Consider the following 49,170-nt stretch of genomic DNA (forward strand, 5'->3'; position numbering starts at 1 on the left):
AAAACTTTATCTTCTGCCGATGTTGCCTGACGCATTTGCATTAAATCTGAAATGGCCAGAAAGAAGGGGTCTTTTAGATTTTTTGCATTGAATGAGCGGCTTTGAAAAACATGGCGATCCATTTCAAAGACTAGATTATCGAGCTCTAAATTATAGTATTTGGAATCGGGATGATTGATTTGCCATGCAAGTTCGTCGGTCAGGAGTTCGGTTTTTCCACTCAGCCAATAACAACGACGTAGTAAACCGCGTGCACTTGCAGCATATTTTCCCTCAGGAAAGCGTTTGAAGTAGGTAGTGATATGCTCATAGGTGTTTTTGAGTAAAGTCTGATCTACTTTATCGGTTTTTAAGTCACCATATTCACCGACACCCGACTGATAGCTTTCATTGAGGCTGCTACGGATCAACATATATTGCGATGTTTCTTTGATCCAAGGCTGATCAACCGTAGTTAATACTGAGTAAATTTTAGTAGCTGTGGAAAAGTTACTATTGTAAAAGGAAATGGTTGCATTTAAATAAGACGCATACTGACGTGCTTGTATAGACCAGTTCGGATTGACTTGGATGAGGGCAAGATCACGGTCACAGGCTGAGATTTTTTGTCTTTCTTGAATCAGTAAATCTTTTTCCGCTTTGTTGAGATTTTTGTCGGCTTTCACCTGCTGTGTAAATTGATCCGCACCATTGTCTAGACTACTGCAATGTTCTTGGTAGGGTGTTTTTTCATTGCTTGGTTTTAATCGGGCATTCAGTCGTTTATTGGTTACACCTCCAAACAACGTTTTAGCCGCAAATGGTACGTTGCTATATTCAGTTTCCCAAAGCGGATTATTTGGTTGATTAAAATTCAATTTGGCCAAGCCCATGTCGCTCAGGAGTAGGAGCATATTGGTTTGGTTGTCATTGGCGGGCGTGAGTGCAGGCAAATTGTCACAAGCTGTATAGACATTGGTTTGAATGTTGGTTGATGGGTAGCAAGAAACATCAAAACCAGAAAAACTGTGCGTGCTATAAGCAAGAGTGATAGGGAATAGACTAATAAAAATAGATTTTTTAAAAAATTGTGATGGCATTTTCATTGCAGAGCATAAGTTATTGTTGTGTCTGCTATGGTAACAATTTAAAGACTAGACTTAAATATTGAATAAGTTGAAATAAAAAAGATAGAGAGAACTCTATCTTTTTTAAAACAGCGGCAAATGTGGAGCAGGTGAGACATAGCTAAAACTAAAACTAAAACTTAATGCAGTAATTAAAATTACTGAATATAAGAAATAGCGTTTTGCCCAAACCTGATCATTTTCAGCTTTAAAACCAATCATTGATAAATATACCCAATAAGCACAGAGTGCGTTAAAGGTGATAAGAAAAAACATATTGGTATAGCCAAAACAATACAAACCATTTAACACCGCAGCAAACAGCAAGACATAAATCAAGCTTTCAACTTTCGTGCGGAAAATTGAACGTGCTACAGGTAAAATTGGAATGCCTGCATTTTTATAGTCGTCAAAGCGGTATACCGCAATTCCCCATGAATGAGGCATTTGCCAAAGTGCATATGCTAAGAAAAGCAACAATGCGGCAACATCAAATTCATTGGTCACAGCTGTATAGCCGATCACTGGTGGACTAGCACCAGAAATACTTCCAATCACGGTTTGGTGAATGGATGTGCGTTTGCTCCATAGACTATAAAAAATCACATAAACCACAAAACCAAGTACAGCAAAGCCAAAGGCGTAAGCATTAACAAAGAACCAGAGTAGGGCGAAACCTAATATTCCAAGCGCAGCAGAAAATGCCAAAGCAACGGAAGGACTGATGGTTTTTTTAACTAATGCGCGGTTCATCGTCCGTTCCATCTTTTGATCAATATCTTGATCAATGACGTTATTGACGACACAGCCAGAAGCAACAACCAGTGTTGTACCAAGTAGAGTGATGAGAAGGAGGAGGAAATCTACAGACCCCTGAGCGGCTAAAAAGAAGCCGCCCAGAGTGGTAACGAAGTTACCAAAGAGAATTCCTGGTTTAGTCAGGAATAAATACTTTTTCAACATGACGATCAGTTTAGATCATCATGTTGTAGTGTAAGTAGTTCATAATCCATACAGAGCCGACTAGAAGTACAGCAATACAAAGTACTGTATAGATAAATGCAATCACGTTCCAACGTTGCTCTGAAGATGAGTTCATGTGCAAGAAGTAAACTAATTGAACTAGAACCTGAGCAACCGCTGTAATTGCGATAACTGCCATAACAATACCGCGACCAAAACCACCAGCCATTACCATACCGAATGGAATTACGGTCAGGATAACTGAAAGGATAAAGCCGATCGTGTATTGCTTGGTGTTACCGTGTGAAGCACCAGCTGAGTTATGATCGTGACTCATTATAGAACTCCCATCAAGTAAACTACGCTGAATACACAGATCCAAACGATGTCAAGGAAGTGCCAGAACAAGCTTAGGCAAGCAAGACGACGAGTGTTTGGAAGAGTCAAACCATTTTTCTTGATCTGAATCATCAAAATGATCATCCATACCAAACCTGAAGTTACGTGAATACCGTGCGTACCTACTAAAGTAAAGAACGACGATAAAAACGCACTTACGCTTGGACCGTGGCCAGCATGAACTAAGTGATTAAACTCATATAGTTCCATGCCGATGAATGAAGCACCGAATAACCAAGTGATCGCTAACCAAGTTAAAACTTGGTTGACGTTCTTTTTGTATGCAGCAAGAACCGCAAAACCAAAAGTTACAGAAGAGATCAAGAGAGCGAAAGTTTCAGTTAAAACGAAACCTAAAGACTCACCGAATAATTCTTTTGCACTTGGTGTGCCCATAGGCACATGGCTACTTAAAACAGCGAATGCAATGAAGAGTGTACCGAATAGAATCAAGTCACTCATCAAATAAGTCCAAAAACCAAAGACGGTGATGTCGGTATCATCGTGGTGATGATGCTCATCGTGTCCGTGGTTTTCGTGATGAAGTACGTCAGCCATTGTCTTAGTCCTTCTTCAAATGTTTTTCAAGAATCGCGTAACGTTCATTTTCAATACGCTCAACTTCAGCAGCAGGAACATAGTAGTCCACTTTCTTCGTAAACGAAGACGCGATGAAGCTGATAATAGCAGCGATGAACATCACAACAACTAACCACCAGATATGCCAGATTAAACCAAAGCCCATAACAGTAATGAACATGGCAATCACAACACCAGCAGCACGATTCGTTGGCATATGAATGTCTTCGTATGAAGTAGGTTTCGCATACGCTACGCCATTCTCTTTGTCATTCCAGAACGTATCAATACCATTGATTGTTGGAAGGTGAGCAAAGTTGTAGAACGGAGCAGGAGACGAAGTCGCCCATTCAAGTGTACGACCATCCCATGGATCGCCTGTAAGGTCGAGGTTGTCGTTGCGTTGTAAGTAACCAACAACAATCTGCATAACGAAACATGCAATACCAATCGCGACTAACACAGAACCGAAGAATGCAATAGCAATGTACGGATCCCATTCAGGGTTGTCATATGTATTCAAACGACGAGTCATACCCATGAAACCAAGGATATAAAGTGGCATGAATGCGAAGTAGAAACCGAAGAACCAGAACCAGAACGCAGCTTTACCCCATGCTTCATTGAGCTTCCAACCAAACATTTTCGGCCAGTAGAAAATGATGCCGGCAAACATACCAAACACCACACCACCGATAATTACGTTATGGAAGTGAGCAATCAAGAACAATGAGTTGTGTACAAGGAAGTCCGCAGGTGGAACCGCCATTAATACACCAGTTAAACCGCCAATACCGAATGTTACAAGGAAGCCAAGCGTCCATAACATAGGAGTAGTGAAGGTGATACGACCCTTATACATTGTGAATAACCAAGAGAAGATTTTCACACCAGTAGGAATCGCAATAACCATGGTCATGATACCGAAGAACGCATTCACGTTCGCACCAGCACCCATGGTGAAGAAGTGGTGAAGCCATACTACGAACGCTAGTACTGTGATCGCAATTGTTGCATACACCATTGATTTGTAACCGAACAACGTTTTACGAGAGAACGTTGAAACAACTTCAGAGTAAATACCAAATGCTGGTAATACTAAGATGTAAACTTCTGGGTGACCCCATGTCCAAATCAAGTTTACATACAACATTGGGCTACCACCCATGTCATTTGTAAAGAAGTGGAAACCGAAGTAACGGTCAAGCGTTAACATCGCAATTGTTGCTGTTAACACTGGGAATGACGCAATGATCAATACAGCTGTACACAAAGATGTCCAAGTAAAGATCGGCATGTCCATAAGTGACATACCAGGCGCGCGCATTTTAATGATGGTAACGAAGAAGTTAACACCCGTTAATAGCGTACCTAAACCTGAAATCTGAAGTGCCCAGATATAGTAGTCCACACCCACGCCTGGAGAGTATTCGATACCTGAAAGAGGAGGATAAGCCATCCAACCTGTTGCAGCGAATTCACCAATTGCAAGAGATGCCATCATTAAGCCTGCAGCACCAGCAAATAACCAGAAGCTTAGAGAGTTTAATAATGGGAAGGCAACGTCACGTGCACCAATTTGAAGTGGTACAGAGATGTTCATTAAGCCAACAACTAGACCCATTGCTACGAAGAAGATCATGATTACACCGTGTGCGGTGAAGATCTGATCGTAGTGTTCTGGGTGTAAATAACCTTCACCGCCACCTTTTGCAAGGAACAGTTGAAGACGCATCATAATCGCATCGGCGAAACCACGCAAAAGCATGATGATCGATACGAAAAGATACATGATACCAATTTTTTTATGGTCGACTGATGTGAACCATTCGTTCCACAAGTAGCCCCATTTTTTAAAGTAGGTAATACCAGCAACAACTGCGATACCACCTAAGATCATCATTGCAACTGTGACCAGTACAATTGGATCGTGCGGAATAACGTCCGGACCTAACTTACCTAAGAAGCTCATGTCTTATTCCCCTACAACTGATGAAGCAGGTTCAACAGCGGCATGTGCTTCAGATGAAGCAGCCCCGTGAGCACCCGCAGTCGCTGAGTGATCAGCACCGTGATAGTTGCTCATATATTTGCTGATGACTGACTTAAACAAGCCTTCCTCTACAGAAGAGTAGTAAGTCACAGGGTGTGGCTTAGTTGGATAAGGCTTCATTGCCTCAGCAGCAGCCTTCTCTTCAGGAGTTTTTGCTTTTGAAATCAAAACTTCAATTTGGTGTTTACCACGGTTACCGTCACGTAAAGACTCAAATTCAGCTTGATCTAAAATTGTTTTTTGTACAGCTTTAGGATTAATGCTTGTACCGTTACCTGCTTTAACTGCAGCAACCCATTCAGCGAACTGAGCGTCAGTTACAGAGTGAGCACGGAAGCGCATTTGCGAGAAGCCGTAGCCTGAATAGTTCGAAGAGAAACCGCGGTAGCCTTCAGCTGGGCTAGTTCCATCTGCTAACAAATTCAAGTGCGTTTGCATGCCTGCCATTGCATAAATTTGACCACCTAACGCAGGGATGAAGAAAGAGTTCATCGTGAAGTTAGAGGTAATTTTAAGTGCAACTGGAGTTTTTTCAGGGAAACGAATTTCGTTAACCGTCGCAATGTTAAGATCAGGGTAAATGAAGATCCATTTAAACTGTTCAGCAATGACTTGAATATTTACAGGTGCTTTATCAGATTCGAGCGGGCGGTAAGGGTCATACTTGTGTGAACCCCACCAAGTTAACCAAGCCAGAATACCAATAATAATGACAGGAATACCCCAAACTACAATTTCAATTGCAGTAGAGTGTGCCCATGTAGGTTTATAGTCTGCATCTTTATTCGACGCGCGATATTTCCAACCAAACCATAATGCCATTACGACTGATGGAATAACCACCAATAGCATTAAATAGATCGCAGTCATCATTAAGTCAGATTGACCTTGTGCAACTGGACCTTTTGAGTTTAGAAGTACCATATCACCACCACACCCCGTTAAGAGCGCGGCGATCGCAGATAAAGACAATACAGCTAAAATCGTTTGTCTCATTTTACAACCTCGGTGAAGAGTCCCATTCCCTAATAAAATTGGGATAGCGATTAAAGTGTCGCATGATTGAAAAGTTTCTTTTTAAGTCTAAAAACACTTCTCAATCATAAGACACCGCTACGTTGTAGGGCATTATGCCTCATATCGACAAACTAAGCTATACGTAAAGATGCTTTAAATGACTGTTATAAAAACCGATTTTTTCACTCGGAATTTTATAATTTCTTTATGGATTTATTTTGAATATCAATAAACTGCGGAAAACTGAGGTGCGCCAAACCTCAGCTTAAATATGGTCAAATTACTGCTTAATGACCTTGGTTTTCGCCAGCTTATCGTGCAAAGTTTGACGCTTTGAAGTTAAACCAAAGACGTGATCGATGATGGTAATAAACGGCATGAACAGCATATTGAGCACAATAAAGACAACACTGCGCAATGTGAATACACGCAAAAGGCTAACTTTTTCGTTGGTTTCTACGTCTACAATTTTAATTTTGGTAATTTTTTTGCCAATACTTTGACCACTTTTTGCTAAGAAAAAGGCCTGGATACCGAGCATAATCAGCAGGTAAATTCCCATGGTGGTCCATGCTTCAGTAGGAATCAAACTGAACAGTTGTGCTTGTAGTTCACTGGCCTGAGTTGCTGTAGTGGCCGCTTGCATTTTTTGCTGAATTTCAGTGAGTTCACCAAATTTGTCTGCTTGTAAAAAGAACGAGGGAATCGCAGCGGCAGGGAGCCAAAGAAGTAAATCAATGACTTTGGCTAAGACGCGTGTGCCTATTGATGCCAGTTCAGGTTGAGCAACTTTCGCCGCAGTACGGTTTGGTTGTGAAAATTGATTTGGCGTATGCATTGGCTCAGGAATAGGGGGCTGAGGTTGATAACCTACAGGTTCATAAGCCAGTTTTCCTTGGGTGAGTTCACCTAAAGCTTTCCATTCAGGCATACCCTGATGCCAAACTAAATCTGTCAATAAAACTTGTTGGCTTGCGAGCATCTGATTCAACTGCTCTAAGGTATATGGACCGGCTTGTTGATTATTTCGTGCCAAGTAAATCTGCATATAAACTTAATCTCAAAATATAAATTGGGATATTTAAATAATAAATGTATTTGTTTTCAGATTAAAAACAAATAAAAAATCTATGATAAAACATGCGGATAGTCTAGAGAATTTCAAGCTGAAATTAACCAAAACTACACAAAATGCAGGACAGTGTAGCAAGGATTATGCTGCTTCTTCTAGCTTTATCGCAATGCGATCTCTTCTCAATCAAAATGTTGCTGCATGAGTGCCAAACTTAGTTTAAGTTTTTGTATCAATATGCTTGTTTTAGTACGGATACGTTGAAAGAGTGGACATAAAAAAGACCCATGAAAGGGTCTTTTTTTATCACATCAAAAAGTTAAGCTTTTTGAACTTTTTCTTCTGCAAGGAAGAACCAAGTGTCTAATACTGAGTCAGGGTTAAGTGATACAGATTCGATACCTTGTTCCATAAGCCATTGCGCAAGATCTGGATGATCTGATGGGCCTTGACCACAGATACCCACATATTTACCTGCTTTACGGCATGCATGAATTGCCATAGAAAGAAGTGCTTTTACTGCTGGATCACGCTCATCAAATAGGTGAGACACAATACCAGAGTCACGGTCTAGACCAAGCGTTAACTGGGTTAAGTCGTTTGAACCGATAGAGAAGCCATCGAAGTGTTCAAGGAACTGTTCAGCCAATAATGCGTTCGTTGGTAACTCACACATCATGATCACTTTCAGACCATTTTCACCACGTTTCAGGCCGTTTAACGCCAATAATTCAATTACACGTTTTGCTTCATGTACAGTACGTACGAAAGGAATCATGATTTGAATATTGGTTAAGCCCATTTCGTCACGTGCTTTTTTCAACGCGCGGCATTCTAATTCGAAGCAGTCACGGAAGTTGTCAGACACATAACGGCTGGCACCACGGAAGCCTAACATTGGGTTTTCTTCTTCAGGCTCGTATAACTTACCACCGATCAAGTTTGCGTATTCATTTGACTTAAAGTCAGACATACGAACGATCACAGGTTTGTCTGCAAATGCTGCAGCAAGGGTAGAAATACCTTCAACCAGTTTTTCAACATAGAATTCGATTGGCGATGCATAACCCGCAGTACGTGCCATTACCGCAGCACGTGTTTCACGTGGCAAGCTGTCAATGTTCAACAATGCTTTAGGGTGGACACCGATCATACGGTTAATGATGAACTCAAGACGTGCAAGGCCAATCCCTTCATTTGGAATTTGTGCAAAGTCAAATGCGCGGTCAGGGTTACCGACGTTCATCATTACTTTGAACGGAAGCTCTGGCATTGATTCGATTGAATTGGTTTGAATCTCGAAATCTAAAGAACCTTCGTAGATGAAACCTGTATCACCTTCAGCACATGAAACAGTCACTTCCTGACCGTCTACTAGAACTTCAGTTGCATTACCACAACCGACGATTGCTGGAACACCCAGTTCACGTGCAATAATTGCTGCGTGACACGTACGACCACCACGGTTAGTGACAATTGCAGCGGCACGTTTCATTACTGGTTCCCAGTCTGGGTCAGTCATGTCAGATACAAGCACGTCACCGTCTTGTACTTTGTCCATTTCTTTAATAGACGTAACAATACGGACTTTACCAGAACCAATACGCTGACCGATTGAACGACCTTCACAAATCACAGTGCCTTTTTGTTTTAAAAGGTAGCGTTCCATGGTGCCGACGTTTTCACGGCTCTTTACTGTTTCAGGGCGCGCTTGAACGATATAAATTTGACCGTCATCGCCATCTTTTGCCCACTCGATGTCCATTGGAGAACCATAATGGTTTTCAATAATCAGCGCTTGTTTTGCAAGTTCTTGTAGTTCGTGGTCGTTTAATGCGAATTGTTGACGCTCTTGTTTTTCAACATCAACCACAACAACTGATTTACCTGCAGATGCTTCTTCGCCGTAAATCATTTTTTGGTGTTTAGAACCCAGATTACGACGGAGTACAGCGTGCTTGCCTGCATTTAAAAGGGGTTTAGAAAGGTAGAATTCGTCAGGGTTTACAGCACCTTGAACAACCATTTCACCCAAACCATAAGATGCAGTGATAAAGACTACGTCACGGAAACCTGATTCAGTGTCGAGTGTAAACATTACACCTGCTGCACCAGTTTCAGAGCGAACCATACGCTGAATACCAGCAGATAAAGCCACAACATCATGCGCAAAGTTTTGGTGTACGCGGTAAGAAATTGCACGGTCGTTATACAGTGATGCAAATACTTCTTTGATCGCGATCAATACGTTGTCGATACCGCGAATGTTTAAGAAGGTTTCTTGTTGGCCTGCAAAAGAAGCATCTGGTAAATCTTCTGCTGTCGCAGAAGAACGAACGGCAACCGCGATGTCAGGGTTGCCGTTTGAAAGCTCTGCAAATGCTTTACGAACTTCTTGTTCGAGTTCTGCCGTAAGTGGAGTATCTACAATCCATTGGCGAATTTTCGCGCCTGTTTCAGCAAGAGCATTTACATCATCAACATTGAGGACTTTTAACTCTGCATTGATTTTAGCGTTTAGGCCACTTTGCTCGAGAAATTCACGATATGCTTGAGCTGTAGTAGCAAAGCCACCTGGTACAGATACACCTGCATTTGATAGGTGGCTGATCATTTCACCTAAAGATGAGTTTTTCCCACCTACAAGTTCAACGTCGTGTTTCCCTAATTTTTCTAGACCAATTACGCGCGCTTCCAAAGTTGTTACTCCACTTTTGCAGTATTTAATCACTATCTTGGCATCAGATTATAACAAATCTACTTAGCTTTTTGATTTTACTAAGCGACAGTCATGTAAGATCGGTTTACTATAAAGATTATATAGCACTAAGACAAATTTTTGAGGAGAATTTTAATGTCAGGAAGTAAACAATTTAAGCGGAGTGTTTTTTTTGTATCAGATGGTACTGCAATTACCGCTGAAACCCTTGGGCACTCGCTATTGGCGCAGTTTCCAAATGTTGACTTTGACATTCATATTATTCCTTATATTAGCTCTGAAGAAGCTGCTACAAATGTGGTTGCTGAGATCAATTTAAGGGCGCAACAAGACGGACAAAAGCCACTGGTTTTTGACACTTTAGTCGACCCGTACGTGCGTGACATTATTAATACTGCAAATGCTATAAATCTTGATGTATTTGAGGGGCTTATTAGTAAATTGTCTGAAGAGTTGGGAACACCGCCTACAACTTTAGTCGGACAGACCCATGCGGTGACCGATTCGGAGTCTTATAAAGCACGTATTGATGCGGTGCATTTTGCTTTGGATAACGATGATGGTGCACGTACACGCCACTATGACAAGGCCGATCTGATTCTGATTGGGGTATCACGTTCGGGTAAAACACCGACGTCAATTTATTTGTCATTACAGTTTGGGATTCGTGTAGCAAACTATCCATTGACAGAAGAAGACTTGGATGACAACCGTTTACCTGCGGTACTTCGCGCGCATAAACAGAAGCTTTTTGGTTTGATGATTGATGCTGAACGTCTTGTTGCTATTCGCTCTGAACGTAAAGCCAATAGCCGTTATGCAAGCTTCAGCCAGTGCCAAATGGAGCTTCGCGCAATTGAAGGGATTTATATCTCTGAAGGGATTAAATACTTAAATGTCTCGGAAATGTCGATTGAAGAAATTTCAACTCGTGTACTCCAAATGACGGGTTTAAAACGTCGCATTGGTTGATATTGTCATTACATTATAAAGCGTCATATTGATGATGCTTTATAATGTCGATCAATATAAAAATACAGATTAGATCAAATGAAAATAATATCAAAATGCATATCGGGTGTATTTTGTTGTGCTCATTTTAATATGGCTTTATATGCGAAAAATATATCAATTTAGCAGGCTGAGCAGGCCATTGATCAAAAATATGCAGCGCTAGATTTTTATGCGGTGAATCAACAGATCGAAAGTGATGTGGTTGATTTAATCCGTGAAAATGCAGAAAGTTATGCTTATTCTTTCCCCAAATTGACTGAAAACCTTAGACTAAAGATTAATGCCTCACCGGACCAACTGCTTAAATTCTATACTTTTGATGTAGGTGGTGGCGGTACCATGGGTGAATTTTCATCCTATGTGCAGATGAAATCGAGCAAGTCCACTAAACTTCGGCCTTTAGAAACAGGCTATATTTTAAAGATTGACCAAGTGAAATAGGGTGCACAGCCGATTTATCTGATTCAAAGTTATTACAAAGGCGATAGTTGTCACGGTCTCTAAAAAATTCAAGCCTTTAAAATGCATACCCAAGCTTTGACAGCAACACCAGTTTTTCAGACCAAGAACAAGCAACTAAGTTCGATTGAAGTAGATTATGACTGTCATTATGACGAAGAGCAGCGCGGTTCATATATTCGTGTTTCAAAAAGCTTAAACAAGATTGATATCATTTTATTAGATCAAAACAGCCGCCCGACTGGAAAATACTTACGGTATCAGCGCTCAAATACAGGGTATCAATGTACAGGTGTGACGAAATAAACAACGGGTAAGTAGGGAAACTCACCCTATATGGTTAATGATTATAGGTGGTAATGATCACATCGACGGGATATTCGGCGCCATCTAAACTTTGAATATCATGTTCTCGAATTTTGACGATCGGCCAAGTGATTAGCTTACAGTTGTCGCGCTGTAGGGCGTGATAATAATGATCGGACTTGAAAAATTTAAGTTTATCGGCAGCGGAGTTAGGTTTGAGTTGATGTCTAAGCCATGGGTCTTGAACTTGGGTTTCTAAAAAGCGTAGGGCCAGTAGGCATTTGATGCGTGTATTAAATAGGCGTCGGTTCTTAATAACCAAAGGATGTTGGATTAAACGCTGAATTCCGCTCTCTGTTTTTGGCAAGATGAATTGCGGTGCGTTTTGAAAAACACAGACCGATTGAGCGACCTGACAAATCGATTCGAGGGCAGTTACTGTATGCTGGTTGGTACCAATAATGGCGACACGTTGCTCGGCAAAAGTATGTTGTTTAATTTCTGAAGCAGCAATCAGTTGTCCTTTAAAATGCTGAAAATATTCGGGATGGTTTTGAAATAAACCAGATATGTTTTCTGTTGAATGCAAATTGACCATGTTCTATCCTTAATTGTTTTTTATCGTCTTTCCTTAATTTATGATTTTTAGTGCTTTTGCTCTAAAAGGCAAAGTGATAAATTGTCTGAGCAGTCACGCTAACTTTAGTCTAGGGCTTGTTGAGAATTAACAAATGCTACTGATTAATTTACAATAGTACTATGGATAGATACATACTTACTGATGCCCAATGGGCAAAAATGGAACCTTTTTGCCTAGGTAAAGTGACCGATCGAGGTCGTAGTGGAAAAGATAATCGATTATTTTTAGAAGCAGTCCTATGGATTGCCCGTACAGGCAGTCCATGGCGTGATCTACCTCCTCATTTTGGTAAATGGAATACCGTCTTTAAAAGATACCGTGATTGGGTGAAAGCTGGTGTATTTGAAAATATTTTTGCATCTGTAAATGAAGATGTTGATTTGGAATACGCCATGATTGATGGAACGATTGTTAAAGTTCATCGACATGGGCAAGGTGCAAAAGGGGGACTTTCAAACAGTCTATAGGTAAATCTCGAGGTGGAATGACCTGTAAAATTCTTGCCTTAGTGGATAGTCTAGGCAACCTTATTAAATTTCGATTAATGCCTGGTCAATATCACGATTTAGTAGAAACCAAACCTTTAATTGAAGATGTTGATTTTCAAGCATTACTGGCTGATAAAGCATTTGATGCAGATTGGCTCATCCAAGAACTCAATGAACGTAAAGTGAAAGTGGTGATCCCACCTAAATCTAATCGAAAAGTAATGAGAGGATTTGATACGATTATGTATAAATGGCGTCATCTCATTGAAAACTATTTCTGTAAGTTAAAAGAATTTAAACGTATAGCGATGCGTAGTTGTAAAACAGATACGAGTTTTGAAGCCATGATTCAATTGTGCGCGAGTTTAATTAACTCTCGGTAATTCTCAACAGACCCTAGACATATCAGCAGTTTTTGCAGGGTTTTAAGGATTTTTTAGATATCGGCTGAGATTTTAGTTATTCATTTATGTATGTCGCCTTATGGGTATGCATTAATACGCATAAGGCGATTAGCTTTTATTTGTAATTAGCTATTTTTGATCTGCATGAGACGTTCAAAGTTTTCTAAACGTTTGTCCGTGTCATAGATGTCACAGGTGAAAATGAACTCATCGACATCATATTCTAAAAGAAGCTGTTTCAAGCCTTCTTTCACCGTGCCATTGGAACCGATTTGGGCCATGGCATAAAAACTATCTACCGACATTTTTTCCGCAGGTGACCATAGACCGTTCATGCTGGCAATTGGTGCTTTTAACTTTAAACTTTGACCGCGCATGAGACCTAAAACTCGTTGGTAGGCACTGGTCGCTAGATACTCAGCTTCAGCATCAGTTTCAGCAACGACCGTCGGGACACCCATAGATACATAAGGTTTGGATAAGTATTCAGAGGGTTCAAAGTTTTCACGATAGAGCTGAATCGCTTGTTTCAGCATACGCGGTGCAAAGTGTGATGCAAAAGAGTAGGGAAGTCCGAGTTTTGCAGCCAGTTGTGCACTAAATAAACTTGAACCAAGTAGCCATACAGGCACATGTGTCCCTTGCCCTGGAGTTGCAATGATGCGCTGATTTGGCTCAGCGTCTTTAAAGTAATGCAAAATTTCTAAGACATCTTGTGGGAACTGATCTTCAGTTTCTTGACGGCCACGGCGAAGTGCGCGCATGGTCACTTGGTCTGTGCCCGGTGCTCGACCTAAGCCTAATTCAATCCGGTTTGGATAGAGTGTCGCAAGCGTACCGAATTGCTCCGTTACGATCAGTGGGGCATGGTTCGGGAGCATGATACCGCCAGAACCCACTTTTAAGGTTGAGGTATTCGCGAGTAAATAGCCGAGTAGCACCGCAGTCGCAGAACTGGCAATACCATCCATATTATGATGTTCTGCAAGCCAAAGTCGGCTATAGCCTAAACGCTCAGCTTGTTGGGCCAATTTTAAGCTATGCTGTAGAGTGAGCTGTACAGTTTGATCTTCGCGGACAGGAGCTAATTCTAGAATAGAAAATTGAGTCTCGGACAACGTGCGCATTCTACTTCTCAGTTTTGTTTTATATATCGAAATAATACGATATAACTGTTATTTTGTATATCGATTTTATTCGATATTCTGGTCGTTTTGTATAAGGTGTTGATTTAAAAATGAAACTAATTATCTATTCAACATCGTTGAACCGCACTAGCCACACATGCGTTTAAAGCAAAAAGAAGTAAGCAACTGCATCGCAGAAACGATACAGCGTCTTTCTTAAGTGTAGTTGTCAGATAAACAAAAAGCACCCGAAGGTGCTATTTTATTTGAGAATGTTTTATGCGGTGCTTAACGTTTACCGTTTTTGTACCAGCCCAAGTGACGGCCATTGTCACCACGATAGTCGCGACCATTATATTTATAATTGCTGTTACGGTAGCCGCGGCTGTCATAATGACGATCATAACGGTCATCGTAACGGCGGTCATATTCATCATCATAACGACGGTCTTCAGAGACTTTTTTACCCAGAACTGCACCACCCGCTGAACCTAGACCTGCGCCAATATACCCACCATTGGTACCGCCCATGTTTTTACCTACGGTATAACCACCTGCACCACCGAGTGCTCCACCAATGATTGCACCATTACGGTCACGTTTGTTGGCTGAAGCGGCTGCACCTGCACCACCACCAATGGCAGAACCAATCATCGCGCCTGTTTGTCCACCCATTTGGTTACCAATCGCGGCACCGACAACACCACCTAACGCAGACGTCAGTGCAGTATTGGTCGTATTACCCGCATATGTCGTGGTCATCGTTAATGCTGAAGCTGCAATTACGGTACTCATTAAAATTGATTTAATTTTCATTTTTAAACTCCTAAGAGCATGTCTATTTTGTCTTGATTTCACTTTAGCGAAACAAGTGGGAAGAATAATGAAGAAAAACTTTATCGAAACTGTTGCTTTGGTAAGTGCTGTGTAACGACTCTTCGTATTTTCTACCAGTTTGGCTGATGTGTTATTGCGTCTAAATCTGTGCCATAAAAAAGCACCCGAAGGTGCTTTCAATGACATCTTTACGATGCAGCTAATTAATGGTGTTTATGTTTTTTCTTCCATTTTTTACCATGGTAAGAGTCATACTGTTTATCTTTTGAGATTTTGTTGCTAGTGCTGCACCGCCCGCTGCACCTAATGCAGAACCCACGTAGCCACCATTGGTGCCGCCCATGCTTTTACCTACGGTATAGCCCGCACCACCACCGATCGCACCGCCAATAGCAGATTCAGTACGATGACGTTTGTCACTTGCAACTGCTGCACCACCTGCACCACCGATGGTTGCACCAGTTGTGCCGCCCATGTTTTTACCAATCGCTGTCCCTGCAACACTACCTAAAGCACTGGCTGCTGCAACGCGAGTTGTGCTGTCTGCATATGCAGTTGCAGTAAACATAGATGCCGTTGCTAATGTTGCTGACATTAAGAGTGTATTAAGTTTCATGTGTTTCTCCATGTCCAACATTGGTTGAACTGTCTTACTTTTTTCGATGTGGCTAATGTAACAAAAAGATTCCAGTTAATTGTGGAGAGTTAAAACTAAATTGAAACCCGTTGGTTTCTTGTTTGTATCAGTTTTATTACAAATGTGAATAAGCAGAATGAAATTTATCCAAAATCATGCAAATGTGGATAAACCTAGGAGTGATGCAGTTCACACTCTGAATTTTGAGCTGAAATGACCTATTTAAAAGGTGTATATGAAATAAGCTATTCTACATTTTTTGAACGCCAGTAAGCATATAAACACGCTTTAAAAGTGTATCAATCTACTGAGGCGTATAAAGTAAACGTCGCTCAGGATTGAATAAAGATGTTCTTTGCGTGATAGAGCCGTTAAACTAAGCGCAAATTTTTTGGTGCTGTGAAACTGTATTGCAGCCTTTATATTGAGATATTTTCCTAATGAAAGAATCGTTACGTTTACGATTAGATCAACTTTTTGACCGTCACGAAGAATTAACAGCATTACTTGCAGATGTAGAAGTCATTTCGGATAACAAACGCTTTCGTCAGTTGTCACGTGAACATAGTGATTTAAGTGAAATCACAGAAGTTTGGACCAAGTACAAACAAGCAGAAGCTGATATTGAAACGGCTGAAGCGATGCTGTCAGATCCTGATTTTAAGGAAATGGCTGTTGAAGAAATTAAAGAAAATAAAGCAATTATTGCGTCTTTAGAAGCTGATTTAAATATCTTAATGATTCCGAAAGATCCAAATGATGCGAACTCTGCATATTTGGAAATTCGAGCGGGAACAGGCGGTGATGAAGCCGCTATTTTCTCGGGTGACTTATACCGCATGTATACCAAGTACGCTGAATCACAAGGCTGGCGTATTGAAGTGTTGTCTGAAAATGAAGGCGAACACGGTGGTTATAAAGAAATCATTTGTTTGGTGAATGGTGAAGGCGTTTACGGTCGCTTGAAGTTTGAAAGTGGCGCGCACCGTGTACAACGTGTACCTGCAACGGAGTCTCAGGGTCGTGTACATACTTCGGCGTGTACCGTTGCGATTTTGCCTGAAATTGATGTCGATACAACAGTCGAGATTAATGCATCAGACTTACGTATTGATACCTACCGTGCCTCAGGTGCGGGTGGTCAGCACATCAACAAAACCGATTCAGCTGTGCGTATTACCCACATTCCAACAGGAACGGTGGTGGAATGTCAGGAAGAGCGTTCACAACATAAGAACAAAGCCAAAGCGATGGCTTTACTTGCTTCACGCTTGGAAAATGCAAAACGTGCAGCGGCTGATGCAGCAACTTCTGAAATGCGCCGTGACTTGGTCGGCTCGGGTGATCGTTCAGAACGTATCCGTACCTATAACTACCCGCAAGGTCGTATGACCGATCACCGTATTAACTTAACTTTATACAAGTTAGACGCGGTTATGGAAGGCGATTTAACTGAACTATTAGATAGCTTACATCGTGAATATCAAGCAGATCAGCTTGCGATGCTTGCACAGCAGAATGGTGGATAATGAATATTGCCCAAGCTTTGGCTTTACGTGGTGAAGCCGAGAGTTACGAACGCCAAGAGAACGCATGGTTGCTGGAACACATCACCAAAATTGATTCTTTCGATTTGGTTATGAAAAAAGATCAAGTGCTGACCGATGAACAAGAGCAGGCCTATGTTGCTGCCTTGGCACGAATCGAAGCAGGTGAACCTTTGGCCTATGTGACAGGTTCGCAGCCGTTTTGGACGCTAGATTTGATTGTTACTTCTGACACTTTAGTTCCACGTCCAGATACCGAGGTACTGGTAGAAACTGTATTACGTTTAGACTTACCTGAAGATGCGCGCATTGTCGACTTAGGCACGGGGACAGGTGCGGTTGCGCTTTCATTGGCCAGTGAACGGGACACGTGGGACATTACGGCTACCGATATTTATGAGCCAACTTTAGCTGTTGCGCAGCAAAATGCAGAAAAGCATGACTTAAATGATGTGACTTTTGTGTGTGGCAGTTGGTTTGCACCGCTAAATCGAAAGTTTTTTGATGTGATTGTCTCGAACCCGCCGTACATCGATGCTGATGATGCCCACATGCAAGACTTAGCAACTGAGCCTGAACGTGCCCTAGTTGCGGCAGATCATGGTTTGGCTGATTTGAAAGTTATTATCCAGCAAGGTAAAAAGCATTTAACCCTCGATGGTTGGGTGGTGCTGGAGCATGGTTATGATCAAGCTGACGCTGTACAGAAAATCTTTAAAGAAGCGGGCTATAAACAAGTCCGTACGGTGAAAGATTATGGTGGAAATAACCGCGTTACATTAGGGCAGTGGACACAATAATTTCATTGTTCCCTCCAAAATAAAAGCGCATTCGATGCGCTTTTATTTTTTGTACCTTATGTTCCAAATACGTTGCGCCAACGCAGGAGCCAAGTCTCGATGGCCTTCATGATGCTATCACTGAATTTTCCGAGCACGGCTAAAAGAATAATCGCTAAGATCACAATATCAGGACGTGAAGTTTCTCGACCATCACTCAGTAAGTAGCCAATGCCTTGTGTTGCTGCAATGAGTTCTGCGGCAATCATAAACATCCATGCCAAACTTAAACTGTTGCGCAGTCCCGTTAAAATACCCGGCGATGCCGCAGGCAAAATAATCTGTTGCACTTGTTGCCAGTACTTCAGTCGATAGACTTGTGCGACTTCGATGAGCTTGCGATCGACACCTTTAACAGCCGCGACCGTGTTGGTATAGGTCGGAAAAAATGCGCCAATTGCAATTAGAGTAATTTTCGATGCTTCATCAATTCCCAACCACAGTAAAAGTAGAGGAATCCACGCTAAGCTCGGGATGGATTTGATCGCTGAAAAACTAGGTTCTAAAAATGCTTCAACCTGTTTATTGAGTCCCACCAAAATCGCAAATATTAAAGCTAGGGCACTCCCAATAAAAAAGCCTAAAAACACTCGCCATGTACTGGTCCATACATGCATCCATAAATCGGCCTGCCATAAATCTAGAAAGGTTTGCCATAGACTACTGGGTGCAGGCAATAAATAAGGTTCAATAAAACCTGCACGAACCAGATATTCACAAGCAATCAGTAAGAGCACTGGAAGGGTGATCGCTTTGAGAACACTCTTCAATTTCAACTGAAATGAGGAACTCTTTTTCACTTCAATAGGTAGAAAAGAGCTCGCGACTGACTTGGTCATTATTTGCTTACAACCTTTTGTGCATATTGTGGTTTAAACAACTGAGTCACGACTTGATTAACATTGGTGCCTTTACGAACTAAGTCTTCTTCATTCAAAATGCCGCCAGACTTTTGTAATGCGGCAATCTGTTTGGCTGACGGAATGTTTTGATCAAAATTGGTACGGCTTAATTGTAATTTTGCGACATTCAACGGAAGTTTGGACTCACGTGCCAATAACTCCGCCAACTTCTCTGGATTAGCTTTGGCCCATTTACATGCTTGCTCATAAGCTTTAATCACTGCTTCAATGGCTTCGGGACTTTGCTGAGTAAAAGACTCTTTGACACTGAGTACGCTATAACTGTTAAACCCAATATTTCGATACAACAGTTTTGCGCCAGATTGCACTTGTGCGGATGCCATCAATGGATCTAAGCCTGCCCAAGCATCGATTTGACCACGTTCTAAAGCTGTTTTGCCATCAGGATGCTGTAAATGAACCAGTTGGACTTCACGTTTATTTAGACCCACTGTATCCAACGCTTGTAAGGTAAACAGAAAAGGGTCTGTGCCTTTGGTCGCGGCAATTTTTTTCCTTTTAAGTCCTTTAGGCTTTTAATTTGGGAGTTTTTAGCAACCACCAAAGCAGTCCATTCAGGTTGGCTCTGGATATAAACAGTATTGATTGGACTGCCGTTGGCACGACTGAGTACGGCTGCAAGTCCTGCGGTTGAAGCAAAATCGACACTGCCGCTATTTAAATATTCCAGCGAGCGGTTACTGCCTTGGCTAAACACCCATTTAATTTCAGTCTTAGGTAAGGCTTTTTCTAACAGTTTTTGTTCTTTCACCACAAGGCTGGTTGGTGCGTAGTAGGCATAATCGAGTTTAAGTGTGTTTGGAATAGCGGCATGGGCATAAGAGCTGATCAGACCTAAAATCAGTGAAGTGCTCAGTAGTTTAAAGTTTTTCATGTTGCATCATTTAAATAAGTTCATTTGTGGGTTCTTTTAACCTTATGTATGCGAAAAATAAAAAAAGAAAAATAGATAACAAAATATTAAATTGAAATAAGTAGATGATATTAATTTAAGTGATTGAATTTTAATAACTATATTGAGGAGTGTAGAGGTTGTGCGATATAGAATAACTTTAAAAAAGCATAGAATAATTTCTTCTTATATGAAGATTACATAACTAAATCATTCATTTTGAATGTAAAAAAGCGACTGCAATAGTCGCTTTTTAAGGGGGGTGTAAGCTTACATAGGATAGTCTTGTAAGCTGTCAAACACTTCAACTTGCTCTAAAGCATCAGTTTCAAGTGCAAGACAAAGCGTCACAATTTTCTTTAGATCAGCTAAATATTGTTCATCTTTAAACGATGCACCTAACTGCAGGGCTTGAATACGGTCAGCGCTAATATCCAACGCTTGAGCAGCTTCAATCGCATTAACTTCATTAAAAAATGCAGTAACAGCATGATTTAATTCAAGGTCTGATGCATTGAGAATACCTTGACCCAGTTGCTCTTCAAATTGTGGGGTAGGAGACTGCAAAGCTTGAGTAAAGTTTTGCACCAGACGTTGATCGAGAACATCAATCATTTTAAGCATGTCATAACCTTTAAAAGAAATAAGGTGATTAAACAGGGGGAGTACAGCCGGAAAATAAGCATTAAAGAATGCTTTAAAATTGGTTGAAAAATAATCCATTTTGGAACTTTTTGCAAATAGATTCCGATAAATGAAAGATGGATTTGTTAAGTGAATGAAAAGCCTAAATTTATTGAATAGAGTGCCTGTTTAAATTTTACACTATTGTTCTAATGGACTCGGATCGATCAAACAGAAGTATTCAATGTAAAATATTGTGGAGTTTTAATCAAAAAGTTCTTTTATTTTTTACCTAATTTATTGAATTATAATAACTTTATTTAAATTATCATTGCAGTGCTCTTTATTTTACGCATCACTGATGTGAACTCAAAACATTGTGGAATTGCAATTTATAAGGACATGCTAAAGCAACATGAGGTATATCACCTTGTTTTAGCTGTCTTTGTTTGATGTGGAGAATGATGAACGTTTAAGCCACTAGTTAAAGTGCTTTTGCCTCAGTTGTTCTAGACGGAGTTGATATTGCTGTTGCCATGCACTTTCAGCTAAGTTTTGTTTTTGTTGGTTCATTTCTTGGTTTAGAGCAGCAAGTTCAGATTGATAACTGGCGATCTGTTGTTGTTGTCGAGCGACTTGTTGTTCGCGTTCAGCCAACTGCGCCGCTTCTTTGCCTGAAAAGTAGCTGTTACGAATTTGTTGGGTAATTTCTTGCTGTTGTATTGGGTCGGTGACGCCAATTAACGCCAATTTAAGGGCTTTATCGTAACTACCACTTTGACCATCAATATTTTTGCTCGGGTTTTTATATTGTTGTTGTAATTGTGAAAGTTCACTCAGCCGTTGTTGTAAGGTCATGTGCGGTGCGCGGCTCAAGAGCTCACCATAAGCAAACTGATAGCTGGCAAATTCTTTTTCTTCAGCAAAGCCGAGTTGTGTTTCTTGCTTACCTAAAGTCTGTTCACGTAAGTTCCAAATCTCCTGATAACGCTGTTGTGGTGTCATTTGTGTGGACATGGTTTTAGCTTGCATTTCTTTTTCGTACAGTGGTAGGCGTTCTATCAATTGTTTTAAAGTCTGGGCAAACTGCTGATCTGGATATTCGTCCAATACCTGTTTTAATAAGGCCTGACAGTTGGTATCGGGGCAGTTTTGCTGTAACTGGTTTAAGAATTGTGTGATATTGCCCGGATTTTTTTGAAAATGTTGAATGATTTTTTGGATGGATTCTTGTTGCTGTTGTTGCTGCATTTTTGACTCGTCATTGTTTGCAGCAGCAAGCTTCTCTTGCAAACTGCTGGGTTGAGCAGTCTCCGTAAGGGACGGTGAGGATGCCTGAGTTTGACCCGATGTGGCATATGATGAGCCAAGGCCCAACCATATCACCACACCGATCACGAATACACTCAGCACCAAAGCGCTTCATTGTTCTTCCTTATGGGTTGTATTGGAATTGACCCATTACTGGGAAATGGTCAGATAAGTCCCAAGTCATAAATAAGGGATCGGCAGACGAACGAAGAATGCGGACATCGTTACGTGCTTGCATAGGCTGACGGTGGTTATTGGATGACACCACGTAGTCTAAATACTCTACGGTAGAGCCACCCGTAAGTCCTGCACCTGCGAGTTTATTCACTCGTGGATCGAAGGTCGATTCGGTATATCCTGTGCTGACTGGGACCGTACCATTCAAGTTGATTTGCATTTGCGCATAATCTTGCGGCCACAGGAGTTTGTTGACATTAAAGTCACCGCCCATGAGCACGGCATCAAATGATGGAATATTTTGCTTATCGACCAAAGCGCGGATTTGCTTAAATTGTTGCTGGCGCATATCACGTGCCGCGTCGGTATCAAACGATGCGGTATGCGTGGAGGTCACATGATAGGCTTTGCCATTCTTGAGAATTTCAGCATAAATCACGCCTTTATCGGCAAAACAGTCAATGCCTGTACAGCTCGGATAAATAAAATGATCTGTTTTTACAATAGGATGGCGACTTGCAACCAATATGCCGCTGTCATAGATATTGAAACCTGAACCGATTGGAATATAGGTTTGGTACGGATATTCCTGCGCTAATTTGGCCAACATGGAGGTACGACCAGAAGCAAAGGTTTCTTGGAACAAGATTGCGTCGTAGCCTTTTAGGTTTTGCGGCAGTTGTTCTAAACGCGAATCAATTTTACTTGCCACTAAAGGAAGAGCATAAATATTGTAGGTTAAAACTTTAAACTCATCGGCACTGTTGGCAACGGGTTCTGATACGGTATTTTGATGGATAGTGTAGTGGAAATCGTCATAACCACCAGTGTATTCAGCTTTAAAAGCAGTCTGCGCTGCTTTTCCTGCATAATTGGTGTTGAAGCGCTGAATATTACGATCGTTGAACCATGGTGCAGAGAAATCACTGCCAGATGCAGAGTGTTTAATATCACTGCCAGACCAAGTGCCAGTCATGGATTGCTTTAGGGTGACGCTTGAACCACCGCCTGTAATCACGGTATCAAAATTATAAGTTTGACCTGACTTTACCCCAGTATAACGGTTAAAACGCAGTACACGTTTGGTTTCATAAGGTGCAATTTGGGTGGCTTCTTGAGCCCATTGACTCCCTTGAGTTAAGGTGCGTGTACCATGATGATTAATATTGACGGATACCGTTTCTGGGGTAGTATTGGTCACATAAATGTATGAGTCTGCTATCGCTTGCTGACTGCATAGCAATAATGATAACCATCCGATATTTTTCATTAAGTTTTTATTTAATTGGGTGCTCATGTGTTCCCTCCATGATGTTTTTATTCAATATTGTGTAAAACAATATGACGAGATCACTATGGCAGGTAATTTTTTTAAGTCAGTGACAAAGTGCGACAGCACCCTGATTTTCCGATGAATGAGCATCAAAAATTCAATTTAATTTATAAGCTCTGTTGACATTTCATTTGGCCAATCAAAACCAAACCCAGAACAATAGAATGTTGAGGTTTACTTTAACGAGAGAATGGTATGGGTTGGTTATTAGTTATGTGGAAAGAGCAAGAGCGTCACGTAGTTGTTTATATAAATCTACTGAAATTAAGCATCCTTATTTTGACGATAAGCACCGGGGCTGACCCCAGTCCACTTTTTAAAAGCTCGATGGAAAGCACTCGGATCATGAAAATTGAGTTCAGTGCTAATGTCTTGTAATGATACTTGGCTGTTACTGAGTAGCTCAATCGCCATATCACGGCGTATATCATTTTTGAGCTGTTGATAACTAAAACCTTCACTTTTCAGTCGTCGCTGAATAGTCGCCTCAGACATATTGAAATGATGGGCAATTTCAGACAGTTCAAGCCACTGGATCGGGGGTTCTTGCATTAAATAGCGACGAATTTGAGAACTGGTTGAATGTGGATTTTTATAACGGGTCAATAAAATATGTGGGGTTTGCTGAATAAATTGATACCACGATTTACTGTCCTGTTTTATGGGCATTTTTAAATAATTGGCATAATTGGCATCGAACTGAATATAGTTTTCAGCCATTTGATACTGGATATTTTCACAAAAACGAACTTTGTAATCGATGTCATCTGTAGGTGTATCACATTTGAGTTTAATTTGATTCAAAATCACTCGTTGCCCAACCAGCCAACACATTAGGGCATGAATTAGCATGATGTAAGTTGCGTAACTAAACATACGCTTGGGCTGTTGTCGTTCGTAAATCACAATATAGGCATAATGTTCTTGTACCATGAGCTGACTGCTAAAGTCGTCTAGCACCAGATTCATAAACTGCAAAATATGCTGAATGGCTTGGTCCAGCTGGGTGGTGTGTAACAGTGATTTAGATAAAAACTGAAAACTGCCACGGCGCATAGCATGGCGATCCATTCCAAAAAACTCATCATTCATCACATTGGCCAGTTCAGTCCAGAGCTGTGCATATTGATTGACTGAGACCCGTGCTTTTGTCGCACTTAACAATTCGCTATTGATGCCTGCATTTTTCAAAATATCAGCAACTGCATATCCCTGCTTTTCAGCTTCAAACAATGCTTCGTGTACCAAAGCAATTGAAATGGAATCTTTTTGGGCATTTGCATGTTCCGATGCAGTCATAGTGGCTTCCATATTTTTATTGTGCATTTTGAGCATTGTCCAAAACCATCATGGAAGATGCAATATTTGGAAATTGTACTCAAGTGCTTCTGTGTTTACATTTCTTCTTAAGTCGTAGCATTCAATCATACAAGGAAAAATAAATGAAGATTCAAGGGAAGGTTTTTGTCGTCACGGGTGGAGCATCGGGTTTAGGTGCAGCAACAGCACGTCATTTGATTGAACAAGGTGCGAAAGTCATTTTGGTGGATATGAACCAAGCTTTAGGTGAAGAGCTCCAGCGTGAGTTGGGTGAAAATGCTCAGTTTAAAAGCCTCGATGTTACTGATGAGCACGCTGTGCAAAGTTTCTTCCAAGAAGTCGAGGCTGAATATGCACAGTTGAATGGTTTGGTGAACTGCGCAGGTGTAGCGCCTTCAGCCAAAGTGTTGGGGCGTGATGGTATTCATGAGCTGGCGTTATTCCAAAAAGTATTAAACATCAATGTCTCAGGTACTTTCAATATGCTGCGTTTTGCTGCGCAGTTAATCGCGAAATATGAACTTCAAGCTGGTGAAGAAGAGCGCGGAGTGATTGTGAATACAGCTTCGGTTGCAGCCTATGATGGACAAATTGGCCAGACCGCTTATGCAGCCTCTAAGGGTGCTGTTGTCTCGATGACTTTACCACTGGCACGCGAGCTAGCACGTGAGAAAATTCGAGTGATGACCATCGCTCCGGGCATTATGGAAACGCCAATGTTGAAGGCGATGCCGCAAAATGTACAAGACGCGCTGGGTGAAATGGTGCCATTTCCGAAGCGTTTGGCAAAACCTCAAGAGTTTGCTCAGCTTGTAGGGCATATTTTTGAAAATAGTTATTTGAATGGTGAAGTGATTCGTTTAGATGGCGCAATTCGTATGCAGCCTAAATAAGTTAGATTTTTATAGAAAATGATGATCTGTACAGCTGCAAATTTCTAATCGAATTAAAATAGCGTTGTATCCGTATTCATTTTCTTTTGAAGGATCAAAAGAAACAAAAATCCTTTTCGAAACTGAAGATACATCCTTGTATCTCAGTTTCGGAGGCGACATCCATGTCGCCGTCACACCTATCCAAATGCTGTAAATAGTAGAAATTTTGAACTGAATATAATTGATATAGAAAAGGGCATCTAATGCTTTTAAATGAAGAACAAAAAATGGTTCAGGATATGTTGCGTAGTTATTCGCAGGAAAAACTGAAACCAACTGCAGCTGAACGTGACAAAACCGCACAGTTTCCTGCGCAAGAACTTAAAGAGCTGGGTGAGTTAGGTGCTTTGGGTATGACTGTTTCACCTGAGTGGGGTGGTGCAGGCTTGGATTATATTTCACTGGTGGTGGCACTTGAGGAAATTGCAGCAGGTGATGGTGCGATTTCGACCATTGTCAGCGTGCAAAACTCACTGCCGTGCGGTATTACCCAGCGCTACGGAACTGATGCACAAAAGCAGAAATATTTAAGCAAACTTGCCACAGGTGAGTGGTTGGGATGTTTTTGTCTCACTGAACCACAAGCAGGCTCAGATGCAGGTGCGTTGGAGTGCAAGGCCGTTCGTGAAGGTGAGGAATGGGTGCTGAATGGAACCAAACAATTCATTACCACAGGTAAGCATGCGCAAGTCGCTTTGGTTTTTGCAGTCACAGACAAAGCTGCGGGGAAGAAAGGCATTTCTTGCTTTTTAGTCCCAACAGATACCGAAGGCTATATTGTCTCTCGTATAGAAGAAAAGATGGGGCAGCACTGTTCGGATACGGCAACCATTGTTTTGGAGAACTGCCGCATTCCTGCTGATCATTTGCTAGGTGCTGAAGGCGAAGGCTATAAAATTGCGCTTTCAAATTTGGAGTCGGGACGTATTGGTATTGCTGCGCAATCAGTGGGCATGGCTCGCGCCGCTTTAGATGCTGCGGTTGAATATGCCAATGACCGCAAAGCCTTCGGTGTTGAAATTGTGCAACATCAGGCAGTTGCTTTTCGTTTAGCCGATATGGCGACGCAAATTGAAGCGGCACGTCAGTTAATTTTCCATGCAGCCGCTTTGAAGGATGCTGGATTGCCATGTTTAAAAGAAGCCTCTATGGCCAAATTGTTTGCTTCAACTATGGCGGAGCGTGTTTGTTCTGATGCGATTCAAATTCATGGTGGCTATGGCTATGTTTCAGATTTTCCTGTTGAACGAATTTATCGGGACGTCCGTGTGAGCCAGATTTATGAAGGAGCGTCTGATATCCAGCGTCTTGTGATTGCACGTGAAGTCACCAAGGTTTAAGTCGAATCAGTTTTAGACCTTGGTCGATGTTCAAAGCCTGCATTTTCATTGAGGGATTTGGAAATTGTAGGTGCATTTAAAACATGGTTATCTAGGTACAGCAGTTAGTTACCAGTATTAAGTCGAGCAGCTGATGCTCTATTTTTTCAAACAATAAGGACTGACAATGACGTCAGTTCAACGCTTAAAACGATAAAGAATATGGACGGCCAAAGTGGATTTGGCCTTAAAAAATGGATAATGCGAGGTTGTCGTGATGAAGACATTAGAACAAGCCCATCAAGAATTTAACTATGAACAACTGATTCAGGAACAATTGGTAGGCCAACCCAATGCAATCAATGCCTATATTGAGTGCTGTCAGCGCTATATCGGGCAGCAAAAAACAGCACTCATCTGGGAAGGAAAAAATGGCGAGTCTGAGCAATGGAGTTTTGAACAGCTCGATGTTGCCTCAGCGCAGTTGGCAAATTATTTTAAAAGTATTGGGATTCAAGTGGGTGACTGTATCGCAGGGCTGTTACCGCGTACGCCTGAACTGTTGATTACGATTTTAGCAACATGGCGGATCGGCGCGATTTACCAGCCTTTATTTACTGCTTTTGAGTCGAAGGCGATTGAACATCGAGTTTTAACTGCAAACACCAAATTGATTGTCACCAATGCAGAGCAACGTCCAAAATTAAATCACGTTGAGGTCAAACATATCCTGACTGTGAATGCAGGAACAAACTTAACTAGCAATGAAGCTGATTTTTGGCAGGAAGCAAAACAACAGTCCGATCAATGTCAGGCTGTTTTATGTAACTTTGATGATGATTTCCTGATGATGTTTACTTCAGGCACCACGGGTTTGGCCAAATCAGTACCTGTCCCTTTAAAAGCGGTTTTGGCTTTTAAGGGTTATATGCAACATGCAGTCGATTTAAGAGAAGACGATTCTTTCTGGAACTTAGCCGATCCGGGCTGGGCTTATGGGTTGTACTACGGCATTACTGGCCCGCTCAGCTTGGGGCATAGCATCATTATGGATGAGCGTACATTTAGTGTTGATCATGCAGTTGAAGTCATTAAAAAGTATCGCGTCAGTAACTTAACGGGTTCGCCTACAGCTTTTCGGATGTTCTTTGGTTTTAAAGAAAAGTTTGATCCTTCCATTAAGACCCATTTACGCGCCGTCAGTAGTGCGGGTGAGCCTTTGACCCCAGAAGTGATTCATTGGTTCAATAATGATCTGAATGTCAACATTTATGACCAGTATGGACAAACTGAGTTGGGCATGGTGATTGCCAACCATCATGCACTGGAGCATGAGAAAAAAGTCGGCTCGGCAGGCTTTGCCAACCCAGGACACCGCTTTGCTGTACTTGATGTCAACCACCAAGAAGTCAAGTGCGGTGAAATAGGAACGTTGGCGATAGACTTTAGCCAGTCACCACTGACATGGTTTAAAGGCTATGGTGGCAATAATCGTAAAGCCTTTGTGGGACAGTATTATTTAACAGGTGATACGGTCAAGCTGAATGAAATTGGTGGTATCGACTTTGTTGGACGTGCTGACGATGTAATTACAACGTCAGGCTATCGAGTCGGACCTTTTGATGTCGAAAGTACCTTACTTGAGTGTGCGGAAGTACTCGAGTCAGCTGTGATTGGTAAGCCTGATCCAGAGCGTACGGAAGTGGTGAAAGCTTTTGTGGTGCTGAAACCACAGTACCAAGCATCTAAGGAATTGGATAGCAAACTTCAAGCCTATGTGCGCTCACGTTTATCTAAACATGCGTATCCGAAAGAAATAGAGTTTGTTGAAAGTTTGCCGAAAACGTCGAGTGGCAAAATTCAACGTAATTTGCTGAAACAGCAAGAAGTGGCAAAGATGCAAACCATATAAGCTGCCATTTAATTTAAAAATAAAAGGGTCTTAAAGCTAAAGCCAGTCAGTTCTAATAGGCTGGCTTTTTCTTTTAAACATTTATAGTAGCATGTGACTTGTGGAACACCGCTCGAAATATAAATAGCCTAAGTAAATTTGACTAGATAAATAGTATGATTCAATCTCCGTAACTTAAAAGTCAAAAAGTTGAGCTATCTAAAGCACATAGCATTGATTGAATTTGTGCATGGCTAACCTTGGTTTCATGGGTATAATTCGCCATCAACATTTTCTTTAGCAAAAGGCTGAATCATGGACGAGTTAGATGAAAGTCTAGAACTCAGTAATGCTGAAATGCACCTCTATAGTCGTCAGATTTTATTGGACGGTTGGGATATAGAGGCACAAGAAAAACTCAAGTTGGCCAATGTACTCATTATTGGCTGTGGCGGCATTGGTTGTATGACTGCGGAGTTATTGGCACGTGCTGGCGTAGGGAAAATCACCTTGATTGATGCTGATACCATCGAAGTGAGCAATCTCCAAAGACAGATTGCCTATGTAGAAAACAATGTCGGTTTTTATAAAGCAGAGGTTTTAGCCCAGCGTTTAAAGCAGATTAATCCCTATATTCAAGTCCATGCACATGCCGTAAAACTTGATACAGCCAATGCATCTAGCTTAATTTTAGGTCAAGATTTAGTTCTTGATGGTTGTGATAATTTTACGACACGGTATTTGGTCAATCAGCAGTGTAAAGCAGCCAATGTTCCACTCATCAGTGCATCTGCCATTGGTTTTCAAGGGCAGCTGTTTATGGTGGAAGGTGAGTCCGCTTGCTATGAATGTCTGTTCCCGAAAGAAGAACATGCGAGTGAAAGCCTACGCTGTGCAGATTCGGGAGTTCTCGCCACCACGCCAAACGTGTTGGCCAGTCTTCAAGCGCACCATGCACTCTTATATTTGGGTTTAAATGTAACCGCACTTAAACAACGCCTGTTGCTTTGGGATGGTCTAAGTATGAAACAACGTTTGCTTGCTTTCGAAAAAGATACAGATTGTCCAGTTTGTCAGGCAAGATAAGCCTGCAATTTTTTCATTCTTTGATACACTCAATACAATTTATTTTTGACCGATATTATGAAAAACAATATCTTTTTAGATGGACTGCGTTCTGTTGCCCGTGTTGGGGAAACAGCAGTCATTGCAGCACGTGCGGGTATTAAGTACGCCACTGAAAAACCAAGTAATGCCAAACTGATGCGTGAAACCTTTGAGTCTCTGGGTTCAACCTATATCAAGTTGGGTCAGTTTATTGCGAGTACACCTTCACTTTTTCCACGTGAATATGTTGAAGAGTTTCAAGGCTGTTTAGACCAAACCCCATCTTTACCATTTAGTTATGTACAAGGGGTTTTAGCGTCTGAGTTTGAAGGTCGAAACCTGTCTGAGATTTTTGCATCGATTGATGAAACGCCGTTAGCTTCAGCGTCTATTGCGCAAGTTCATGCCGCGAAGCTGGTGACGGGTGAAGATGTAGTGATTAAAGTACAAAAGCCAGGTGTAGAAACCATTCTCTATACCGACTTAAATGTTCTGCACTGGGCTACCAAGGTTTTAGAAAAAGCAGTGCCTAAAGTCAAATTTGCATCTCTTGCAGACATTGTAGAAGAAATCAAAACCCGCATGGTTCGAGAAGTCGATTTTATTGAAGAAGCCAGTAATCTGGATGACTTTGTGAACTATCTCAATATCACGCAAAACCATAAGGCGATGGCACCTAAGGTCTATCACCAATATTCGACTCGCCGTGTACTCACCATGCAGCGTCTTTACGGTGTGCCATTAACCGATTTCAATGTGGTGAAACAGCGCTGTAAAGATCCATCCCAAGTCCTGATTACCGCCATGAATACATGGTTTGGTAGTTTGATGATGTGTAATAGCTTCCATGCTGACTTACATGCTGGAAACCTAATGTTGCTTGATGATGGTCGTGTGGGTTTTATTGACTTTGGAATTGTGGGGCAGTTGAAACCTGAAGTGTGGACAGCTTGTATCGCCTTTATGGATGCCTTACAAAAAACGGATTATGTACTCATGGCGGAAAACATGCTGAAAATGGGCATGACCGCGGTACAGATTGATACACAAGTTTTGGCTGCCGATCTTGAGCGTTTATTCAGTGGTGTGTTATTGGCAGATCCGCAAGAATTGCTGAGTTCAAACCCAGCAGATTTGAATGACATCATGATGGATATGGTCGTAGTGGGCGAGCGTCACGGTATTCGCTTCCCGCGTGATTTTGCATTGTTATTTAAACAGATGCTGTATTTCGATCGTTTCATGCGCATCCTTGCACCGTATACCGACATCTATGCTGACCAGCGTTTGCAAATGGTGCAAACTATGGATCCAAATGTGTTGTTAAAAAACTAAGTTCTTTTGAAGCACACTCACCAAAAAATCCCTTTCAGTCCTTCTTTTAAAAGAGGGACTGAAAAATGCTTTCCTGTTTAGGGGATGAAAAACATAGTTTCGTAAGTCAGGGATTAAAATGTCAAAATCTGTTAAAGGTAATAATGTGGACGCAATTATCATTGAAGGCTTAAAGGTTGAAACAGTGGTTGGCTGCTTTAACTGGGAACGTCAGATTATTCAGCCTTTAATGTTGGATATGATTATTCAAACAGATTTGGAACAAGCTTCAAACTCAGATGACTTAGACCATACCTTAAATTATGCTGAAATTTGTGAAATTGCAGCAAAGGTCATTCAGGATGCTAAGCCTGAACTGATTGAACATGCGGCAAAATTGGTCATCAACGCACTTTTTTCTACCTTTCATGCGATTGAATCGATTAATATTACCATCCGTAAGCCTGCCATTATCGCGCAAGCAAATTCTGTAGGAATTCGTCTTGAACGCCACCGAAACGATTTTCGCCCTAGCTCTGGCGAGTAATAATAATCCAAAGCAACATTTTTTATATGCCTCTGAGCAACTTGCTAAAATTGGGCAACTGCAATTTTCGAACATTTATTTAATTCCATGCCGTGATGGAGTTGGGGCAGATTATTGGAATGCAGCCTGTTTGCTTAAATCATCTTTGTCTGTTGGCGATATTTCGGTATTGCTGAAAAATATGGAAGCAGCATCTGGGCGTGTCCGTCCATCACATCAGATTTCACTGGATGTCGATTTGATTGCATGGGGTGAAAACTTAGAACATATGCAGTTCAATCCCAAAAAATTGCCTTTGGCGCTAGACGTTAAAATTCCAATGTTCGATGTGTGGAAGGATGCTGCATTTCAGCATCCGAAGCATGCATTTCCAACAGTGAGCTGCTTGGAAGCCAAGTAACATATCGAAGTGTGATTGGCACTTGAACTGGCTTAACATACTTATAAAATATAATTCGTAGCGAGCTATTTTCATGAAAATACAAATTTTGAGTGCTCTTTCTTTAGCAGTGTTTCTAGCGGCCTGTCATTCAACCCCGTCCAAAATGACAACGACAACTACAACTGCTATGGATACAACGAGTGTATCTCAAACGACTGAAAAACAAGGGCTAAAACTAGCTGTACAGGCCTATACCCAAGATCAATCAGATTATCAAACTCGCTTATATGACTTAAACCAAGATGGTATCGATGACGCCGTGGTGCTATTAAGTGGGATGGAATGGTGTGGTTCAGGTGGCTGTACGTTGTTGGTCTTTAAAGGTCTTGAAAATGGAAGTTTTCAACCGCATAGCAAAATGACTGTGTCATCTACACCGATTTATGCCTTAAGTACCCAAACCCAAGGTTGGCGTGACTTGTCGGTTTATACGCGTGGTTTAGGCCAAGTCATACTGAAGTACAATGGGAAAAGCTATCCATCCAATCCATCCTTAGCGTCAAAATATACGGCGAATTTAAAGCAAGTAGGTAATACTTTATTACTGCCGATCGTTGTGGAATAACTCAGCATTAAGTCAATAAAAAAGCAGTGGCATAACCACTGCTTTTTTATTGGGTTCAAACCATTGTGGTTTAAATAAAATAACTGGTCTTGGTCATGAGTTTTGAAATAGCTGTCATGGTGATTTTGACAGGAATCGGTAAATCGACACCGCCAGCATTCAGTGCTGTATCACGATGGTGTAATTCATCTTCATTCATTTGCACAAGAATATTACGTGAACGGTCATCTTGAGCAGGGAGTTGGCTGATGTGATGTTGTAAGTGCAGGCTCACTTGGCGTTCAGTTTCTGCAACAAAACCTAAGCTATATTTATCGCCTGCAATGCCTGCGATTGCACCCATACCAAAGGATAAACCGTACCAAATAGGATTAAGCAGACTGGTATGGCTGTCTAGCTCTTTTAAGCGGTCTTCACACCATGCAAGATGGTCTTGTTCTTCAATTGCAGCTTGTTCCATTTCGCGGCGTACATTTGGCAGTTTTGCCGTTAAAGCTTGCCCATGATAAAGCGCTTGCGCACACACTTCGCCACTATGGTTGACCCGCATTAAACCTGCAACATGACGTGCTTCACTCACTGCGAGTTGGGTTTCTACCGCCTTGCCTGGGTTTTCACGTTGAGCAGACGTCGTGCCCGGAACTAAGCTACGCAGGGCTTGATCAAAAGAATTGATAAATTTATCGATGCCAGTGTAATGACGCATAACTTTAGTCCTCTAACTCAGGTTGTACAGTTTTTAGCATGGGTTTGAGTCGATATAACAACCACAGCGTAAAGCCCGCACTCAGTACAGCAGTAATGCTGAAAAGTATTTTAATATCAATCTTCAAAACACTTAAAATGATAATCGAAAATACAGCAGAAGACACCATAAACACCGCGTTTAATATGTTGTTTGCTGCAACAACACGTGCACGATGTGAACGTGGTGAATAGGCTTGCATCATGGCGTATAGCGGCACAATATAAAAACCGCCACTGATACCGAGCAAGGTCACCGCAAGCATGACATGGTAGTAAATTGCACCGTGGTTAAACATATCCGCGACATTCATCATCACGCCTGTACGTTCAGGTACAAAAGCCAGACTCAAAGCCAAGTAAAAAGCGAATAGGGTGAGCCCAACCGCACCGATAGGCACCATTTTAATATTCACTTCAGAGCCACCGATTCTACGACACAGCAGTGAGCCGACTCCAATCCCGACAGAAAAGAACGTGAGTAAAAGACTGACGACATTTTCTGATGCATGTAAGTTTTGTTGAGTCAACTGTGGAATTTGGGTGAGATAAGTTGCACCGTAAAACCAATACCATGAATTCCCCAGTAAAATCATAAAGATGAGGGGGAGGCTTTTGGCATATTTGAGTGTTTGAAAACTGGTTCTAAAGAAATTCCAATCAATTTTTAAGTCGGGTGAGCTGACTTGCTGTTTTAAGATAAATCGACTGGAGAGATAACCCAAAACGGCAATGATGACGACAGTCAGGCTGATCCAAATAAGATTGCCCTGAGAAACCGAAATGACTGCGCCACCCAAAATCATCCCGATTAAAATAGCAATGGATGTGCCCGACTGAAATAGTGCATTACCTGACATGAGTTCATTTGGCTTGAGAATCTCAGGTAAAATGGCGTATTTAATGGGGCCAAAGAAGGTGGAGTGTGTGCCCATCATAAATAGAGCCAAGAGCAGTAGCCATAAATTGCCTAATAAGAAACCCGCGGAACCGATGAGCATAATGACAATTTCTAGAACTTTGATGCCACGAATAAGTTGTGAACGCTCAAATTTATCGGCAATTTGTCCTGCGGTTGCAGAAAATATGAAGTAAGGCAAAATAAATAACAACGCGGCTAAATTATTTAAGGTACTGACATCCGCAGCTTGTTGGTTAATCCATCCATAAGTAATGACTAAAAGCAAAGCTTGTTTATAGACATTGTCGTTTAAAGCACCAAAAAATTGGGTAATAAACATGGGAAGAAAACGACGGGTACTTAATAGATGTTCATTGTTTTTCATGCTTTTTGCACTGCATTAAGTTTTATTAAGAAATGTGACTAATTGCTCAAACGTTCAATAAAATCATGTAAGATATTTAAAACCTGAAACTGGTTAAAATAATCAATAGATTTCAGTTCTTTTGTGACAATTCATTAGAGCAAATCCATAACGATTAAATAAATTTAGAGTTTTATATGCTTGCCAAAACACAATTTAAAAAGTCGACTCTTTCATTGAGTATGAATTCTTTCATACCGTGGCATCATAACAATAAATATTTGTGTCTGAGTATCTTTTTAACGCTTTTGTCACAAGCTACTTTGGCTGAAACGCCCGTTGCGATTGAACCAAGTAATGCACAAGTCGAGCCACAAACTTCTACGCAACTCACTGAAGACATTAAAAAAGAAGCGATTCGCCAAGGTATGGGCAGTGCGGACGAATTAAAAAAAGTTGAAAATTCTGTAGTTCAGCCCACGGTTCCAGACAGTATGCAAATGTTGCAACAGCAACAGACGGCTTTAAAAAATTTACCTGAATTTGCACCGATTGAGTTTGATGATCTTGAGGACTTGCCAACTGTACAAGTTGAACAAGGCATGGCCAATGATATTTATCAGGTGGCTGAGCAAGCGAAAGCAGAAGCTCAAGCTTACCGAAGTGGTCAAACGACAGAGTTGGTGGTGAGTGATGCAACTCAGCAGGAAATGGCGGAAATTAATCAAGCTCCAGTCAATGTTGATCAACTGATGCAAAGCATTCAAGCAGATAGTAAAATTTCAGTAGAAGCCAACACGGAAGGCAATACTTTAGATTTTGGCATGAGTGCTGAAGAGCAAATTGCCAAAGAACCTAATTTCTTTAAACGCATGCTTTATAAAATTCGACCACCAAGAGAATTAGATACTGCAAAGGTGCCGCGGATCAGTGCGGATGTCGAAATCATCAATGCGAAATATGAAGGTGAAATATCCGATAAAGCGTATCAGGCCGCTTTGGTTAATTTAAAAGAAAATATTAAAGGCAAAGTTTCTAGCTTTACCGAAGAGTCTTTTGAAGACTTTCCTTCGGCATTGCCACAGTTGCGTTCACTTTCCAACCAAGCCGCACAAGCTGTCGGTTTTTATAATGCTGAGTTTAAGTTTGAAAAAACCAGCAGTAACCGTGTGCGCATTCAAGTGGTACCGAATACCCCTGTGCGGATTGAAGAACAAAACATCGAGTTTAGTGGTGCAGGTCAGTACTTACCGCAGTTCCAAGTGATTAAAGTCTTACCTGAACAAGACGTTGGTGATGTATTGCACCACGGCTTATACGAGTCGACGAAAGCACGAATTAATGAAGCGGCTAGCAATAACGGTTTCTTTGATAGTTACTGGCGCTTACATGATGTGAAAGTTGAACAGCCGCAAAATACCGCAGACATTAACTTACGTTATGAAACAGGTGAACGCTATAAACTCGGCGGTGTTGAGTTTGTGATGAGCGACCCAAGTAAACCACTGCCTATTGATTTAGATGTTTTACAAAGTTTAGTGACTTGGGAGCCTGGGGCGGATTATACTTTTTGGCGTGTTAATGGTTTGGCTAATAATTTGACCAACTCACGTTACTTTAACTACAGCTTGGTAGATGCTGTTCGACCTGATCCTGTAGAAAGGGTTCGTGAGTTACCCCCTGATTTACAGCAGTTGGTCGATGACCAACAACTTTCTCGTCAGGATGTTCTGGTTCAAGAAAAACAGGAAGTTGTTTCAAGCCGTGAAGTGACGCAGTCTGTGGTAAGTGAAGCACAGTTTGCTGGTGTCAATGATGCCGAGCAAAATCAAGCACAATTAGAGCTTCGCAGCGCACAAGAAACCAAAAAAAGTGAAGAAGAACGTTTAAAACTTGAAGCTCGAGAAACAAAAGTGATCCCTGTCAAAGTCACTTTAAACGCGGACCAGTTAAATAGTGTAGAAGTCGGTGCTGGTTATGGTAGTGACTCAGGTGCACGCTTACGTACACAGTATCGCCGTGCGATTGTGAATCAACGTGGTCACTCTTTTGATGCCAACTTAGAACTTTCAGAAATTCGACAGGCTATTGATGGTCGCTATAATATTCCCTATAAGCATCCACTAAATGATTATATCAGTCTCGTAGGTGGCTATGAGCGTGAAGAACGAGATGACATCGGACAAGGCGTAAACTTACTCACGGAGTCTGCTGTTGCCGGGGCTGATCGTGTTATTAAAAACCCAATGGGAAATTGGCAACATACTTATGGTGTACGTTACCGTTTAGATCGATTGACGCAAAAGGGTTCAGCGAATGTAGATGATTTGCCGGATGCATTTATTGCAAATAATGACCCTGAGCAAGAGTCGCTTTTATTGGGTTATGAAATTTCTAGAATCGATAGCGATAAACGTGTAAACCCAAGTAAGGGAATTAAACAAACTTATAAAATTGAACTTGGAAGCGAAAGCCTACTTTCAGATGCAGATATGGCTATTGTAAATGCGGGTTGGCGTTTTATCTATTCCATGGGTGAAAATGATAATCACCAGTTTGTTGGGCGTGGTGATCTCGGTTATATCTTTACCTCAGACTTTAATAAAGTCCCTTATAACTTACGTTATTTCACGGGTGGAGACCAAGGCATTCGTGGTTTTGACTACAAAAGTTTGTCACCTGTGGTCGATGGTTTTAAAGTGGGTGGTCAGGCCTTGGCTGTCGGCTCCATGGAATACAATTACCAGTTTAAAGAAGGCTGGCGTGCAGCAGTATTCAGCGATTTTGGCAATGCTTATGATACAGATTTTAGCAATGACACCGAATACAGTGTTGGTCTTGGTGTGCGCTGGGCATCACCGATAGGCCCCATTCGGATTGATGTAGCTTCAGGTATTTCTGATGATAGCCATCCGATACGTGTGCATTTCTTTATTGGCTCATTATTATAATATTTAACACTTTTTTGGGAAGACTATGGCTGAAGTAGAACAGCAGCAAGAACCAACACCACCTACGCCGCTTGCCAAACAGCGACGTATTCTTAGAAGTGTCCTTTTGACGCTGTTGTTGACGCTCATCTTCTTGGTGATATCGCTTGCGGTCATGTTTTCTACAGATAAAGGCAGTAAGTTTTTACTCGACCAAGTTTTGCAACGTCAGCAGATTATCCAATATGAGTATGAAGGCGGTAATCTGTGGAAAGGCATTATCCTTAAAAATGTGGTGGTTACCTTAAAGCCTGTCGATGTCAAAATTGACCGTGCTGACGTGAGTTTGGGGTGGCGCGCCATCTTAGATAAAGAGATTCACCTACGTGAAGCCGATGTGCGCAATTTGCGCATCATTACCAAAGGTGAACCGAGTGATGAACCCTTTAAGTTCAGCGAAATTAAATTACCCTTTGTTTTACGTTTAGATACAGCAGATGTTGATCATTTAAATATCCGGACTGCATCCGATGCCCAAGTAGATTTTTATGATGTGCATTTAAATAATGCCCTCTGGTCGGGGACGGAACTTGAGTTTGAAGACTCTCGCATGGACATGGGCTATTTAGCAGTTCGTAATGCAACTGGGAAAATGAAATTCTCAGGGAAATATCCGCTTGAAGCGACCGCAATTGCAAACTTACCAGCACTGCGTGATAGTTTAAATGTGCATGATATTGCTGTACACGCAACGGGGACACTGGACACTATCCAAGCGGGTTTTGCAACGCGGACACCTGAACTGTTGACGGGTTGGGCCATTTTGCACCCTGTACGTAAGCATGTACCGATGCAAGGTCAGCTCAAATTTAATCATTACAACTTACCGCTGTTGACCGATTACAAACTCTATGCTGAAAAAGGCGTTGCTAAATTTTCAGGTGATATCGAACGTTTAAATATCGACTTAAATACAGATCTGAGTGGTAAAGACATTCCTAAAGGTCAATATACCGCTTTGATGCATACCGATTTGGTTCATCAACTTGACATTGATAACTTAAATGCTCAGTTGATGAAAGGCTCGGTCAATCTGGGTGGTGTGGTGAGTTGGAAAGATCATGTCACTTGGGATGTACAAGGTCGTTTAGATAAAATCAATCCTAAAGACGATGTACTGCCACAAGTGGTTTCTGACTTTCTACCGCCAAGTTTGGATGCAAAAATTGCATCACAAGGCACGCTTGAAAAAGGTTTACACTTAACCGCAGATCTAGACTTTGATCGTTATGAAGCATGGCATCTCAAACTAGACCAAAACCCAGAGAAAAATAACAAAGTTCAGCCAATGTTGATGGATGTCTCTTGGAAAAATATTGACCGCGCCGTGCCTTATATCGGCTGGTTAAGTAGTGCTTCAGGGGATGTAAAACTGGCGTTGGTTGAAGGTCAGCAAGATATTCATGTTGCCACTGTTGTGAGTCAACACGAAAAAGCGACGTTACCTGCGGGTAATTACCTCGCGCAGTTAAATTTTAAAAATAATAATTTAAATGTGCCGAGTTTTAGTTATGTAGCAGGTAAGGGAAGCTTAAGTGGTAATGCTGTGGTTGAGCTGCCAGATGAGAAACGTCAACTGAAGTGGAAAGCTGCTTTAAACGCGAAAGATTTTAACCCGCAAATGGTGGCAGAGGCTTCACCAGTTAATTTATTAAATGGAAAGCTACAAGCAAGTGGTTATGCCAAACCGAATCAACAGATCATTCAGCTACAAGGCATTGATCTGACTGGAAAGTTGGTGGGTAATAATGAAACGGTTCACTTAACTGGTCAGTCAACTGCGGCACTCCTGTTTAATGATGAAAAAGCGGGTGGTGCTTTCAAAGGCTATGCAGTGAACTACGATGGTGCTTTAAAAGCCAGTCAGTTTGAAGCCAGTCAGGGCACATTAAACCTAAAACTTTCAGGAACGCCTGAATTTATTAAAGTGACTGAGCTGAAACACAATGGTGTGGCAGGTCAAATTAATGCCAGCGGTTTGGTGCATTTTATTCACGGCATCACTTGGGATGTGAATGCAGCATTCATTCGTTTTAAACCGCAATATTTTGCATCTAGTGTTAAAGGCGAATTGTCTGGTGTAGTGAAAACCAAAGGCACATGGTCGGATGCTTTAAAACGCATTAACATTGAAAGCTTAAACCTAGCGGGTACACTGAACAATAAGCCAGTCCGTGGTACAGGTAATTTAGCTTTGGTGCTCAACTCCAGTGAAAAGGGCTTTTTACCGCAACAGTTTGAAGCGAATAATCTACTGTTGGCGTATGCTAAAAACCAAGTGCAAGCGACGGGTAATGCACAAAATCTAAGACTGAATATTAATGCGCCTGCACTGTATGAAATTTATGCGGGCTTACGTGGTCGTGCCTACGGCTATTTAAATATCCAATCTCAACCACGTTTAAGGGCTACGGCAAACTTAGCAGTGGATAATTTTGGCTTTAAAGATCTGATTGATATGCGTAAATTACGCATTGTCGGGCAATTACCGACATCGGAAACAACACCGTCATTATTGACTGCAAAAATGGAAAGTTTAAGAAGTGGTAATCGTGAAATTCAACAAGGTGAAATTTCACTGGCAGGTATTCGCAAAGCTCATTTATTAAAAGTTTCTGCACAAAACGAAAAGTCGAAATTTTATGTGCAATTGGCAGGTGGTTTTAATGCGCAAAATGATTGGTTAGGCCAGATCCAAAAAGGTGATTTTGACTCTTTGCGCGCACGTTTGGTACAGCGCCAAAGTGCAGCCGTGGTCTATAACAGTGCCAAAGCAGATTTGCTGATTGGCGCGCATTGTTGGATGAGTCAACAAAGTCAGTTGTGTTTTGACCAGCCGATTCGTGTCAGTAAAACGCGTGGCAATATTTCATTCTTGACTCAAAACCTTGACCTAAACGACTTTGCTGCCTTTATGCCTGAAGGGTTAGCAATTACAGGTAAGTTAAATGGTCATGCTAAAGCGGTTTGGGCACAAGGATCTAAACCAAAAATTGATGCGCGCTTAGTCACCCGTGATGGTGTGATTGGTCTAGCTGCCGATGACCCACAAGATATGGGTTCAACCTTAAAATACGAACAAGTGGCTTTGGTTGCCAAAAGCATCGCAGAAGGATTACAAATCCGTTTGGATGTCAAAACACCTGAAATTGGTATGGGCTATGCCAATGTGGTTATTGATCCGTATCGGGACAATATGCCTATGCGCGGTGAAATTGCATTTGATCAGATACAACTCAAAGTCTTTAAACCTTTCATTGCTGATGTGCGTTCGATGGGCGGAACACTTTCGTATGCAGGTAAAATTAATGGAACGCTAAAAGCACCACTACTTACAGGCGATGTCCGTCTGAAAGATGGTTCAATTAGTATGATCTCACTTCCAGTCAATTTGACCAATATTCAGCTGTATTCCGCTATACGCCAAGACCAAGCCACCATCAATGGTGCTTTTAACAGTGGTCGTGGCGTGGGTACACTTACGGGGACGGTAGATTGGAAGAATGATCCACGCATTCAGCTTCAGTTGAATGGAGAAAATTTACTGATTCGCCAAGCGCCATTAATTACCGCGCTAGTGACACCGAAAATCACACTGGATGTTTTGCCGTTGAGTAGGAAGTTGACCTTAAACGGTGAAATTCAAGTTCCTCGTGCGCTTATTTCGATGCCTGAAGCATCTGTACCTGTGGTGAATGTATCGTCTGATGTACGCGTAGTCAGAGAAGGCCAAAACCAATTGGCGATTTTAAATAGCGCCAAACCTTGGGACATTCGTGCCGATCTGATGGTCGGACTAGGTAATCAAGTTGTCTTCCAAGGGTTTAATAGTCGTATTCCATTGTTAGGTCGTTTATATCTATCGCAGCGCGGTGCTGAAACCGCAATGCGTGCCAATGGTGCAATTGGGGTAAGTCAGAAAGTTAAAATTGAAGCCTATGGGCAGAGTTTGGACTTAAACCGTGCCATTGCGCGTTTTAACGGTGTGTTGAGCAATCCAACACTGGATGTCGATGCAAATAAAAATGTACAAGGCAGCACGGTGGGTTTCCGTGTGACGGGTACGGCAACATCACCCAATATTCAAGTCTATAACGATGCAGGGCTTTCCGAGCAAGAAGCTTTGAATGCATTAATTACAGGCCGCATTAATGAAGGTACAACTGGTTTAAGTCAAACGGAAGGCTTTAAGTCAGATGTCAATAACACCATTGCTGCCGCAGGGATTAGTTTAGGTTTAGGCGGGACACGCGCCTTTACTAACCAAATTGGACGTACTTTTGGTTTAAGCGGTTTAGCGCTGGATGCGCAAGGCACAGGGGATGACACACAAGTCAGCCTGACGGGTTATATTACACCTGACTTATATATTCGTTATGGCGTGGGTGTCTTTACACCAGTCAATAAATTGACTCTGCGTTATCAAATGAACAAACGTATGTACTTAGAGGCGAGTCAGTCATTAGAGCGTGCAATCGACGTCTTCTATAATTGGAAGTTCTAAAGCTGCTCTTCTGCCAAATAAAGCCTACATCATGTAGGCTTTATTTTTAGCTGCTCATTTAAGTTTAATACGACATTTGATAAAACTCTTTATTTGATAGATGAAGAAAACCTATGAATAACAGACACTAGATACTTAAAATCAATTAAACCATAATGAAAGTAGGTGTATAGTAAATGGACTTGCTAAATTTAGAGTGATGATCCTTATGCCGATCAATTTTGTAATACGCTTTGCAGTGATTTTATTTTCAGTTTTAATTTTAGTGGCGCTTGCTATCCAGTTTTTCTTTGATCCGCACTATACCGTGGTCTTTTGGATCTTTGCTATGCCGTTCATTTTAGGTACTCCAATTCTAGCATCTGTAGTTTTAGCGAAAAATGAAGAGCTTGATATTCACTCAGTCAATTAAAATTGACCTGAAAATCTAGCTTTTCAAAATAAAAAGTCCGTCAAGTGATGGGCTTTTTTATGCAATCTTAAATTTTGCAAAACTCGCACAGTTTTTTAAAAATATATTTGCTATGTTGATCTTTTATTTAAAGAAATATTTTTTATGAAAAAAATCTTAATGCTTGGATTAATGGTTGCTGCTATTTCGGGTTGTAGTACTGCGCAAAAGAATGAAACTGAAAAGCCAACTTTAGGTATGGCTAATCCTGCCAGTACATACTGTGTTGAACAGGGTGGTAAATTAGAGATTCGAAAAGAGGCCAATGGTGAAGTAGGCTATTGCCATTTGCCGAATGGTCAAATCATTGAAGAATGGGCGCTTTTCCGTGCTAGTCAAAGCAAATGTGTTGCTGAGCAAGCGACAGCTTTGATTGGTCAGTCAAATTTAACTGAAGCACAGATTAAGCAAAAAACCAGTGCGAAGATGGTACGCTTAGTACAACCAGGGCAGCCTGTGACTATGGATTATCGCGAAGACCGTGTGACAGTAACAGTCGATCCGAAAACCAATAAAGTAGTTCAAGCAAGCTGCGGTTAATTTTTCTAAGTATAAAAGCTCAAATTTGGGCTTTTATACTATTTAAAGTGGGTAATGGTTCTTCATTTGAAAAAGTTTGATTATGATAGGGCGAATAGGAGGGTTGTAATGAAAAAGTTATTCGCTTTGGCTGCTGTGATTGCACTGGTGGGTTGTGCTGAAAAAAAACCGTTAACACCAGAAGAGCAATGGCATGGCTATTGTAAAAGTATTGGTAATGCAGCACGTTCAATTATGTTAGACCGTCAAAATGCCATTGAAAAAGATAAAGCGATTGAGCATGCCAATAAAGTTGAAGACGAAATGACTAAGGCATTTGCGTTAGAAATTATTGAAGATGTTTATGCTTTACCTGAGGCTGAAATTAAGTCCGATATTGAAGGTGCGCGTGAAAAAGTTCGTGTGAAATATACTGAAAAATGTATCGCAACACCGCATACCGAAATGCCAGATTACAAACCGTTCTAAGGAACGGTTTTTTTATTTTTTGGATGGAACTTTTTGTGACAAAACTCTAAATCATATATATAGCAAAGCATATAAAAATAAAGAATAATGAACATAGAATAAAAAACGAGAGGAGCAGAAAATGGAAGTTGTTGGCTATTTAAATCACGCAGATTTACTCTTGGAAGATGAAAATGGTGTGGCCGTAATTGGCGGTGGTCATTATGTTCTCAGCTTGGGTGACCATGTATACTTCAAACACGCACTTGACCATGAACCTACACGAATTTCAGTACAAATTTCTTTTGCAAGCTCTGCACATCAAAATTTACATGAGGATGAAATTCAGATGAAATTTGAAGGCTGTCGTGAAAGTTTCAAACAATATATTCAAGCCACAACAGTACACTAAGGTTGAATATTTATATTGCGTAAAAAGAGGCAACATAGGTTGCCTTTTTTGTTTTTAAATGGCAGTTCAAAGTTAATGTGAAATAATTCCAAACAATCTGACTATATTGCTGTTTTTATGTGCAATTGATATGAACATCATTTAGTTAGAAAATAATGGGCATCACGAAGAAACACTTGAAGCGCATTAACTTTTAACTGGAATTTTAGTAAAATTAAGCAGTCCATATTATTTGCGTAGCTTTATTTAAAGCAGGAATACGTAAATAATTTTTTAAAAAAGAGGAATAACACCGTGCTAGAAGCTTACCGCCAACACGTTGCAGAACGTGCCGCACTCGGAGTCCCACCGAAGCCACTTGATGATGCTCAAACAGCTGCATTAGTTGAATTATTAAAAAACCCACCAGCTGGCGAAGAAGCATTTTTAGTTGATTTACTAGAAAACCGTGTTCCAGCGGGTGTTGACCAAGCTGCATATGTTAAAGCTGCATTTTTAGCTGCTTTGGCTAAAGGCGAGGCGACTTCTCCATTAGTTTCTAAAGAACGTTCGGTTTACTTACTAGGCACTATGCTTGGTGGTTATAACGTTGCTCCTTTAGTTGCTCTTCTTGACGATGCTGCACTTGCTGAATTAGCAGCTGAAGCACTTAAGAAAACGCTTCTAGTATTTGATGCGTTCCATGACGTTGCAGATAAAGCAAAAGCGGGTAACGCGAATGCACAAGCGGTTATGCAGTCTTGGGCTGACGCTGAATGGTTCACGACTCGTAAAGACGTTCCGACTGAAATCAAACTGACTGTTTTCAAAGTAACTGGCGAAACTAACACTGACGACTTGTCACCTGCACAAGACGCATGGAGCCGTCCAGACATTCCATTGCACGCAAATGCGATGTTGAAAAACGTACGTGACGGTATTAACCCAGAAGTTCCTGGTGAAGTTGGTCCATTAAACCAAATCAAAGACTTGATCGCGAAAGGCAACCAAGTTGCTTACGTAGGTGACGTTGTTGGTACTGGTTCAAGCCGTAAATCAGCAACTAACTCTGTACTTTGGTTCTTCGGTGACGAAATTGCTCACATCCCGAACAAAAAAGACGGTGGTTACTGCTTAGGTTCTAAAATCGCTCCGATTTTCTTCAACACAATGGAAGATGCTGGCGCGTTGCCAATCGAAATTGATGTTGCAAACATGAACATGGGCGATGAAATCGTTCTTAACATTGATCATGCTGCTGCAAAAGTAACTGCAACTAAAGACGGCGCAGTCATTGCTGAAGCTGAACTTAAAACTCCAGTGCTTCTAGACGAAGTACGTGCGGGTGGTCGTATCAACTTAATCGTTGGTCGTGGTTTAACAACTAAAGCGCGTGAAGCTTTAGGTCTTGCTCCATCTACTTTATTCCGTACTCCAGTTCAACCTGCTGCTACTGGCAAAGGTTTCACTCAAGCACAGAAAATGGTTGGTCGCGCATGTGGTCTTCCTGAAGGTCAAGGCGTACTTCCAGGTACTTACTGTGAACCTAAGATGACGACTGTTGGTTCGCAAGATACCACTGGTCCAATGACTCGTGACGAATTGAAAGACTTAGCTTGCCTAGGCTTCTCTGCTGACCTAGTTATGCAATCTTTCTGTCACACTGCTGCGTATCCAAAACCAGTTGACGTTCAAATGCAACACTCGCTTCCTGATTTCATCATGAACCGTGGCGGTGTATCTCTACGTCCAGGTGACGGTATTATTCACTCTTGGTTAAACCGTATGCTTCTTCCAGATACAGTTGGTACTGGTGGTGACTCACATACGCGTTTCCCAATTGGTATTTCTTTCCCAGCGGGTTCTGGTCTTGTAGCATTCGCTGCTGCGACTGGTGTTATGCCACTGGATATGCCTGAATCTGTACTTGTTAAGTTCAAAGGTAAAATGCAACCTGGTATCACACTACGTGACCTTGTACATGCAATTCCTTACGTTGCGATTCAGCAAGGTGACTTAACTGTAGAGAAGAAAGGTAAGAAAAACATCTTCTCTGGTCGTATCCTTGAGATCGACTTAACAGAAATGGAAACTGACCTCACTGTTGAGCAAGCATTCGAACTTTCTGATGCATCTGCTGAACGTTCTGCTGCGGGTTGTTCTATCACGCTTTCTGAAGAGAAAGTTGCTGAATACCTGAAATCAAACATCACCATGTTGAAGTGGATGATCTCTGAAGGTTATGGCGATGCGCGTACGATGGCTCGTCGTGTAGAGAACATGGAAAAATGGTTAGCGAATCCATCACTTCTTAAAGCTGATGCTGACGCTGAATACACGAAAGTGTATGAAATTGACCTTGCGACAATTACTGAACCAGTTCTTTGCTGCCCGAATGACCCAGATGATGCGAAATTGCTTTCTGACGTTCAAGGCGTGAAAATTGACGAAGTATTCGTTGGTTCATGTATGACAAACATCGGTCACTTCCGCGCAACTGGTAAGTTGTTAGAGAAAGTTCCTGGTGGCGTACTTTCAACTCGTTTGTGGATTGCTCCACCTACGCGTATGGACGAGCGTCAATTGATGGAAGAAGGTTTCTATAATACTTATGGTAAAGCTGGCGCACGTACTGAAATGCCAGGTTGTTCATTGTGTATGGGTAACCAAGCACGTGTAGCGCCGAACACTACTTGTGTATCGACTTCTACGCGTAACTTCCCGAACCGTTTAGGTCAAGGTGCGAACGTTTACTTAGCGTCTGCTGAACTTGCTTCTGTTGCTGCTGTACTTGGTAAATTACCAACTCCAGAAGAATACCAACAGTATGCAGCTCAGATTGATAGCATGTCTGCTGACATCTACCAATACTTAAGCTTCGACAAGATGACAGACTATACTAAACCTGCATCTGAGATTGATACGAAGAAAATTGCTGCTGCTCAGTTGACTTAATTCTTTGTTAATTAAGCAATAAGCGGTATAAGATAAGGGCTGAGTAATCAGCCCTTATTTTTTGAGTATAAAATGCAAGAATATATAAGAAAATTAATATCCCAAACGATAGCGTTAATTGAAAAAAATAAAAGTCATGGAAATGAGTTTAATTTACTAAAAATATCAGGTATGGGGAGTAGTGAGGTTTTTACTCATACTCCAATTTTAAAGGAGTTATTAGATCCACGCGGTTCACATGGCCAAGGAAATTTATTTTTAAAAAGTTTTATTGATTCTTTTTGTTCTGAATTTATAGTTGACGAGTTCGTTCAAATAAAAAAAGAGCAACGTGTTGGCGATAAAAAGAAAAGTTATGGTCAAATTGATTTAATTATTTCAAATAAAACACAAATTTTAATTATTGAAAATAAAATTTATGCCGAAGATCAAGTTAAGCAATTGAATAGATATTATGAATATTGTGAAAGTACCAAGAAGCAACAATTTATGATTTATTTAACATTGGACGGCAAAGAGCCAAGTCAATTTTCATTAGGAAATATAAAAAATGTAGATGGAAAATATTTCTTGAATGATGGTGAAAATCAACAAAATATATATTTGAAATGCTTGAGTTACCAAACAGATATTATTTTTTGGTTGAAAAACATTCAATCTGCAATTGGTAAAGCATCGAATCTTGTAGCTGCAATTCAGCAGTATATCAACTTGTTGAAAATGCTAACAGGTGAATTAATCACAGGAAAGAAGGAATTACAAAAAATGCTTATTGATGTTCAACTAAATGAACTAGAGGCTATCAAGAAAATTTCGGATGAATATAGCAGCAGTGAATATAGAGGAAAATTACTTTATAATTTATTTGAATATATAAAAAATGTGTTTGTGCAAACGGGCGAATTTTTGGACTCAAATACAGATGATTTTTTAAATATTCAATATAATATTAGAAATTGTCAAAAATGGTTTGACCAACTTAGTAGTAAAAATTTATCACAAAATAGAGATGTAATCGGTTGTGTTTTACAAAGTAAAATTAATCCAAATATTACATTTCTATTTGTTGCTGCTACAGATTATTTCCACTATGGTATTGTTTTAAAAGAAAATAAAAACTTATCTCTTGATCAGATTCAACAACTTTTTCCAACGTGGGCAGTGAGAGATACTTGGAAAAAAATACCAAATTCTTGGATTAGTCATTCTATTGGGAATTTACGTGGATTTTCAGGTGATGCTTTTAAACTACTTACGATTAGAAATAATATTTTCTTAGATGATTTTATTAATGACCGCCTAAAAGAATTAGATTTAATTATTAAAAAATGAAAATCAGCATCTTTTGGCAATGCCAAAACTAGATCGTAGGTATTGCCCATAATTGTAAATTATCAGACTAAGATTTATTTGGGCAGATTGGTAGTGCTTATGTGCATGTCAACTCTTGGGAAGTGCTTAAAAACCAAATAGCTGAATTGCAGAATATAGAAAATGGAGAAATTTCACGAGGTCGTGTGATTTATAATAGCCTAAGCAGTGATATGGCATCTATATGGATGCTAAACTTCTTAAAAAAGCATAGCTAAAAAATTGCTGAATTTTTAGAACTTAATTTTGATGAAGCAGCTTGGAAAAAAGATCAGCATTATCGAACCTAAGCTTTACAGCATATTCAGGTCATTGTTAAATCATTACAAATTTAGTAATTTAAAAGTTGATGTATTAATGGCTAAACAATCTCGATTTCTCTGTATTGGTGGTTTCCTCAATGGAACGCAAGTCAAAGACCAAGGCGGTAGCTTCGTCTGTGTCGAAAACTCTAAAAACGTGACTTATCGAAAAATGGAAATTTTCCATCAAGATGCTTGGGATCATGACTACTATGTTTGTGAAACCACTAGTGATAAAGAAGCGAAAAATTGGGTCTATGACATCGAAAATTAATTTTGTTTATTAATTTCTTAAATTTTAGAC

40 protein-coding genes and 3 pseudogenes are annotated in these 49,170 nt (G+C 41.0%); 23 read left to right on the top strand and 20 right to left on the bottom strand.

Annotated features, from left to right (window positions below; genetic code table 11):
- From ACY3FQ_RS06225 to ppsA, 8 genes are all read right to left on the bottom strand, one after another.
- A partial coding sequence (locus ACY3FQ_RS06225; RefSeq protein WP_489773713.1) for a PA5441 family protein occupies positions 1–1,079 on the bottom strand: 1,079 nt, incomplete at its 3' end.
- Between the two features lie 111 nt (positions 1,080–1,190).
- A complete protein-coding gene (gene cyoE, locus ACY3FQ_RS06230) occupies positions 1,191–2,069 on the bottom strand; it encodes a heme o synthase (protein WP_489773714.1) in 879 nt (292 codons plus the stop codon).
- Positions 2,070–2,079: 10 nt separating this feature from the next.
- On the bottom strand, positions 2,080–2,409 hold the full coding sequence (locus ACY3FQ_RS06235) for a cytochrome o ubiquinol oxidase subunit IV (RefSeq protein WP_026056475.1): 330 nt from the start codon (positions 2,407–2,409) through the stop codon (positions 2,080–2,082).
- Positions 2,406–3,026: a cytochrome o ubiquinol oxidase subunit III gene (gene cyoC / locus ACY3FQ_RS06240; RefSeq protein WP_004696446.1), complete on the bottom strand. Its 621-nt coding sequence runs from the start codon at positions 3,024–3,026 to the stop codon at positions 2,406–2,408. The genes ACY3FQ_RS06235 and cyoC overlap by 4 nt, the downstream gene beginning before the upstream one ends.
- Before the next feature lie 4 nt (positions 3,027–3,030).
- The gene (gene cyoB, locus ACY3FQ_RS06245) at positions 3,031–5,019 is read right to left on the bottom strand and encodes a cytochrome o ubiquinol oxidase subunit I (protein ID WP_004982033.1); all 1,989 of its coding nucleotides are present in this window, start codon (positions 5,017–5,019) and stop codon (positions 3,031–3,033) included.
- A gap of 3 nt (positions 5,020–5,022) precedes the next feature.
- Complete coding sequence (gene cyoA / locus ACY3FQ_RS06250) at positions 5,023–6,096, bottom strand: ubiquinol oxidase subunit II (RefSeq protein WP_004696450.1); 1,074 nt, start codon at positions 6,094–6,096, stop codon at positions 5,023–5,025.
- A gap of 301 nt (positions 6,097–6,397) precedes the next feature.
- A complete protein-coding gene (locus tag ACY3FQ_RS06255; protein WP_236770226.1) occupies positions 6,398–7,165 on the bottom strand; it encodes an RDD family protein in 768 nt (255 codons plus the stop codon).
- 343 nt (positions 7,166–7,508) lie between these two features.
- Complete coding sequence (gene ppsA, locus ACY3FQ_RS06260; protein ID WP_004982030.1) at positions 7,509–9,887, bottom strand: phosphoenolpyruvate synthase; 2,379 nt, start codon at positions 9,885–9,887, stop codon at positions 7,509–7,511.
- Between the two features lie 156 nt (positions 9,888–10,043).
- Here ppsA and ppsR point away from each other — a divergent pair, with 156 nt between their 5' ends.
- The 3 genes from ppsR to ACY3FQ_RS06275 all read left to right on the top strand — a co-directional run bounded on the left by ppsR (position 10,044) and on the right by ACY3FQ_RS06275 (position 11,687).
- The gene (gene ppsR, locus ACY3FQ_RS06265) at positions 10,044–10,880 is read left to right on the top strand and encodes a posphoenolpyruvate synthetase regulatory kinase/phosphorylase PpsR (protein ID WP_005400687.1); all 837 of its coding nucleotides are present in this window, start codon (positions 10,044–10,046) and stop codon (positions 10,878–10,880) included.
- Positions 10,881–11,096: 216 nt separating this feature from the next.
- Entirely contained in the window at positions 11,097–11,363 is a 267-nt protein-coding gene (locus ACY3FQ_RS06270; RefSeq protein WP_489773715.1) for a hypothetical protein, read from the top strand.
- Positions 11,364–11,444: 81 nt separating this feature from the next.
- Complete coding sequence (locus ACY3FQ_RS06275; RefSeq protein WP_489773716.1) at positions 11,445–11,687, top strand: hypothetical protein; 243 nt, start codon at positions 11,445–11,447, stop codon at positions 11,685–11,687.
- A gap of 34 nt (positions 11,688–11,721) precedes the next feature.
- Here ACY3FQ_RS06275 and ACY3FQ_RS06280 read toward each other — a convergent pair whose 3' ends face one another.
- Positions 11,722–12,285: an NAD(P)/FAD-dependent oxidoreductase gene (locus ACY3FQ_RS06280; protein WP_428871340.1), complete on the bottom strand. Its 564-nt coding sequence runs from the start codon at positions 12,283–12,285 to the stop codon at positions 11,722–11,724.
- A gap of 161 nt (positions 12,286–12,446) precedes the next feature.
- Between ACY3FQ_RS06280 and ACY3FQ_RS06285 the strand changes: the two are divergent.
- Positions 12,447–13,198, top strand: a pseudogene (locus ACY3FQ_RS06285) (IS5 family transposase).
- Positions 13,199–13,344: 146 nt separating this feature from the next.
- Here the strand turns inward: ACY3FQ_RS06285 and ACY3FQ_RS06290 are convergent.
- From ACY3FQ_RS06290 to ACY3FQ_RS06300, 3 genes and pseudogenes are all read right to left on the bottom strand, one after another.
- Complete coding sequence (locus ACY3FQ_RS06290; RefSeq protein ID WP_489773717.1) at positions 13,345–14,346, bottom strand: LLM class flavin-dependent oxidoreductase; 1,002 nt, start codon at positions 14,344–14,346, stop codon at positions 13,345–13,347.
- 288 nt (positions 14,347–14,634) lie between these two features.
- Complete coding sequence (locus ACY3FQ_RS06295) at positions 14,635–15,162, bottom strand: YMGG-like glycine zipper-containing protein (RefSeq protein ID WP_489773718.1); 528 nt, start codon at positions 15,160–15,162, stop codon at positions 14,635–14,637.
- A gap of 224 nt (positions 15,163–15,386) precedes the next feature.
- Positions 15,387–15,799 (bottom strand): annotated as a pseudogene (locus tag ACY3FQ_RS06300) (hypothetical protein).
- A 461-nt stretch (positions 15,800–16,260) separates the two neighbouring features.
- Here ACY3FQ_RS06300 and prfA point away from each other — a divergent pair.
- Positions 16,261–17,349 carry a peptide chain release factor 1 gene (gene prfA, locus ACY3FQ_RS06305; protein ID WP_489773719.1) on the top strand — a complete coding sequence of 363 codons (1,089 nt, stop codon included), beginning with the start codon at positions 16,261–16,263 and terminating at the stop codon, positions 17,347–17,349.
- Positions 17,349–18,167 carry a peptide chain release factor N(5)-glutamine methyltransferase gene (prmC, locus tag ACY3FQ_RS06310; RefSeq protein WP_489773720.1) on the top strand — a complete coding sequence of 273 codons (819 nt, stop codon included), beginning with the start codon at positions 17,349–17,351 and terminating at the stop codon, positions 18,165–18,167. Before prfA ends, prmC begins: the two co-directional genes overlap by 1 nt.
- A 56-nt stretch (positions 18,168–18,223) precedes the next feature.
- Here the strand turns inward: prmC and ACY3FQ_RS06315 are convergent, their stop codons facing one another.
- From ACY3FQ_RS06315 to ACY3FQ_RS06340, 6 genes and pseudogenes are all read right to left on the bottom strand, one after another.
- A complete protein-coding gene (locus ACY3FQ_RS06315; protein ID WP_489773721.1) occupies positions 18,224–19,045 on the bottom strand; it encodes an ABC transporter permease in 822 nt (273 codons plus the stop codon).
- A pseudogene (locus tag ACY3FQ_RS06320) lies at positions 19,045–20,003 on the bottom strand (aliphatic sulfonate ABC transporter substrate-binding protein). The gene ACY3FQ_RS06315 and the pseudogene ACY3FQ_RS06320 overlap by 1 nt, the downstream one beginning before the upstream one ends.
- A gap of 288 nt (positions 20,004–20,291) precedes the next feature.
- The gene (locus ACY3FQ_RS06325; RefSeq protein WP_026056476.1) at positions 20,292–20,645 is read right to left on the bottom strand and encodes a hypothetical protein; all 354 of its coding nucleotides are present in this window, start codon (positions 20,643–20,645) and stop codon (positions 20,292–20,294) included.
- 480 nt (positions 20,646–21,125) lie between these two features.
- Positions 21,126–22,058 carry a lipase secretion chaperone gene (locus tag ACY3FQ_RS06330; protein WP_489773722.1) on the bottom strand — a complete coding sequence of 311 codons (933 nt, stop codon included), beginning with the start codon at positions 22,056–22,058 and terminating at the stop codon, positions 21,126–21,128.
- A 22-nt stretch (positions 22,059–22,080) separates the two neighbouring features.
- Positions 22,081–23,403, bottom strand: coding sequence for a sphingomyelin phosphodiesterase (locus tag ACY3FQ_RS06335; protein WP_489774391.1), 1,323 nt, complete (start codon positions 23,401–23,403; stop codon positions 22,081–22,083).
- A 327-nt stretch (positions 23,404–23,730) separates the two neighbouring features.
- Entirely contained in the window at positions 23,731–24,765 is a 1,035-nt protein-coding gene (locus ACY3FQ_RS06340; protein ID WP_489773723.1) for an AraC family transcriptional regulator, read from the bottom strand.
- Positions 24,766–24,908: 143 nt separating this feature from the next.
- On the opposite strand from ACY3FQ_RS06340, the gene ACY3FQ_RS06345 reads away from it, so the two are divergent.
- The 8 genes from ACY3FQ_RS06345 to ACY3FQ_RS06380 all read left to right on the top strand — a co-directional run bounded on the left by ACY3FQ_RS06345 (position 24,909) and on the right by ACY3FQ_RS06380 (position 32,906).
- Entirely contained in the window at positions 24,909–25,679 is a 771-nt protein-coding gene (locus tag ACY3FQ_RS06345) for a 3-hydroxyacyl-CoA dehydrogenase (RefSeq protein WP_151836002.1), read from the top strand.
- Positions 25,680–25,924: 245 nt separating this feature from the next.
- The gene (locus ACY3FQ_RS06350) at positions 25,925–27,061 is read left to right on the top strand and encodes an acyl-CoA dehydrogenase family protein (RefSeq protein WP_489773724.1); all 1,137 of its coding nucleotides are present in this window, start codon (positions 25,925–25,927) and stop codon (positions 27,059–27,061) included.
- A gap of 256 nt (positions 27,062–27,317) precedes the next feature.
- On the top strand, positions 27,318–28,952 hold the full coding sequence (locus ACY3FQ_RS06355) for an AMP-binding protein (RefSeq protein WP_489773725.1): 1,635 nt from the start codon (positions 27,318–27,320) through the stop codon (positions 28,950–28,952).
- A 294-nt stretch (positions 28,953–29,246) separates the two neighbouring features.
- The gene (locus tag ACY3FQ_RS06360; protein WP_279043099.1) at positions 29,247–30,017 is read left to right on the top strand and encodes a HesA/MoeB/ThiF family protein; all 771 of its coding nucleotides are present in this window, start codon (positions 29,247–29,249) and stop codon (positions 30,015–30,017) included.
- 57 nt (positions 30,018–30,074) lie between these two features.
- Positions 30,075–31,373: an ABC1 kinase family protein gene (locus ACY3FQ_RS06365; RefSeq protein WP_279043101.1), complete on the top strand. Its 1,299-nt coding sequence runs from the start codon at positions 30,075–30,077 to the stop codon at positions 31,371–31,373.
- A gap of 145 nt (positions 31,374–31,518) precedes the next feature.
- The gene (folB, locus tag ACY3FQ_RS06370) at positions 31,519–31,899 is read left to right on the top strand and encodes a dihydroneopterin aldolase (RefSeq protein ID WP_010327015.1); all 381 of its coding nucleotides are present in this window, start codon (positions 31,519–31,521) and stop codon (positions 31,897–31,899) included.
- The gene (locus ACY3FQ_RS06375; protein ID WP_279043103.1) at positions 31,856–32,299 is read left to right on the top strand and encodes a 2-amino-4-hydroxy-6-hydroxymethyldihydropteridine diphosphokinase; all 444 of its coding nucleotides are present in this window, start codon (positions 31,856–31,858) and stop codon (positions 32,297–32,299) included. Before folB ends, ACY3FQ_RS06375 begins: the two co-directional genes overlap by 44 nt.
- A gap of 169 nt (positions 32,300–32,468) precedes the next feature.
- Positions 32,469–32,906, top strand: coding sequence for a hypothetical protein (locus tag ACY3FQ_RS06380; protein WP_489774393.1), 438 nt, complete (start codon positions 32,469–32,471; stop codon positions 32,904–32,906).
- Positions 32,907–32,976: 70 nt separating this feature from the next.
- Here the strand turns inward: ACY3FQ_RS06380 and coq7 are convergent, their stop codons facing one another.
- Both coq7 and ACY3FQ_RS06390 read right to left on the bottom strand, forming a co-directional pair.
- Positions 32,977–33,612, bottom strand: a complete 636-nt coding sequence (gene coq7, locus ACY3FQ_RS06385) for a 2-polyprenyl-3-methyl-6-methoxy-1,4-benzoquinone monooxygenase (protein ID WP_004696505.1) — start codon at positions 33,610–33,612, stop codon at positions 32,977–32,979.
- A gap of 4 nt (positions 33,613–33,616) precedes the next feature.
- Positions 33,617–34,936: an MFS transporter gene (locus ACY3FQ_RS06390; protein ID WP_279043106.1), complete on the bottom strand. Its 1,320-nt coding sequence runs from the start codon at positions 34,934–34,936 to the stop codon at positions 33,617–33,619.
- Positions 34,937–35,112: 176 nt separating this feature from the next.
- Here ACY3FQ_RS06390 and ACY3FQ_RS06395 point away from each other — a divergent pair, with 176 nt between their 5' ends.
- From ACY3FQ_RS06395 to ACY3FQ_RS06435, 9 genes are all read left to right on the top strand, one after another.
- The gene (locus tag ACY3FQ_RS06395) at positions 35,113–37,866 is read left to right on the top strand and encodes a BamA/TamA family outer membrane protein (protein ID WP_279043108.1); all 2,754 of its coding nucleotides are present in this window, start codon (positions 35,113–35,115) and stop codon (positions 37,864–37,866) included.
- A gap of 25 nt (positions 37,867–37,891) precedes the next feature.
- Positions 37,892–42,409: a translocation/assembly module TamB domain-containing protein gene (locus tag ACY3FQ_RS06400; protein ID WP_279043110.1), complete on the top strand. Its 4,518-nt coding sequence runs from the start codon at positions 37,892–37,894 to the stop codon at positions 42,407–42,409.
- Positions 42,410–42,617: 208 nt separating this feature from the next.
- A complete protein-coding gene (locus tag ACY3FQ_RS06405) occupies positions 42,618–42,821 on the top strand; it encodes a hypothetical protein (protein ID WP_004696512.1) in 204 nt (67 codons plus the stop codon).
- A gap of 144 nt (positions 42,822–42,965) precedes the next feature.
- Positions 42,966–43,400: an I78 family peptidase inhibitor gene (locus tag ACY3FQ_RS06410; protein WP_125273285.1), complete on the top strand. Its 435-nt coding sequence runs from the start codon at positions 42,966–42,968 to the stop codon at positions 43,398–43,400.
- Positions 43,401–43,508: 108 nt separating this feature from the next.
- Positions 43,509–43,868, top strand: coding sequence for a hypothetical protein (locus ACY3FQ_RS06415; protein WP_201703034.1), 360 nt, complete (start codon positions 43,509–43,511; stop codon positions 43,866–43,868).
- Between the two features lie 121 nt (positions 43,869–43,989).
- The gene (locus ACY3FQ_RS06420) at positions 43,990–44,259 is read left to right on the top strand and encodes a hypothetical protein (RefSeq protein ID WP_004696516.1); all 270 of its coding nucleotides are present in this window, start codon (positions 43,990–43,992) and stop codon (positions 44,257–44,259) included.
- Between the two features lie 294 nt (positions 44,260–44,553).
- The gene (locus ACY3FQ_RS06425) at positions 44,554–47,193 is read left to right on the top strand and encodes a bifunctional aconitate hydratase 2/2-methylisocitrate dehydratase (protein WP_279043115.1); all 2,640 of its coding nucleotides are present in this window, start codon (positions 44,554–44,556) and stop codon (positions 47,191–47,193) included.
- Between the two features lie 72 nt (positions 47,194–47,265).
- Positions 47,266–48,525 (top strand): PDDEXK-like family protein, encoded by a 1,260-nt coding sequence (locus tag ACY3FQ_RS06430; protein ID WP_086207635.1) that lies wholly within the window; start codon positions 47,266–47,268, stop codon positions 48,523–48,525.
- Between the two features lie 396 nt (positions 48,526–48,921).
- A complete protein-coding gene (locus tag ACY3FQ_RS06435) occupies positions 48,922–49,140 on the top strand; it encodes a hypothetical protein (RefSeq protein ID WP_201703038.1) in 219 nt (72 codons plus the stop codon).
- Positions 49,141–49,170 lie beyond the last annotated feature (30 nt).

It is taken from the genome of Acinetobacter sp. AB03 (assembly GCF_058107045.1).

Excerpts from the sequence above, each read along its gene's own strand:
- cyoE (WP_489773714.1), bottom strand. The coding sequence starts at position 2,069 with ATGTTGAAAAAGTATTTATTCCTGACTAAACCAGGAATTCTCTTTGGT.
- cyoC (WP_004696446.1), bottom strand. The coding sequence starts at position 3,026 with ATGGCTGACGTACTTCATCACGAAAACCACGGACACGATGAGCATCAT.
- cyoB (WP_004982033.1), bottom strand. The coding sequence starts at position 5,019 with ATGAGCTTCTTAGGTAAGTTAGGTCCGGACGTTATTCCGCACGATCCA.
- cyoA (WP_004696450.1), bottom strand. The coding sequence starts at position 6,096 with ATGAGACAAACGATTTTAGCTGTATTGTCTTTATCTGCGATCGCCGCG.
- ACY3FQ_RS06255 (WP_236770226.1), bottom strand. The coding sequence starts at position 7,165 with ATGCAGATTTACTTGGCACGAAATAATCAACAAGCCGGTCCATATACC.
- ppsR (WP_005400687.1), top strand. The coding sequence starts at position 10,044 with ATGTCAGGAAGTAAACAATTTAAGCGGAGTGTTTTTTTTGTATCAGAT.
- ACY3FQ_RS06275 (WP_489773716.1), top strand. The coding sequence starts at position 11,445 with ATGCATACCCAAGCTTTGACAGCAACACCAGTTTTTCAGACCAAGAAC.
- ACY3FQ_RS06280 (WP_428871340.1), bottom strand. The coding sequence starts at position 12,285 with ATGGTCAATTTGCATTCAACAGAAAACATATCTGGTTTATTTCAAAAC.
- ACY3FQ_RS06290 (WP_489773717.1), bottom strand. The coding sequence starts at position 14,346 with ATGCGCACGTTGTCCGAGACTCAATTTTCTATTCTAGAATTAGCTCCT.
- ACY3FQ_RS06295 (WP_489773718.1), bottom strand. The coding sequence starts at position 15,162 with ATGAAAATTAAATCAATTTTAATGAGTACCGTAATTGCAGCTTCAGCA.
- prfA (WP_489773719.1), top strand. The coding sequence starts at position 16,261 with ATGAAAGAATCGTTACGTTTACGATTAGATCAACTTTTTGACCGTCAC.
- prmC (WP_489773720.1), top strand. The coding sequence starts at position 17,349 with ATGAATATTGCCCAAGCTTTGGCTTTACGTGGTGAAGCCGAGAGTTAC.
- ACY3FQ_RS06315 (WP_489773721.1), bottom strand. The coding sequence starts at position 19,045 with ATGACCAAGTCAGTCGCGAGCTCTTTTCTACCTATTGAAGTGAAAAAG.
- ACY3FQ_RS06325 (WP_026056476.1), bottom strand. The coding sequence starts at position 20,645 with ATGCTTAAAATGATTGATGTTCTCGATCAACGTCTGGTGCAAAACTTT.
- ACY3FQ_RS06335 (WP_489774391.1), bottom strand. The coding sequence starts at position 23,403 with ATGAAAAATATCGGATGGTTATCATTATTGCTATGCAGTCAGCAAGCG.
- ACY3FQ_RS06340 (WP_489773723.1), bottom strand. The coding sequence starts at position 24,765 with ATGACTGCATCGGAACATGCAAATGCCCAAAAAGATTCCATTTCAATT.
- ACY3FQ_RS06345 (WP_151836002.1), top strand. The coding sequence starts at position 24,909 with ATGAAGATTCAAGGGAAGGTTTTTGTCGTCACGGGTGGAGCATCGGGT.
- ACY3FQ_RS06350 (WP_489773724.1), top strand. The coding sequence starts at position 25,925 with ATGCTTTTAAATGAAGAACAAAAAATGGTTCAGGATATGTTGCGTAGT.
- ACY3FQ_RS06355 (WP_489773725.1), top strand. The coding sequence starts at position 27,318 with ATGAAGACATTAGAACAAGCCCATCAAGAATTTAACTATGAACAACTG.
- ACY3FQ_RS06360 (WP_279043099.1), top strand. The coding sequence starts at position 29,247 with ATGGACGAGTTAGATGAAAGTCTAGAACTCAGTAATGCTGAAATGCAC.
- ACY3FQ_RS06365 (WP_279043101.1), top strand. The coding sequence starts at position 30,075 with ATGAAAAACAATATCTTTTTAGATGGACTGCGTTCTGTTGCCCGTGTT.
- ACY3FQ_RS06380 (WP_489774393.1), top strand. The coding sequence starts at position 32,469 with ATGGATACAACGAGTGTATCTCAAACGACTGAAAAACAAGGGCTAAAA.
- coq7 (WP_004696505.1), bottom strand. The coding sequence starts at position 33,612 with ATGCGTCATTACACTGGCATCGATAAATTTATCAATTCTTTTGATCAA.
- ACY3FQ_RS06390 (WP_279043106.1), bottom strand. The coding sequence starts at position 34,936 with ATGAAAAACAATGAACATCTATTAAGTACCCGTCGTTTTCTTCCCATG.
- ACY3FQ_RS06395 (WP_279043108.1), top strand. The coding sequence starts at position 35,113 with ATGCTTGCCAAAACACAATTTAAAAAGTCGACTCTTTCATTGAGTATG.
- ACY3FQ_RS06400 (WP_279043110.1), top strand. The coding sequence starts at position 37,892 with ATGGCTGAAGTAGAACAGCAGCAAGAACCAACACCACCTACGCCGCTT.
- ACY3FQ_RS06405 (WP_004696512.1), top strand. The coding sequence starts at position 42,618 with ATGCCGATCAATTTTGTAATACGCTTTGCAGTGATTTTATTTTCAGTT.
- ACY3FQ_RS06410 (WP_125273285.1), top strand. The coding sequence starts at position 42,966 with ATGAAAAAAATCTTAATGCTTGGATTAATGGTTGCTGCTATTTCGGGT.
- ACY3FQ_RS06415 (WP_201703034.1), top strand. The coding sequence starts at position 43,509 with ATGAAAAAGTTATTCGCTTTGGCTGCTGTGATTGCACTGGTGGGTTGT.
- ACY3FQ_RS06420 (WP_004696516.1), top strand. The coding sequence starts at position 43,990 with ATGGAAGTTGTTGGCTATTTAAATCACGCAGATTTACTCTTGGAAGAT.
- ACY3FQ_RS06430 (WP_086207635.1), top strand. The coding sequence starts at position 47,266 with ATGCAAGAATATATAAGAAAATTAATATCCCAAACGATAGCGTTAATT.
- ACY3FQ_RS06435 (WP_201703038.1), top strand. The coding sequence starts at position 48,922 with ATGGCTAAACAATCTCGATTTCTCTGTATTGGTGGTTTCCTCAATGGA.